The following is a 56766-nucleotide window of genomic DNA, read 5'->3' as shown; positions in this document are numbered from 1 at the left end:
AAGGTCGGCCAGGGTGGCGCCCTTCCAATCGGCCGATACCAGAAGATCGTGGGAACGTGAGAGCGCCATGATACGCTCGCGGACCCGCTTCTCGAAAATGTCGGGGCTTTCCGAGCGCTTGTTGGTTTCCCGGATCATCGACAGGATTACCGCGTATTGGTTCTTTACACGATGGTTCACCTCGCGCATCAGCATGCGGATGCGCTCCTCGCTCTCCTTCGCGGCTGTGATGTCGCGCGCGATCTTGGAGGCTCCGACAATACGGCCTATGCCGTCGCGCACAGGCGATATGGTCAGCGAGACTGGAATGTCAGTGCCGTCCTTGCGACGGCGGACGGTTTCAAAGCTCTCGACCCGTTCACCGCGGCGGATGCGCTCGATGATCATGGGCTCTTCATCCACGTGTTCCGGCGGGAACAGCATGGTGATGTGCTGGCCAATCGCCTCCTTGGCGGTGTAGCCGAAAAGCCGCTCGGCCCCCTTGTTCCAGGTTCTGATGAACCCCTCGAGAGTCTTGCTGATGATCGCGTCGAACGAGGACTCGACCACTGCCGAGAGGTGCTGGGCAGCATCCTCGCCGCGCTTACGGTCGGTCAGATCGAGCAACATGTTGACGGCGCCGGTGAGTTCGCCGCGATCGTTGCGCAACGGGGTGGGAAACGGCATGAACGGGAAGAACGACCCGTCCGGACGTTGCCCGATCGCCTCCACACCGCGGATCGGACGATTTTCCTTCAGAGCGATAGCCATCGGACATTGGTCGTGTGGCAACTCTTCGCCATCGGGGGTGAACAGCCGAAAGGTCACGCACCACTTGTCCTGGCCGATCTTCGGCTCACGGCCCGCCAGCGCGGCCGCTGCCTGGTTGTAGTAGGTAATCTTTCCGTCGGCATCGGTCGTGTAAACCGCAACAGGCAAGGCATCCAGAACCTGGTGGAAGCGTTGCTCTTGCTGGCCGATGACTTGTTCAGCTGCTTTCAGGGGTGTCACGTCGACCGTAAAACAAAGGGTATGGATCAAGCGGCCGTCTTTGAAGTGGCCGATTGAGCTGACTTCCACATGTTTCACCGAGCCGTCGCGGGCCCTTAGCCGCGCAGGACAACGGTGGACCTTCTCGCCGTGCGCGAGTCGGTTCATGACGTCCTGAATGACGGTTTTGTCTTCGTAGAAGGCGGCGATCTCTTGCCCCATATACTCGGCACGCTCATAGCCCAACATGCGCAGTTCGGCGGTATTCACATCGACGATGCGTCCGTCCGCGTTGACGATGTGCAGGCCAACGGCGGCGTTTTCGAAGAAATCTTCGTAGTTGATGGCCGACGATGCGAAGTCGTTTGCCAGCCCAGGTGGGCTCACCTTTTCCATTGATATCCTGTCGGCAGCGTCGGCTGCGTAGAAACCCCGTCGGATGCGAATGGTTCCCTGGTGGCGTTTCGATGGGTCGACGGAGCAAGCTTGCTCATCTTGCGTATCTCTTTTGCGAACTGTTCACCTGCCTCAAGGTCGTACAGCGGACCGAAGATATGAAGCTTCCGCCTGCCGCTGACTCAAGCCGAACTTGCCGATGTGCTGGGCCTTTCTACCGTGCACATGAACCGGGTGATGCAGAGCTTGCGCCGCTCCGTGACGGCGGACTGGGTCCACCACACTGTCGCTATCCTCGATTGGAATAAGCTTGTCGACCTTGCGGGTCTCGATCCGACTTAACTGTCGCTGTTCAGGGAAGCACGTGGCCGGGATCAGGTGATCTCGATGATAGCTTTGACCTTTGCCCTGATCTTTCCGCCTTCATCGCGCACGTCGACGAAAATCTCAACGCGCTGATCATCGAAAGTTGTTTCGCTCAGCATGTCTCGAAGCGCGCGCATTGCCTCATTGCGAAAGATTCCGCGTCCGGCAACTCAACTCAGTGCCCTGATCGTCTCGCACGAAGACCTGACCGTCAACTGTCGAAATAGTATCTCGCCATGTCACCGACCCTGCAGGCGTTTTGATGTTCCGTCCTCAGCCGCCAGCCACGTCAGCCTGATATATGCCTGTCCTGCTGCGCTCGGATCGGTTCAAGGGCAGCGATGCAGCGCTCCAATTTCTGCAGCCGGGATTTGGAAGCTTGTAACTGGTAACCGACACCAATGAACCTTGCTCGCTTCTGAGCATCAGGGAGGCCAAGAAGCTCCTCTTCCAGCCGGGCTATTTCCTCCCGGACTCGTTGGGCGTCAATGACTCGCTGCTTCCGGACCCAGCTTCGGCCTCGCATACCCCGCGATTGTCCGGCTGCACCGACTGGGGTTTCCGATTTTGCAGCTGCTGGGATAGAATTGGCGGGGCTCATTTCGGAGTCTCGCAAGTGCGTCACCTGTGTCAGTCTAGCCGGTCGCGGGCCCTACGCGGCCTGTTCGCCAACCCCGGCCGGAATATGTCGCTGGAGGCCAGCTTGGCAACCCCTGTGCCCAACCCTTTCGATCTTCTCACAGGCGTCGTCGCCGGCAGGCGGCGGGGCCGCCTTGCCCGAAGGCGTCAGCGAACCCACGAGGAGGCGTTGACGAACACCATATTTGATCCTTGAATGTAGGCGAGGGGATGGGCTGGCGGAGGTCACAATGCCCCTTGGGAGAAACGTCTTCACCCCGATTGAATTGGCGCTGCTTGGCAGAGTTTTCGACCGACGGAAGGATGTGCCCGAAACAGCTGACGAACGAGAGCGGAGAGCCTCGCGGATCATCGCCTATTATCAGGCTGGCATCCACGACGAGGCTGAACTGGACGAGCTTTCCCGCAAGCCGCTCGGTCGTTAGCGGAAAAGCTGGGATCTCTGGTTATGATCGATCCGCCTGCCTGGAAAGGGTGCGCAGGAGATCGGCTTCTGTCCGGGTCCCGTCGTTGAAAACGCGGAGGATATCAGCGGCAAGATCTTCCCGCCGCTCTTTTTCCCGCACAGTCAACCCGCGCTGAGCACACAGCAGGTCGAAAACACGCTGGATCAGTTGCAACTCAGCAGGATCATAGGTGCCGGCATATCGCGACAGCGGCATTGCAACCGACCCTCAAACTCGGCCACGTCCCGAATATTCCATACAACGCGTTGATTTGCCAGGGAGTTTGATGCAACGGGGAACCAATTCACGGATCGGTGATTAAATTTGCAGCGGTCAATCCGTCGGGTGTAGGCGGGGACGATCGAGACCTTCAGTTCACAAATCACGCGATAACGGCAGAGCACCGGCGGGGCTGGGTGACGTGCCAGTAGCGGGTCTCTCGCAGGCTCTATCAAGCGCATACCATCCCGGGACATCAGAGCTCGGCACCGATTTTGCTTCGCCTTCTCATCGGCGGAGCGAGACGATGGTGCTTTCACGAGACCTATACGATTCTGACATGGCCTTTCATGTCTCAAGCGGAACTGGAGAACCAAGCCTTGCGGATCATCTCGAAATATCGCGCTGGCGTGACCGACAAAGGCAAAGCCGATCGAGATTTGCCGGCAGGCCGGCCGCACAGATTTGCACTAAGCGCCCACCGGTTTCGCTAAAGCACGCCGGGCACGTTTTCTCTCCCGGCGGCGCCAATTTCTGTTGTCGGCCTCGCGACCACCAGTCTGACCTTCGGCGCGCACCAATGATGGGCTCCCGTCAACGGCAAAGACAATTCCCGCGCCCTCCAAAGCCCCCCGCATAGCGGCGACAGCACCGGACCTCGGGTTCCTCACCCCGTTTTCAAATTCGCTAATAGTCATTTCGCTAAGGTTGGCCTTAGCAGCGAGTCGTACTCGCGACCAATTCAACAGAGCTCTGGCAGCTCTTGCGTGTTCTGCTGTGAGTAAGTCCCGGCTGTCCATAGTCCTACAATGCCTGAGCGGCACATAGGTTCGCAAGCATCGGCTAATATGTTCTCGCACTTGCCAATAAGCCGACTTATGCAAGTATCCGTTGCGATTGTGGCCCCACCCCGCCAGGGGCGAGGGCCTATATGGGCACATGGCGCGTCACAGCGCGCTCACAAATGTCAAGGTTGTCAGGCAAGAGAGCCGGATGTGACCGCTCAGCCGGCAAATCGCGCGGCAGTCTCGGCAGGAACCGGCGATCACCAGTGCGTCATCGTCGGGCGATACTATCAAATGTATTCGGCGATGGCGCTTGCCTCGACTATTTTGCTGTCATGGCAAATTCCACAAGGCAAACACCACAATCGGTGGTGCAGCTTCTGGGTCCGCTGCGTAGAAAGGCCGCTCGTTACCGCGGCGGCTCCACGGACGCGGGTGATGAGTTGGTGGAGTTGACTTTGCGCGTTGCGCTTTCAGAAGAGTCCAATCGGCCAGCGGAAATCAGCCTTTACAGATGGCTGAACGACATCATGAAACGGCACCTCAACTGAAGACGACCATCGAGGTCTAAGGCCAACAGCTAGGGACGCTTTCGCTCCATCTTGTCGCCTTCGATGAAGCGGTCCATGCGCTCGTGCAGCGTAGACACGCTGCCTTTGAGGTTGCGCACGCCGGTCATCACCTCCTCGGGGAATTCTCGCAGGGCGGCCTTTGTCTCGGCGACGTGTAGCTTGTGCGCGGCGAGCGCCGGGCCACAGCAAGGCCGTGTTGGCAACCTATCTCGCCGGCTCAGACGCCAAGGTCGCTCGTGGGCTGCTGGTGTCGATCACGCTCTCCGTCACCCATGTCACCATCGCGATCATCATCGCCGCGGTGTCGTTGCCGCTGGTTTCGATCGCGCTTGGCAGCGTCGTCCGGCGCTGTTGCCGGAGGATGTCAACCGCGGCCTGCTCGGGGTGATCGGCCTCTGGAAGATTTGGCGGGCCTTCAGCCATGGCCACCATCATAAGCATGAAGGCGAAGCCGTTGGCTTCATGGCCGGCCTGATTCCGCGCCCGTTGACTGTCTTCGTGGGGTTCGCGATCTCGAGGGGAGTTCCGGTGGCAGGCCTTCTTTTTGCCGTCACGATGATGGCCGGTGTCGCGTTGACGCTGTCGTCGGTCGCAGTCCTGTCAACACTGTTCCGCGAACATCTGGTGCAGATATTTGAAATCCGTCCGCGCGTGTATGCCGCTATTTCTCGCGCCATGGAAGGCGCTGCAGGGATCTTTCTTGCCGGCGTGGCCGTCTGGCAAATAGCAGCAGTTTAGAAGCTGGCATTTTTGTCTGATCAAGGAGACAGAGCAGCTCGGCGCCGGATCACCCAGCGTATTGCGAACAACCCCGCGAGTGAGGCGGCACCGATCGCGAGCAACATCGGCGGGATGAAGAAAACCAGCACAAGGCAGCCGAAAAGTCCGAACCAGGAGAAAAATGGTGAAGTCAGGCGTTGTTCGAGAGAAAGCTGCAGCGCTGCAAAGTGGGTGATCGCAAACCACACTAATAGATAGAAACTTGCCAGTGGCAGGATCTGTCGCAAGTCGAAGAGCAGCACCAAAACGAAGGTTATCGCGCCGATTGCCAGTACTGCATGTCGGGGCGCATTGAATCGCGGATGCAACTCGCCCAGCCATCCAGGCATTTCATGCGCTTGGCCCATGGCCAACCCCACTCGCGAAGCGCTGAGCAGATCGCTGATCAATTCATTGATCGATGCGAGCCAAGCGGCGGCCAAGATGACCCATCCGCCCCAGCTGCCAATAGCGCGCGTGGCAGCCTTGAACAATGGTACGTCGTCCTTGCCCAGTTCTGCGCCGCCGAGCACGCCAAGGGCTACCGTTGCAACGGCATAAAAGACAATCGCGGCAATCGCGATGCCGCCGGCGATCGAGAATGGAATTGTTCGCCGCGGATCCTTCATCTCGCCGGCCATGATCGCCGTGCGCATAAAACCATCCCAGGCCCAGAAGAAGATTGCCGCGCCTGCCATGAACTCGAGTGGTCCGGTCTCGAATCTTGGCGAAAGATTTGACACCTCGACGCGTGGCAACGAAAAGGCGACGAAGACAAACAGCAGCGCGACAATCACCGCCATCAGGCCAATCACCACCCTGCTTGTGAAGGCAATGCCGAAGGAGTTGAGGGCGACGGCGACTAGGACAATCGCTGCTGCGGTAACGTGGATCGGAAGACCGTGAACGGCTTGTGCCGAATAGTAGGCGAAGGCCAATGCCACCACGCTTGTGCCGACAATGCCCTGCCCGAGGTAACAACAGCCTGCAATGAAGGCGAGCGAGTCATAGTGGAACGCGCGCGCCCAGACGAAAGCCCCGCCGGCTTCCGGAAAGTTCACGCCGAGTTGCGCGCCGCTGACCCCTGTGCTCCATGCCACCAAGGCGCCAGGTATCATTGCCAAGAGAAGTGTGCTGCCAGCGTGAGCAGCTGTATCGCCCAGCGCCCCGAAAATCCCGGTGCCGATGATCATCGCTGCGGTCAGCAGCGTTGCTGCAATGCGACCTACCTGACGAGCGGCAGCGTTCTGTGATCCCGCGCCGACCTCATTAGTTGCCTTACTGACCGGCTTCTTCATAGTGTCGAAAACTCGATAGGAGCGACGCTCTGCCCGCACTTAGGGTTGCGGTCGCCTCGTTGCGTTGGGCATGCCACGCTACACGGGCGGCGGCTACCAGACTTGCAGTCTTTGAAATGCATGCCGTGGAATTCAACTGTGACTTCCTTTCATCTAGACGGGCGAAAGACGAGTATAGCTGCCTGAGATTCGAACCACCCGGCACGCGCCGCGACAAAGAGCCTGTCCAGTTCGGGGACAAAGAGGGATGTTCTTGCTCCGCTGGATGTTTCAACCCGACCGATTGCGCGGAGCCCATCTGCGTCGCGCCCAATGACATCGACCGCCCCGTCGCCACAGCTCACATAGAAGCGATTTCGTTTGCCGTCGAAAAAGACGTTATCGGCGTCGCCGCAGGTGTCGACGCTCTGCGTCACCACACCCGTTGCGGGGTCAATCTGCACCAGTTTCGGCGGACTGCGGAAAACGACTGCGATCGGTCCGCCTGAGCCGACAAGTGCCATGGGAAAATTCCCATTGAGGCCGGCGAATTTCCAGCTGGAGACCTGGCTGCCTGATCGAAGGTCGAGGACCGCGACCTGATGTTCGTCAGGCACGTTGACGAACGCACGGTTGGTCTTCGGGTCGATATCGAAGCCTTCCGGATGTCCTGCCAGTTTCATCTCGCCGATTAATGCTCGATTGGTCGGACCGATCGCTGCCAGTCCACCGCTACCGAATCCAACCAACACCCGGCCGTTGACCGGGTCGATCTGGACGTTATCTGCATCGTCCCCAAGAGCAACTGCCCCCAAGAGCGACAGATCGGCAGCACGAAAGAACTGCACCGAGCCGTCACCGGCATTGGCGACGACGATCAAGTCGCCATCACTCACATAGGCAATTCCTTGCGGCTCCTTGAGATTGCTGATCCTGCCCGTGACCTTGCCAGACTTGAGGTCGACGATGTCGACGCTGTCGTTCCCGAGTTCGGCTACGAACAGGCGGTTCCCGGCAACATCGACGGCCATGTGGTCGATCCGGCCGCGAACGTTTTCCAGCGGGATGCTTTGCACTTGGATCAGAGGCGCATCCGCGGCCTGGCAGACGTCCATTGCCGCCTGGATCATCGCTGCCATCGCGAAAGCTATGATAGCCGTGCGCATTACACCGCCTAACGTTCAACTCGCCCGGCTGTAGCGCTCATAGAGCGCCGTCGCATTTGCCCAGCGCACGGCTTCCATGAAAGCATCGATATAGCCACCGGCTTTGGCGCCGAAGTCGATGTGATAGGAATGCTCATACATATCGAGCGCCAATATCGGCTGGCCCGCCGCCAGCGTGTGACAATGGTCGGATGCCCACTGATTGACGAGCTTGTTGTCGCGCGCCGACCATGTGAGCAGCACCCAGCCGGAACCTCCGCCGAGTGCCTTTCCCATGGCGCTGAATTCGCTTCGCCACCGCTCGTATGAGCCGAAGTCGCGCTCCAAAGCATCGCGCAAAGACGCTTCCGGCGCGCTCTGCTCGCCGAGCCCGTCAAAAAACAGCTCGTGCAGGATCATCGAGTTCATTGCGACAAGTTGCTCGCGCTTCAGCCCGTTGACGAGAAAGCCCGGAGCGGACTGATAATCCAATTCTGCAAGTTGCTCCTCGATCAGGTTGAGCCGCTTCACGGCTCCCTGGTAATTGTTCTCGTAGTGGCTGACGATAAGGCGTTCCGACATGCCTTTGATCCGCGCAGGATCACAGCCAAGTGGTTTGATGCTGTACGGCATTTTTCCTAGCTCCCTATGTGTTGCGTGTGGAGAGTAGAGGTCTCGGACGCCGAGCCCGGCCGAGACCTCCAGTCTTCTCAGCCACTCGCGAGATGAATCTTGTCGAGCGCGGCCCTCAGCCCGTGCGCGAGCTTCTCCACGTCGTCATTGGCCCAGAAATGCATGAAGAACAGGCGAGGCTCCTCGTTCAGCATGTGACTATGCAGGGCGGTCACCTCGATGCCGTTGTCGCGCAGGGCACGGAGCACAGGGTTGACTTCGCTTGAGGCCAGCACGAAGTCGCCGGTGATTGCCGCCTTCCCGTTGCCTGTCGGTTGGAAATTGATGGCGATGGCCGAGCCCATGGCGGCAGGCACCGGCATATCGGCGTCCGTTATCTTTTCTGCGCGCGGGATACTGACCTGGTAGACTCCCCCGCTCACCTTGCCCTTGTGGCCCAGTGCCTTGTCGACCTTGGACGTTTCGAGATCGATTGAAGTTGAGGGCGCGTTGCCGCCCGACGGTGCATCGGAAAGGGGCGTCTGGCTTTCCTGCAAGCCCGCGTTGACGGCCGCCGCCAGTTTCACCGGATCGCCACGGCCTTCGATATGCATGTACATCGTGGCGGGCTCGGCGCTGAGCAGGTGATTGTGGACGGCAGTAATCTCGATCCCGTTCTCGACCAGCTTCTGCATCACCGGATTTACTTCAGGCTGAGTCAGGACAAGATCGCCCATCACCATGGCGTCCTTGTCGCCCATCGCTTCGAAGGCCACCCAGGACCCAAGCGCGAGGGCCGGCTTTATCTCGACGCCGTCGAGGGTGACCTTGAGGTCCGAACGCGGCAGCCCGACCCGGTAGACGCCGCCGGGCAACTCGGTGCCCGATTTCCCGAGCGCTTGAGCTACCGCCTTCCAGTCAGGTGCCGCCAGAACGGGCTGGGCGATTCCAAGGGAGGCCGCCAGCGCGAGGCCAGCTACGATTTTTCCATGCATGGTTTGCTCCTGTGATCAGCCCAATGCCCAAACAAAAAACGTCCGCCGATCCGAAACACCATTGCGCTCGCGTAATCGTGATGCGCGCTCGGTCAATCACGCCGCTGGCTTTGTTGCAGGAGGCCAGCTGTGCCTCTCGCCTTTCCGACCCGATGCCCAGGCATAGAGGGCGTCGTATATGATGAACCCATGTCTTAGGACTTCCTGGTCGTCCGGCGTGACGTCCCGGAGTCCCATTGAGATTGCCAGCAGCCCGGCCGACTGCGGCGTGAGGTCATGCCTGTCGGTGTCCGCGCCGCGGACTATCGCGGCGATGGTCACGATCGCGGCATCGCGATGGAGGCTGTGCTTCGCGACGAAAGTATCGAAGCTGCAGCCTTCGCCCACATGTGTGTACTCGACGCCCGGTACATCAAATGGCGTAGCCCCTGTCTCCTCGGCCACCTTGATGACTCGGTCCGGGGCCACGAACAGAAACTCGGGTTCTTTGTCGATAAAGCGCGCGATCAGCCAGGGGCAGGCGATCCGGTCAATGACGGGACGTTCGCGCGTAACCCATTTCATGGAGTAGTCCTCCCTTTAGCTGGTCAAACGGAACGGTGGCATCGCCACTGGGCCAGGATCCAGACTTCAGCTACGGTGCGAGGCCGGGCGGCCCGAAAGGCGACGGAATGATCCGGTGGATGGCGCTTCCATTCGCAGGGATGCCGCGAAGAACGCTACACCCAAGCTTTTGTTGATACAAGTGTTGCATCGCATGTTTCGGCAATGATACATATTCCACGAGTGGGCAGAGTACGGCATCCATTGCGGAGTATCGGGAAATGGGCGGCTCGCAGCACTCGACGTACAGCCCCAAGACCGGGATCGGACGCTGGGTCGACGCCCGAATGCCGCTGCCCCGGCTCGCCTACGATAGCTTCGTTGCCTATCCGGTGCCGCGCAACCTCAACTACATGTGGACGTTCGGCGGCATTCTGTCTCTGATGCTGGCCTCGCAGATCCTGACCGGCATCGTGCTGGCGATGCACTACACGTCCGACACCAATCTCGCCTTCAATTCGGTCGAGACGATCATGCGCGACGTGAATTCGGGATGGCTGCTGCGCTACATGCACGCCAGCGGCGCCTCGTTCTTCTTCGTCGCCGTCTACATCCACATTTTCCGTGGCCTCTATTACGGCTCCTACAAGGAGCCTCGCGAGTTGCTCTGGATCCTCGGCTGCATCATCTACCTCCTGATGATGGCCACCGCGTTCATGGGCTACGTGCTGCCCTGGGGACAGATGAGCTTCTGGGGCGCCACCGTCATCACTAGCTTCTTCACCGCCATCCCGCTGGTCGGCAACTGGGTTCAGCAGCTGCTGCTCGGGGGCTTCGCCGTCGACAACCCGACTCTGAACCGGTTCTTCGCGCTGCATTACCTGTTGCCGTTCATGATCGCCGGGGTCGTGGTGCTGCATATCTGGGCGCTCCATGTCGTCGGCCAGTCGAACCCGACCGGCATCGAAGTCAAGTCGAAGACCGACACCGTCGCCTTCACGCCTTACGCAACCGTCAAGGACGCGTGCGGCATGATCGTGTTCCTGTTCGTCTTCGCCTATTTCATCTTCTATATCCCGAACTACCTGATGGCCCCGGACAACTACACAGTTGCCAACCCCCTGAAGACGCCGGCGCATATCGTTCCGGAATGGTATTTCCTGCCGTACTACGCGATCCTGCGCGCGATCACCTTCAATATCGGGCCGATCAACTCCAAGCTCGGCGGTGTGCTGTGCATGTTCGGCGCCATCGCCATGCTGTTCCTGGTGCCGTGGCTCGACACTTCGAAGGTGCGCTCGGCGGTCTATCGGCCGTGGTACAAGCTGTTCTTCTGGCTGTTCGTGGCCGACGCCGTTCTGCTTGGATGGCTGGGCTCGCAGCCGGCGGAAGGCACCTACGTCGCCATGGCGCAGGTTGCAACGCTGTTCTACTTCGCCTTCTTCCTGGTCATCATGCCGGTGCTCGGCATGATCGAGACGCCGCGGCGGCTGCCGAACTCGATCACTGAGGCCGTTCTGGAGACGAAGGACAAAGCTATCGAACACCCGGCAAGCACGGCTGCCGGACCCAGGAGCTGAACCAGCTTCCAACCCGCGCCGTCATCGCTCCTCGGGCGGTTTGATGTGGCGGAATGCCGAAAGCAGGGCCAGATCGTAAAGGATCTTAAGGACGCCGCAGATTACGAGAGGCCAAGCCTCAAATCCGGCAGCGAACAGCGCGCCAGCGATGGCTGGGCTCGCAGCGGATGCGAGGCTGCGCGGCACCGACGTGACGCTCGCCGCCGCCGGCCGTTCCGGTGGCGTGACCACCGCCATGACATAGGAGGAGCGCGTCGGCACGTCCATTTGCGATAGCGCCGCGCGTATGAGGAGAAACGCGAGGGCAGCGTCTCGATTAGGAATTACCGCCGCCAGAATGAGACAGACACTCGACGGGATGTGAGTGACTACCATCGTGTTCACGAGGCCAATGCGGGTGGACAGCCAGGCGGCGACCGGAAATGAAAAGGCCGACAAAACACCCGACCAGAAAAAGAACACTCCGGCTGTCGATAGTGAAAGTCCAAACCTGTTGAAGAGCCACAAGGCGACGAGCGACTGCACGGCGAAGCCGCCGGCGAACGCATCGATGCTGAACAGGGCCGCTAGCTTGTAGACAATGCCGCGCGATGGCCCAAGCGCCGTTGCGGATCGATCCTGTGAACGAGTTTGCGGACCAGCCGGAATGCGCGCGTATACCAGGCCGCCGACCACCCCCAGAACTGCGTAGAGGGCGAACATTGCCCTGAGCGCCGTCAGGCGTGACATGCCGATCGCTGCCAGCAAGTCGGGACTGGTCGCGGCAAGCGCGCCAACGGCCGCCGCCAGTGCGCCTATCAAACTGTAGCGTGCGAACGCCCTCGTGCGGTCCGTATCAGTGACCAGACGCGACAGGAGGGCGTGCTCCAGCGGAACAAAGATACTGACGCTGCCGGACGAAGGATTGATGGTGCCGAGAAAGGCCACGAGCAAGACGAATGCGTAGGTGCTTGACCGGGCATAGGCGAGGCCGGTTGCGATCATCAGTCCGGACGCGGCCACAAGCAAGAGACGTCGGTCTTTCCCTAGGGCCAGGTATCCGATGCCTAGTGTCAACAAGGCCGAACCCAGCAGCGCAACGGTCGCGACGACGCCGATCTCCAGCGGTCCGAGCCCGATCGCCGCCAGGTAGGCGGGCAGGAGCACGGCCGCGAATCCGTCGCCAAAATCTCGAAAAGCCCGCGCTGCGTAGATATTCGCAGCGGCGTTCCCTTCCTCGGTGCGGAGGAGCTTGTTGACATCGATCGGCTGAACCAAGACAGCTGCCTTTGGAAATTCGAAGCACTTGAGCCACCAAGAGTGGCCTCCGCGTACTCGCCTTGGTACGCACCGGGCAAACGTTACGCTCGAGTGGCGAATGATACAAGTGTTGCTATTCATAACCCCCGTGATACGGTATCTACATGGATGATGAGAAACCCGCAGACCAGCGCTGGCTGCTGCTGATCCACCAACTGCCGAGCAAGCCAGCCTATTTCCGGGTGAAGGTCTGGCGGCGGTTGCAGGGCATCGGCGCAGTGGCGGTGAAGAGCACGGTCTATGCGCTTCCAGCCAACGCCGAGACCCAGGAGGATTTCGAATGGCTCCTGAAGGAGATCATTGAGGGCGGCGGCGAAGCGATGGTCTGTGAGGCGCGGCTGATCGACGGGTTCTCGGATGACCAGGCGCGCGCGCTCTTCGACACTGCTCGCGACGAAGACTACCGGGAGATCATCGAGGACGCCAAAGCCCTGTCAACGCGGCTTGAGGCGACCGCGCCGACCGAGGACAGGACCGAGCTCCGCACGCAGGCTGCGCGCCTGCGCAAGCGGCTTGCCGATGTCGCGACGATCGACTTTTTCGGAGCGACGGGCCGCCTTTCGGCGGAGAGCCTGCTCGCGGAGCTGGAGAAAAGGCTCTCGGAGGACACTGACATGACCAAGCGACAGCCTGAATCACCGCCGCAGCCGATTGACCTCAAGGGCAAAACATGGGTCACGCGAAAGGGTGTGCATGTCGATCGCATCGCCTGCAGTTGGCTGATCCGTCGTTTCATCGATCCCGACGCAGTCATCCGATTCGTGCCGGGAAAAAGCTACGTCCCGAAAGCGGGGGAACTGCGCTTCGATATGTTCGAAGGCGAGATCACGCACGAAGGGGACCACTGCAGCTTCGAGGTGCTGCTGACCCGCGCAGGCCTGGCGGACCCAGCACTCGAGGCCATCTCCCAGATCGTCCACGACATTGACTTGAAGGACTCGAAGTTCGGCCGCGAGGAAACGACGGGCATCGCCAGCCTCGTTGCGGGTATCTGCGCGGCTAACGAGCAGGACGACCAGCGCATCGCCCAAGGGGGGTTGGTCTTCGACAACCTCTATCAGTATTTCAGCACCAAGCGCGGCTGACGGGCGGGAGAACGCCAGTGAACGAGATTACAACTCTAAATACTGCGGCGGCCCCCTCCAACAGCGTGCCCACACACGGCGTTTCGTTCAGAGAAGCCGTCCGCGTGTGGGCGCGTGTCGCCGCATTGAGCTTCGGCGGCCCTGTCGGCCAGATTGCGGTGATGCACCGGATCATCGTGGAGGAAAAGCGCTGGATCGGAGAAAATCGCTTTCTCCAGGCTCTGAACTATTGCCACCTCCTACCAGGTCCGGAAGCGCAGCAGCTTGCCATCTATATCGGCTGGCTTCTGCACAAGACCAAGGGTGGATTGGTTGCGGGCATTCTCTTCGTACTTCCCGGCGCTGTCGCCATCATGGCCCTTAGCTGGATCTATGCCATTTTCGGCAATGTCGGGGCGGTCCAAGCCCTGTTTTTCGGCTTGAAGGCTGCGGTGCTAGCGATCGTCATCGAAGCCGTGCTCAGGATCGGCCGCCGCGCCTTGAAGAACAATGTCCTCAGAGGCCTGGCCGCCGCAGCCTTTGTCGCTCTCGCATTCTTCCATGTTCCGTTTCCGCTGGTTGTTTTTGCGGCCGCCGTCATTGGCTTTGTTGGCAATCGAGCCGGTTGGGCCGCGTTTGCACCAGGTGGTAACCACGCCAAGGTCGGCGGCAAGCAGGTGGCCGATGCCGATACGGCGCTTGGCGAGGAGACTCCGGCCCATGCCCGTCCCTCGGTCGCCTGGTCCCTTAAGGTCGCCGGCATCTTCTTGTCCCTATGGCTCGCTCCCACCCTCGTGCTGTGGGCGATGTTCGGGCAAGGCAACGTGTTCACGGATATTGGCTTCTTCTTTTCCAAGACGGCTGCGGTATCGTTCGGCGGCGCCTATGCCGTTCTGGCTTACGTGGCGCAGCAAGCTGTCGACCATTATGGTTGGCTCAAACCAGGCGAAATGCTCGATGGCCTCGGAATGGCCGAGACCACCCCGGGCCCCTTGATCATGGTTACGCAATTCGTCGGCTTCATGGGAGCGTATCGCTCTCCGGGTTCGCTGAATCCTCTGCTTGCCGCCACGCTGGGCGGATTGCTGACGACCTGGGTGACTTTTGTCCCCTGCTTCCTGTGGATCTTTCTCGGCGCGCCGTTCATTGAGAGCCTCAGGAGCAATAAGGCGCTGTCTGCGGCATTGTCAGCGATTACCGCTGCGATCGTCGGCGTCGTTCTCAATCTGGCGGTCTGGTTCGCGCTGCACGTGCTGTTTGCTCAGCTCCATGAGGTCCATGGGTTTGGCGTTACAGTAGACGCCCCTGTGTTGAGCTCCGTAAAAATCGCCTCCCTGATCCTGACAGTTGGTGCAATGATTGCGGTCTTCCGCTTCAAGGTCGGCATGATCCCGGTGCTTGCGGGGTGTTCGATTTTGGGGCTGGTCTACGGGGTTCTCGTGGCCGGGTCGATTTAGGGCCGCCGCGGCGTTAGTTCTGCGCCGGCTACGCCTATGCCGGTCGGCACGCCGTTCGCGAGCTGATGATAGAGCGCGATGACGAGCTCGTGCTGCTTCCAGATCATCAAAGCGCCGCTCATGGCCATCAGCGCAACGACGACGGTGCGGAATTGGCGTCCGCTCATCCGCTCGAGCATGGGCTTTGCCGCAAACGTGGAGACCGCCGCGCCAATTCCGGTCGCCAAGCCGAAGGCGAGGGCATGCCCGCTGAACACTCCAAGACCGGTAAAGACTGCAATCTTGATCACATCGGTCGCGAAGGAACTCACCGACTTGGTCGCTACCAGCGTCTCCTTGCTGGACCCATAATTCAGGTAAAGTGAGTTCAGCACAGGGCCTACAGTGCCCATCAGGGCCGAAAGCATCGAGACGGTGAGCCCGGCGGGCAAGAACCACCAGCGCCGTGCCTCATAACTCCGCTCGCGTGCACCGGCCCGGAACTCCCAAACCGCACCTATCAGATAGAGCCCAATGAGGATCTGCAGCCATTCGGCGCGCGCGTTGGCGAATAGCCAAGCGCCCGCCGCGGCGCCTATGATGGCTCCGGGCAAGTACCAGCGCACGATGGTCCAGTCGACATCACGACGAAACGCCAGAATCCGGACCGGATTTGCCATGAGCTCAGTGAGCGTGATCACCGGAGCGACGGCGGCACTACCGGTCAGGAACGTGACCGCCGGAATCAGCAGCAGGCCGCCGCCGCCCGCTGAGAGCGTGTTTAGAGCCCACGCCACAAAGCCTGCGCCGCAGAGCAGTCCAAGTTGCAGCCAGTCCATCGGGCAGGAAACGCGCCCCGCGCTCGGCCGGTTCCCGGACGGTGGATGCGCGTGACAACTGACGCGAGGGCGATACAGTCTTGCTTGGCTCCACTTATCCGCCTTGGGGACACCCATGATGATCTATGGGTGCCGCCCAGAGAGCGCTCGGAGGTGAAGCGAATGTCAGTGGGCGTTGGCAGACGGCGCAGTCTTGCCCGTGGTGGCCGACGGCATCGTCCTGAGCGAAGCACCTGTCTGCGTGTCGGTGGCCGGCACGGTATGCTCGGCACCGGACAGCGGACTACCCTGGCCGGGCACCGTATCGGCGGTTGGAGCGCTGTTGTTTGTGCCGTTCTGGAAGGGTTGGCTTGAGGTCGTCAAGCCGCCTGCCGATGTGGCGGTGAAGAGGTGGTCGGCTGCCGATGCGGGGCCGGCAAGCAACGAAAACGCTGCAAGAATGATAAGAGTTCGCATGAGGGTTCTCCAATGGTTGCAAGGAGTTCAACGTCCCGTCCGATGCGCGACCTTAAGGTATTCGGGAGGTTCCACAGCGGCGGGGGCGGCCGTCCCTTCAATATCTTCAACGCTGGGCTTCGTCGCCGTATTCCCGAAAATCGGTGGAGCTTGCTACCGGCAGCGCTGCTCGATCGAGCCTGGGCACTCGAATGAAGCGGAGATCGCGGATCCGTCGGCCACCAGGATCTTCGGCGGAAGGCTCGGGCTGAGGCTACGAGCCGGCACAGCCGCCCTGCTTCAGCTCACGCCGCCTTCCTCTCGACCCGCTCCCACAAGCCGCGCGTATTGTCGATCAAGGGTATCGTCGCCCCGCCGCCGATGTCGCAGCAGAACGCGGAACCATCCGACCCGACCGGAATTGATCTCAGCTTGCCACATGCGGGCCTGACTCGCATGCGGGCTACCCGGCAGATGGAGCCCAGTCATGAAACACCGAACACTCGACCAATTGCACTCTGTTGCGGATGTCAATCCGCTCTCGCGGCTTACGACAAGGGCAGAAAAGATAGAGAGATGGGCAGAATTGCTAGACCGGAACCCGTCGCGATGCCTCACCGCGCTCACTACCACCGAGCATGTCCATCTCGACATTCGGGAAGAAGCACGCGAGGCGGGGTCACCACTCACAGTTGCGTTCGAGGATCCGCTGCTCAGGGTCTCGGGCTTGCAGTCAGATACTTATGGCGAAGCCAAACGCTTCTTTGAACTCTCGGATTGGCAACTGCATGAAATCGTCTGCAGCTGCCATGTCGGCACAACCATGCCCGCTGGCTGGGCTGCCGGGCGCGTCCGCAGGATCATTACCGGCAATGGTATTTTGGCTTGGCTGAGAAGTCGGTTCGTGCACTGACTAATGGCTGGCTATTCGGTCTGTTGCGGCAGTGGTCGGCCGTGCAGATGTTGGCGCGTCAAGGGTCGTGAATTTTCACCGACATCGCAGCGTTACCTGTCGCGGGCGTGGAGCCCGCTGAAACTCTGATGTCGAAAGGTGTCTGATCTGTTGACCAGGTGACCAGGAACGTCCCGGCCACCTTTATCAATAGCGTCCTGAGCGGTGACATTGGCGATAGAGGTCTCGCGATTTTGGGGAAGGGAGCCATCACTTGGCCCAGTCGACCTGAAGGATAGTCCGCCAGTACTTTCTCCAATCGGGCAAGGCGCTCCTTTTTGGCCTTCAACTCATATCCGGAACGCCAGGATTTCCGGTTCGGCCTCGAGCCGGTGCCTACCTCTGACTGTAGCAACGAAATACTCTGCCGAACCGCATCGATCTGATTGGCGAGCGCGGCCTTGACGGGCTTACGACTTTGCATGGCTATGGCCTTCTTCCCCAACCAAGACGATCCCCAACTTCGTCCACGGGGAAAAGTTCCTCGGCTCCAAAACGCAAAAACCCCGGCCTAAATGCTGGGTAGCAGAGCGCCTTTTCATGCTCTCGCTTAACTTGCAACGAGCATGTGGACCGCCACAGAAAGGAGCGCGCTATGGCCGCCCTCAGCGACTGTTTCCGAGAACAGTTCCTTTATGCGGCCTCTGGGAACTCGACCCTGATGCGGCTGCATTCCGCGCAGGCGAGCGACGCTTACCGCTGGTCCCAGACGTGCTCTTGCGCTTTGCAAGGTGCGCAAGCAGATCCGCCCCACTCATCGCGTTGAGAACCCTCGTCCAGGGGATACCTCCCTTGCGGGCCATCTCGACACCCCAATGCATGTGATCGAGTTCGCGGATTGAATGAGCGTCCGGATTGATGCTGAAGATGCAGCCGTAGTCGAGTGCCTTCTGATGCCACCGCCAGTCGAGATCGAGCCGCCACGGATGCGCGTTGATTTCGACAGCGACTCCATATCTCGCGCATGCTCGGAGGACTTTTTCGACGTCTAGATCATAGCCGGGACGACGCAACAATTGGCGACCGGTCATGTGGCCGATGATTGTAGTGACGGGGTTCGCGACTGCCGCAATGATGCGTTCCGTCTGCTCTTTTTCAGGCAACCTGAAACGGCTGTGCACGCTCGCGACAACAAAATCGAACTGCTTCAAGATGTGGTCCGGATAATCAAGCGAACCGTCGGCCAGGATGTCTGCCTCAATGCCCTTGAGGATGCGAAATTCTCCACCGTACTTCCTGTTCAGCCGATCGGCTTCGCGGTGCTGTTCAGCAATCTCCTGCAACGAGAGTCCACCCGCGTAGTGGGCAGACTGTGAATGGTCGGCAACACCGTAATACTCGAACCCGCGCTTACGTGTCGCTTCGGCCATTGCTTCAAGCGTCTCGGTGCCGTCGGATGCGGTCGTGTGAGAATGGAGGATCCCATGGAGATCTTCGTCCCGAACGAGAGGAGGTAGTTGCTGGCTGGCTGCCCGCTCAATCTCATCTCTGCCTTCGCGCAATTCAGGCTCGATGAACTGCAGGTCCAACGCTTCGTAGATTTGCGCCTCTGTCGCTGATGCGATCAGCTTTCTGCCGCGGTAGAGCCCATCGCGTTTGAGGGCGAACCCTCTCTCGGTCGCGTAGGTCTTCAATCGCTCAAGATGGGCCGCCGAACCGGTGGCTTCGAGGAGGCTGGCGCCAAAATGCTTCTTGTCCGTGCCGACAAGCCTGAGCGTAGACTGCTCGGTTTCGGTCCGCCTCTTCCCAAGTGCGACCAGCGCGAGGTCGGCAACAAGTTCGCAACCGCGCCGGAAATCACCGGCGATTTCCACCCGCGAAAACTCGGGATGCTCTTGCTTCAAAGATATGACCGCATGCTCAAGGAGGGCCGCGGCCTTGTGCAGGTGAAGCTGTGTCTCGCCGCTTCGAGCGATGGCCAAGTTTTGCAGGATCTTTGTCTGAAGCGAAGCACCGAGGCCTTTGACTGACCGGATGCGATCTGCCTTTGCTACGGCTTCGAGGTCAGCCAACGAGTTCACGCCGAGCGCCTGGTGAAGCTTCAGGATCTTATCGGGCCGAAGCCCTGGTACAGTAAAAAGCTCCATTACACCGGCCGGCACCTCCTGGCGCAGCTTCTCAAGGCGTGGATGCGTGCCCGTTTCATAGAGCTTGCGCACAATGTCTGCGATCGCATCACCGATCCCGGGGATTCTGGTGAGGGCGCCCTCGGCGATCATCCGATCGAGCGGCTGTGACAACGCAGCCAAACTATCGGCCGCGCGCAGGTAAGCCTTGGTGCGATAGGGATTGTCTCCGCGCAGCGACGTGCGATGCGCGTATTCCCTGAGCAGGCTGGCGACTGTCCGCGGATCGGTTTTTGCCATGGTCGATGCAAACGGGGCCAACCTTGGCAGGTTCCATTCAAGCCAGGTAGCGAAGCCCTAAACCAGTCTTGCTGCCAATAGCGGAGCGGGGCTACAGATCTGGCAAAAATTGGTCGGCTCGACCCCACCCCGCCAGAGATTTGCTGGCTGCGCGTTTCTTCAATTCACCAGCATCGCCGACATGGAAATGCGAGGGCGCATCTATAGTCTTCATCTCCGCCCAAGTGATCGGTGCCGCGATCGGAGCACCCGGTCGGGACCTAACGCTGTACGGCATGATTGCCGTCGCGCCGCGCTGGTTGCGCAGGTAGTCGACAAAGATCCGCCCCTTCCGTTTCGCCTTCGACAATACGGCCGTGAAGTGAGAGGGATCGGTCCGGGCGACCGCCTGGGCCAGCCCGGAGGCGAAGGCCTTCACCTCGGGCCATTCGGCCCGGGGCGTGAGCGGCGCGATCACATGGACGCCCTTGCCGCCCGTCAACATTGGGAAGGTGGTTAGCCCAAGCGATTTGAGAATGTCCCGGAACTGGAACGCGGCGGCACGCACCGCCTCGAAATCCAGCCCCTCGTCGGGGTCGAGGTCAAACACCAGGCGATCGGCCTTCTCGACGTCTTCGATCCGCGCTCCCCAGCCATGGAACTCGATCGTCCCCATCTGTACACAGGTCATCAGCCCCTCGGTGTCGTCGATATAAAGATAGGGCTCCTCATGCCCGTCCTTTTCTGTGATCCCGACGTGATGGACCTTGTCGCCGAAGCTCCCGGCGTCATGCTTCTGGAAGAAGCATTTCTTGGCGCGGCCCTGCGGACAGCGGACAAGGCTGATCGGCCTGTTGCCGGCCCAGGGAAGCATGATCGCGGCGACGTCGGCATAATAATCGGCAAGCTCTCCCTTGGTGATGTTGGATTCGGGGTAGATGACACGGCCGCGATTGCTGATCGCGATCGTGCTTGTCGCCGACGGCGGCAGCGTCGCAGTGTGATGTTCCGTCTCAAGAGCAACGGCTTCCGGCTTCTTGTCCTCGCGCAGACCGAGATAGCTTGGATGGCGCAGTGTTCCTTCATTGGTCATTTCGGTATAGGCGATCTCGGCGACAAGTCTCGGATGCAGCCAATGCGCGCCGCGGACCTCCGCGCGCGGTGCTTCGACTGTGGCGGCCTTCTGCTCCAGCGGAGCCATGGTCTTCATCAGCCGCGCCATCTCGGCGGTATCGAAACCGGTCCCGACCTTGCCGGCAAAGCGCAGCTTTCCGCCCTCATGGACCCCAAGAATAAGCGATCTGAACGCGCGATCCTTGTCCGACGGCGTCCAGCCTACGATCACGAATTCCTGGCGTTTTATGCATTTGATCTTCAGCCAGCTTCCATCGCGGGCGCCGACATAGTCCGAATCCGCCAGCTTGGAGATGACCCCCTCAAGGCCGGCCTCGCAGAAGCGGCTTAGCAATTCTTCCCCACGACCTTGGATATGGTCGGAATAGCGAAGAACAGGGCTCTTCTCGGGCAAGATTTGCTGCAGCTTCTTCTTTCGCTCAAGGAGCGGAAGCCTCGTCAGGTCTTCGCCGTCGAGCTGGAGCAGGTCGAAGGCATAAAAATCGATGCTCGCGGGAGCGCCCTTCAAGGCGTTCTGGAGCGCCTGGAAACTCGATCGCCCCTCGGCGTCGATGACAACTGCCTCGCCATCGATGAGCGCGGAGCGAACCTTGAGCTTGCGTGCCTCCGACAGGACAGAGGGGAACCGGCCGGACCAGTCCAGGCCGGAGCGCGTGTAGGCGCGCGCCTCTCCGCCGCCCACGGCCACGAGAATGCGGTAGCCGTCATATTTCATTTCGTGGATCCAGCGGTCGCCGGCGGGGACGGTGTCCACCAGCTTTGCGAGCTGGACAGGCCTAAAACTGGGCGGCCTTAATGTACCTTGCTCAAGCGGAGGCGGCTTCGTTTGACGAGCGCGCAACCCATCGACTGCCTTTCGCTTGGTCACTTTCACCGCCCCATACTCTAAGAGGAAAATGGCTCAATCGCGTCCAACGCAGGACTGCTTCTTTGGTTTCGACGCTCGGTGGATGGGTGCAGCTCTCCGATTACCTGAACCGCAGAAAGGGCAGAGCTAGTTTGCCGTCAAGAAGGATATGAGGTGCCCTCGACGTCTGCCCATTCGCGCTCCGGAAGTCGCATAGAAGGCATTGTTGAATTCTTCACTCGGCGCGTTTCGAGGAGTCTACTTGAGGTCATTGGTCGCGCGCGGATGCGTTGATTCAGCCGGTGCGTACCGGCCCGGCGTGCGATCGCCTTGAGCCCGCGCCTTAGCCGCTACTTAGATCGTGAATGGCCGGCTGTAGACCGGCAGGCGTGATATCAACCGTTGCAAGCGTGATCGGCAACTTGAAACGACGGCGACCGGCGCTGCCCGGATTAAGATAGAGCACACCGTCGACGGTTTTGAGTTTCGGCACATGGGAGTGGCCCGACACGACCATGTCGATACCGAGTGCTGTTGGTGAGACCTGCAGTGTTTTCAGATCGTGGAGGACGTAGAATGTTCGGCCCGCCAGCCGCACCAGCGCCGTATCGGCGTAGGTAGCAGCCCATTCAGCTGTATCGACGTTTCCTCTGATGACGGTAACCGGCGCGATCTGCTGAAGCGCGGTGATGATTTCAGGACTGCCGATGTCGCCGCCATGGATGATGTGGTTCACCCCGGCTAGGCGTCGTTCCGCCTCAGGCCTCAGCAGGCCGTGCGTGTCAGAGATGATGCCTAGCCTGAATGTCATTGTCGGCCCCTATATGATGAGCACATCGAGATCAGCCGCAATACGGCTGTTCGGAAATGCCCGCATGGCTTCCGCAAGGATTTCTTCGTCGGCATAGCGGCCGGAGATATGCGTAAGAATGAGCTGCTTCACGTTGCTCGTCGCTGCCAAAGATGCTGCCTGCGCAGCCGTGAGATGACCATAGTCGCGCGCCAAGGCCGCATCTCGTTCCAGGAAGGTGGCCTCGATCACCAGAAGGTCGGCGCTGCGGACATGTTCTGCGAGTCCATCGGTCGACTCCGTATCGCCGATGATGACCAGCTTCTTGCCTCGTTCCGGCGGACCCAACACGTCTTCGGACGCAACTGTTCGGCCATCTGCGAGGGTTATAGGCCGGCCTTCTGCCAGTTCCTTCCTGACTGGACCGTCTGGCACGCCCAGAGACTTGAGGTGCTCGGCGCGAAGGTGGCGGCGCGGCGGCGTTTCGAACACGAAGCCATAGCTATCTGTGTCGCGGTGGAGAACCTGAAAGCAGTCGATCATGAATTCCCCCGCGTCAAAAAACCGGCCGGGCGTCAGCGGCTCAAGCGTCAGTGGGATCGGCGCTCGTCCTTCACCCCACAGACCTCCGAGCATGCGCACAACGACCTCGAGGGTATCCGAGCCTCCATGGACGGTCAGGAGATCATCCCTTTGCCGCAACCGGAGTGTCGAGAACAGGCCGGGGATGCCAAGGATATGGTCGAAATGTGCATGCGTGAGCAACAGGCGATGAAGCCGCCTGAAGTCGGCGCCGCTGCGCAGCAGCTGGCGCTGCGTGCCTTCCCCGCAGTCGACCAGAATTCGGTGGCCTCCGGCCTCGACAAGCAGGGCAGGGTGATTTCGCTCGGCAGAGGGTACGCTGGCCGAGGTGCCAAGAAACGTCAGTCTGAAGATCATCGAGCCAGTCTAGCCCGCGAGCGGCGAGGCCTCAAAGCGGGCAAGAAACGGTTTCCTCGAGGCCAAGTCTGCCGTGGCCGTCTTTGGACTATTTCGAGTCCACGCCCTGCTCGGGCTTTATCCCTGTGCTTTCACCATCCCCATGGACGAGGTCGCGATCCCAGTCATTGGTCTTGTCGGGCGTCTTGGCAGCCGCCTCCTCGGTATCCCGCTCTTTGTCCTTCCGGGGTCTCGGACCTGGCATGTCCCGCGATGATTTTGATCTCATTGTTTGTCCTCTTCGGTCGCTCAATCCGAAACAGGGCGGGATGAAATAGGTTCCGCTGGCTCCGTCTGGCGGTGGGACTGCAGCAGAAAGCGTAATCCGTTATTCAGGCGACCCTGTCGATGGGACGGGTCTCGATCTGGCTATTGCCAGGCATCGGGTTCGGGTCACCGCTTAACCCAGCAACGGCTTCCGCCATGTTCGTGGCGTCCCAAAGCCATTACCGGCGACGAGGGAACTCGTTTCATCGAAAGGTCCGTCGATCACGGTGCGGTCAGCGCCAAGCCACTGCGACACGTTGCGATCATGGAGAGCGAGGGGCTTACGACGGTCAGGCAATGGGACCTCCTGAAAATGTGTAGGACTATGTTCTTGTTATGTTCCAAGGAGTCAGCTACCAGATGGTTGCAAGCGCGAGCGACGGCGATATCATCCCGTCTCACTCGTAGCTTTTTCAAGGAGGAGGCTATGTTGTATCCCGGCCATGTTGTCATGGACGATGAACTTGCCATGCTGGCGGGCGTCCATAAAACCCTGTGCCAGGAGCGCGGGATTGAACTCGACAGCGTGCGTGGGCAGAGGCTTGCGGCTCACCTGTTCAAGATGTTCCTGAATGGGCTCACCGAGCAGGAGGAACTGCTGCAGGCGGCGCGGAACCGTGGGCCGCTAATACCGCCCGGCCAGGCTTTCCAGCAGTCGCTTTCGACTTAAGCTTAGGTCCAGCGACGACCAGGGGCGGCCCAGAATGTCCATGTCGAACTGGGCCGCAATCGCTTTTATTTCGGCGAGATCGCGCGGAATCTCCAGTCCCTGCGCCGCAACGGCCGGGGAAAATCCTTCGAGACGACGTAAAAGTCAGCCTCGCACTTCTCGACCGAGTTGGACGCCGTAGCAATGAGCTCGGCGGACTTGAGCTTGCTCGCTAGCAGTTTCAGCACCGGAGCTGGCCATTTTTTCATGCCCCGGTTCCTTTCGGCGGCAGCACATAGCGAGTGATCGCACCCAATCGTACGTGAGCCGCATTCGCGATTGGGCATTGGCCGGGCGATGCTAAGTTGCAGTCCAGCGAGCCAAGAAATGACGCCCACGAAGCTGCTGATCGGGCAGATCGCCCTTGTGTTCGTGATTGTCGTCGTTGGTGTATGGGCGGCAACGCAATGGTGCGCTCACATGCTCGGCTATCAGCCGCAACTCGGCGCGCCGTGGTTCGTCGCGGCGGGATGGCGGATCTACAAACCATGGAAACTGTTCGAATGGTGGTTCCATTTCGACGCCTACGCGCCCGAGATCTTTGACCAAGCAGGCGCGCTTGCCGGCGCCAGCGGGTTCTTGGGCTGTGCAGCCGCGGTCGCCGGTTCGCTGTGGCGCGCACGGCAGCGCGGACTGGTCACCACCTATGGCTCTTCACGATGGGCGGTGAAACAGGAAATCGAAAAAGCAGGGCTGTTTCGGCCCGCGGGCGTTTTCCTCGGCAAGCTGAATGACCGATATCTACGGCACAATGGCCCGGAGCACGTCATGGCCTTTGCTCCGACACGTTCAGGCAAGGGCGTCGGGTTGGTCATTCCAACGCTTCTCTCCTGGACTGGCTCGGCCGTCATTCACGATATCAAAGGCGAGAATTGGCAGCTGACGTCTGGCTGGCGATCGAAGTTCTCCTATTCCCTTTTGTTCAATCCTACCGACCCGAGGTCGGCTCGCTATAATCCGCTGCTGGAAGTGCGCAAGGGATCGAATGAAGTCCGTGACGTCCAGAACATTGCCGACATCTTGGTCGATCCGGAAGGTGCGCTCGAGCGGCGCAATCATTGGGAGAAGACCAGTCACTCGCTATTGGTCGGCGCCATCCTGCACGTGCTCTACGCCGAAGAGGAAAAGACACTCGCCCGCGTCGCCACCTTCCTGTCAGACCCGCAACGCTCGTTTACCGCGACGCTGCAGCGAATGATGACGACCAACCACATTGGCGCGGCGGACAGACCTCAGGTCCATCCTGTAGTGGCTTCGGCGGCACGCGAGGTGCTTAACAAGTCAGAGAACGAACGTTCGGGCGTTCTCTCAACTGCGATGTCCTTTCTCGGTCTCTATCGCGACCCGACCGTAGCCGCGGCAACATCGGGCTGCGACTGGCGCATAGCCGATCTCATGGATGCCGAGCGCCCAATGTCGCTCTACCTGGTGGTGCCGCCATCTGACATCTCCCGCACCAAGCCACTGGTCCGACTGGTGCTCAATCAGATCGGCCGGCGGCTGACCGAGCGCCTGGAGGGAGATCCGAAGAAGAGCAGAAGGCACCAACTGCTGATGATGCTCGACGAATTCCCGGCACTCGGTCGCCTCGACTTCTTCGAGACCGCGCTTGCCTTCATGGCGGGATACGGCATTCGTGCCTATCTGATCGCGCAATCCTTGAACCAGATCTCCAAGGCGTATGGCGAGAACAACGCCATTCTCGACAATTGCCATGTGCGAATTGCCTTTTCCTCCAATGATGAACGGACGGCCAAACGCATCTCGGATGCGCTCGGCACGGCGACGGAACTCAGATCCATGCGCAACTATGCCGGCCATCGGCTGGCGCCCTGGCTGTCGCACGTGATGGTCAGTCGACAGGAGACCGCGCGACAGCTGCTGACGCCGGGCGAAGTGATGCAATTGCCCTCCTCGGACGAACTGGTGCTGGTTTCAGGATTGCCGCCCATCCGTGCGAAGAAGCTGCGCTATTACGAGGATCAGAATTTTACCGAGCGGGTACTGCCTCCGCCCATGCTGCGCGGCAGTACCTACGCGGACTGCCCTGCGTCTCGCTCGAACGACTGGAAAGGGCATGTGCGCAGCGTTGACCGTCGTCTGGCCACTGGCGACAAAAGCGCCGGCGCGACAGTCGAAGACGAGGGTGGCGTCCAGCAGCAGCGCCATCCCGGTTTGCCTGAAGAACACGATGCCGCCTCTCAGGAGCCGGATCAGGACGATCTGTTCAAGCCCGCCGATGATGATAGCGAAGCGCTCGCCGACCAGCGCGTGATGGACCGGATTTCCACCGCGGCGAGGGCCTACGGCATGAACGAGGGCAGCGGCGACGACAAGGACATCGTGCCCGGCTTCTGAAGGTTGCCAAAAGCGAGAGCGTATCTCTGGCGTAGATAACGACCGTAAGCAATTTCTGGCAGCTGTCTCATGCTTGTTCTCATCGCCGGCGCAATGCCGGCCTGCCGAGAACAAGCCGCATGAAGCCCCACCGCATTCGTCATCAGTTTCTGCTCGAGCCCGACCTCAGCGAGAAGCTGGACAACCTAGGCCGCGATCCCTCGACCACCAAATCCGCGATCGTTGCGAAGGCGGTCGAGGCCTTCATCGAGCGCCGTGGGGAGAACGAGCTCGACCGCCGCTACGGCGTAAGGCTCGATCGTCTTTCCCGCGACCTCGCCCACGTCAGGCGCGATGCCGAGATGATCCTCGAGAGCTTGGCGCTCTTCATCCGCTTTTCGATCACGCTGCATGCCCACACGCCGGTCCCGGATCGGGCAACGCAGGCCATCGCCCAAGAACGCTTTGATAAATTCGTCGAACAGGTCGGCCGGCAGATCGCGTCCGGGAAACGCTCCCTCGACAAAGACAGCGGCGTGCGAGGGGAAGGATGAGCTCTAATCCGCAAGCCGACCACCGCCGCCGCGCCATGCTGCGCACCGCCATGGGCCAGGCGATCACCGAAGCTCTCGCCGATCCACTGGTCATCGAGGTTATGGTCAATCCCGACGGGGCGCTGCGGCTCGATAGACTGGGGGAAGGTCGGGTCCACACCGGCGTGTCCATGCATCCCTCCGAAGCCGAACGCATCATTCGCCTGGTCGCCTCTCATGCGCGAGCCGAGGCGCATGCCGACAATCCGATTGTCAGCGCCGAACTGCCATCGGGCGAACGCTTCGAGGGTTTGCTGCCGCCGGTCGTACTGGCGCCGTGCTTTGCGATCCGCAAGCCGGCGGCAAAGCTCTACACGCTGGCCAATTATGTCGCCGACCGGATCATGCTGCCGCTGCAAGCCGATGCGCTCAGGAAGGCGGTGCGTGAGCGGCGCAACATTCTGGTCGCCGGCGGCACCTCGTCGGGCAAGACGACGCTTGCCAATGCCCTGCTGGCCGAAGTCGCCGAATGCGACGAGCGGGTGATCCTGATTGAGGATACTCGCGAACTGCAATGCGCGGCGAAGGACTGCGTTGCCCTAAGGACGAGACGCGGCTCGGTCACACTTGCGGATCTGGTGCGCTCGACGCTGCGGCTCCGGCCCGACCGAATCATCGTCGGAGAGGTGAGGGGCGCGGAAACGCTCGACATGCTCAAGGCCTGGAACACCGGGCATCCTGGCGGCATCACCACCGTCCACGCCAACTCCGCACGCTCCGCACTCTATCGTGTCGAACAGCTCGCCCAGGAAGCCGTCGTCACTGTTCCGCGCCGCCTCATTGCCGAAGCCATCGATCTGGTCGTCTTCATCGCCGGGCGCGGATCCTCGCGCTGCATCGACGCGATCGCCGAGGTCACCGGCATCGACGGCAGTGGCGACTACGCCGTCACCCAGCTCACGCTTCCGCAACTCCAGCAGATTTGAAAGGCCAATTCATGCGCAAGAAGCTCCGCTTTCTTTCCTCCACCGCGCTCGCGTTCCTTATCACGGCCCAGGCTTACGCCGCGGGCTCCGGCATGCCGTGGGAACAGCCGCTGCAGCAGATCCTCGAGTCGGTTCAGGGACCGGTCGCCAAGATCGTCGCGGTGATCATCATCATCACCACCGGCTTGACCCTTGCCTTCGGCGACACGGCAGGCGGCTTCCGCCGGCTGATCCAGATTGTCTTCGGCCTCTCGATCGCCTTTGCTGCATCGAGCTTCTTCCTCTCCTTCTTCTCCTTCGGTGGCGGGGCGCTTGTCTGATGGCCACCGCAGAACAGCATATCGAAGGCTTCGAGGTGCCGGTCCATCGGGCACTGACGGAGCCGATCCTGCTCGGCGGTGCTCCGCGAGCGGTGGCGATCCTCAACGGCACGGTCGCTGCGGCGGTAGGCCTTGGCTTGCAGCAGTGGATTGCCGGATTGGTGCTCTGGCTTGCTGGTCACACGCTCGCGGTCTTCGCTGCTCGCCGCGATCCGGACTTTGCCGGCGTGCTTGTCCGCCACCTTCGGCTGAGGGGGTGGCTGGCATGCTGAACCTTTCAGAATATCGCCGGAAGGCCGACCGGCTTGCCGACCATCTGCCCTGGGCAGTACTCGTCGCGCCCGGCATCGTGCTCAACAAGGACGGCAGCTTCCAGCGGACGCTGCGATTCCGGGGTCCCGATCTCGAAAGCGCGACGGAAGCAGAGCTCGTCGGCATTTGCGCCCGGGCGAACAATACGCTCAGACGCCTCGGCTCCGGCTGGGCATTGTTCTTCGAGGCTGAACGCGTCGAAGCCCTGGGCTATCCACACTCGCGTTTTCCCGACGCGGCCTCATGGCTGGTCGATGAAGAACGGCGCGCGGCTTTCGAGGGGAAGGTCGCGCACTACGAGAGCCGCTATCATCTGACCTTGCTCTTCATGCCGCCGCCGGACGCCCAAGCGAAGGCAGAGAGCGCGCTCGTCGATGCTCATCATTCGGAGGGCGAAAGAGACTGGCGCGAGGATCTGGCGCGGTTCCGTGACGAGACCGACCGAGTGCTGGATCTCCTGTCGGGCTTCATGCCCGAAGTGCGCGGGCTCGACGATGCCGAGACGCTGACCTACCTGCATGGCACGATCTCGACCAGTCGCCATCCGGTCGCCGTGCCGGGAACGCCAATCTATCTCGACGGCATTCTGGTGGATGCGCCGCTCATCGGCGGGTTGGAGCCAATCCTGGGCGAGCAGCATCTGCGAACCCTCACCATCCTCGGGTTCCCGAACCTAACCCGGCCCGGGATCCTCGACGCGCTCAACCATCAGGATCTTGCCTATCGCTGGATGACGCGCTTCATTCCGCTCGACAAGTCGGAAGCGACCAAGACGCTGACCCGGTTGCGCCGGCAATGGTTTGCCAAGCGCAAATCGATCGTCGCTATCCTGCGCGAGGTCGTCAGCAACGAGCCGGTGCCGCTGGTCGACAGCGATGCCGACAATAAGGCCCTCGATGCCGACGAAGCCCTTCAGGCGTTGGGTGGCGATCATGTCGGCTTCGGCTATCTCACCACGACCGTGACGGTATGGGACGAGGATCGCCAGGCTGCCGCCGAGAAACTTCGCGCCGTCGAGCGCGTCATCAATGGGCTCGGCTTCACCACGATCCGCGAAAGCGTCAATGCCGTCGAGGCGTGGCTCGGCTCGTTGCCCGGCCATGTCTACGCCAATGTACGGCAGCCGCTCGTTCATACGCTGAACTTTGCCCACCTCATGCCGCTGTCCTCGGTGTGGGCCGGCCCGTCAACGAACCAGCATCTCGCGAAAGTCACCCAGCTCGAAGCCCCGCCGCTTCTCTTCGCCGAAACCAGCGGGTCTACACCGTTCCGGCTTGCCACTCATGTCGACGACGTCGGCCATATGCTGATCGTCGGTCCGACCGGCGCCGGCAAGTCTGTGCTGCTTGCTCTGATCGCGCTGCAGTTCCGACGCTATGCCGGCGCGCAAATCTATGTCTTCGACAAAGGCAACTCGGCTCGCGCAGCAACACTTGCCATGGGTGGAGAACATCACGCCTTAGGGGCTGACGGTTCCCTCGCCTTCCAGCCGCTTCGCAATATCAGCAATCAGGCTACCCGGAGCTGGGCGGTCGAATGGATCGCCGCCCTCATCGCCCATGAGAATGTCACCGTCACGCCCGAGGTGAAGGAGGCGATCTGGTCCGCGCTTGGCAGCCTTGCCACCGCGCCGACGCAAGAACGCACGCTGACCGGGTTGTCGGTCCTGCTTCAGTCGAATGCGCTGAAGTCTGCCTTGATGCCCTACACGCTCGACGGCCCCTTCGGTCGGTTGCTCGATGCTGATGACGATCGGCTTGCCCTGTCGGATGTCCAGTGTTTCGAGACCGAGGAGCTGATGCACAGCCAAGGCGCTGTGCTGCCCGTGCTCACCTATCTTTTTCATCGGCTGGAAGAGCGGTTCGACGGACGGCCGACGCTGCTCATGCTTGATGAGGCCTGGGTCTATCTCGACAATCCGCTCTTTGCCGCCCGCATTCGGGAATGGCTGAAGGTGCTGCGAAAAAGAAATGTGTCGGTGGTGTTCGCCACCCAGTCCCTCGCGGACATTGCCGGCTCGTCAATCGCGCCGGCGATCATCGAGAGCTGCCCACAGCGGATATTTCTTCCTAATGATCGTGCCGTGGAACCGCAGGCTCGGGCTGCCTATGAGCGCTTTGGCCTGAACCAACGGCAAATCGAGCTCGTCGCCCGCGCTACGCCAAAGCGTCACTACTATTTGCAATCGCGTCGCGGCAACCGGCTGTTCGAGCTGGGTTTGGGTCCCATCACGCTTGCGCTTTGCGGCGCGTCCGATCCGGCCACGCAGACGCTCATCGACAGCGTCCTGTCAGAGCACGGGCAGGACAGCTTTGCCTCCCGATTTCTCAGTGCGCGCGACCTCGATTGGGCCGCCGATCTTCTCCGGCAATTTCCTCAACCAGACATGGAGCAATCGTCATGATGCGGCGCCGTTTTCTCTCCAGCCTAATCACTCTTTCCCTGATCGCTAAACCGTTGGCCGACTGTGTGCAGCCAGCCTATGCCCTGATTGTCTTCGATCCCTCCAACTATACGCAGAACGTGCTCTCGGCGGCGCGCGCATTGGAGCAGATCAACAACCAGATCCAGTCGCTGCAGAACCAGGCGACCATGTTGCAGAACATGGCGCGCAATCTTCAGAGTCTGGATTTCTCTTCCGTTGGGCAGCTTACCGGTTCGCTCCAACGGATCGACGGTTTGATGGGCCAGGCGAGCGGCTTGAGCTTTGATCTCGGTAAGCTTCAGGACCAGTGGCGACAGCAATATCCGGAAAGCTACGACGCCACGATCAACGTCAGCGATGTGGCAAGCGCTGCGCGCGAGCGCTGGCAGAACGCCATGCAGGCGTTCCGCCAGACCATGGGTGTCCAATCGCAGATCGTCGAGAATGTCCGTGGCGACGGCGACCTGCTTGCCGACCTCGTCAACCGTAGCCAGGGAGCAGCCGGTGCGCTCGAGGCAAGCCAGGCCACCAACCAGCTGATCGCGCTTTCGACCAAGCAGCAGATGCAGATTCAGACGCTGCTCGCGACGCAATTTCGGGCTGAGGCCGAGGATGCCGCCCGCAAGGCGCAGTCCGAGGAAGCTGCCCGACAGACCACGAAGCGCTTCCTGGGCACCGGCACGGCCTATCCCGGCAACTGATCACCAATTCTTCACCACGAGGAAGGCGGCGACATGAAGGACCTCGGGGTCATCGATCGCTTCATGGAGACCTTTATCCGCTATATCGACAGCGGGTTCGGTCTGCTCTCGGGCGAGGTCGCCTTCCTTACCACCACCCTGATCGGCATCGACATCACGCTTGCAGGCCTGGCTTGGGCGTTGGGGGGCGAACCCAACATTTTCGGCCGACTTATCCGCAAGGTGCTCTATGTCGGCGTCTTCGCCTTCATCTTGAACAACTTCAAGAACCTCGCCGACATAATTTATCGCTCGTTCGCCGGCCTCGGCATCAACGCGTCCTCGGGCAATCTCTCGGCCGACAATCTCCTGCATCCAGGCCGCATCGCCGCGACCGGTTTTGAGGGCGCCTGGCCGCTGCTTGATCAGGCGAGCCAGCTTCTGGGTTTCCCCGAAATCTTCGGCAATGCGCTCACCATCTTCGTGCTGCTGGTGGCCTGGTTTCTGGTCATCATCGCGTTCTTCATTCTGTCGATCCAGCTGTTCATCACCATCCTCGAGTTCAAGCTCACCACGTTGGCCGGATTCGTTCTGGTGCCCTTCGCACTCTGGAGCCGGTCGGCGTTCTTGGCCGAACGCGTGCTCGGCAATGTCATCTCGTCGGGTATCAAGGTGATGGTACTCGCCGTCATTGTCGGTATCGGCTCCACGCTGTTCGGCGAATTCGCTTCGGCTCTGCAAGGCAAGGAGCCTGATCTGGCTGCCGCCATGTCGCAGGTGCTAGGGGCGCTGGCACTGCTTGGCCTCGGCATTTTTGGTCCTGGGATCGCCTCGGGTCTTGTCTCCGGCGCGCCGCAGCTCGGCGCGGGCGCAGCGCTCGGAACCACTGCGGCCGCTGCCGGATCGGCGCTCGTTGCCGGGGGAACGGCATTTGCCGGTGCGCGCATGGCAACCGGCGGGGGGCTTGCCGCAATCCGAGCCGGTACGGCCATGGGTTCGGCTGCTTCCGCGGCGTGGCAGTTGGGACGTGCAACCTCGTCCGACGCCGGCCTGTCAGGTGTGGCTGCTGGAATGCAAGGTGTGGCAAGCGCCGCCGGCGGCGCTGTGATGCGAGCAGCAGGATCCGTCGCGGGAACTTTCGGGCCTAGCGTCAATGCCGGGCGCGAAGCCGCATGGACCGCCAGCGGCGGTGCGCCGACCGCGTCCATGACCGGAGGTCCGGCCGGTTCTGCCTCGAATACCGCGCCCAATTGGGCGAGACGCATGCGTTCCGAACAGACCGCTCGTGCTCATCGCCACGCCGCCGTGCAAGCCGTCCGCGAAGGTGACAGGCCGGGCGGCAGCGCTAATCCCTCTCTCAAAGACAAGGACGACTAGATGTTCTTCAAGCGACCCGTTCAACTTTACGGCAAGACGCCCGAGCCGGTCACGCCGTATCAGAAGGCCGGCCAGCTCTGGGATGAGCGCATCGGCTCATCGCGGCTGCAGGCCCGCAATTGGCGGCTGATGGCGCTTGGCTGCCTGGCCCTGGCGACCGGGCTCTCCGTTGGTCTCGTTTGGCAGTCGATGCAAAGCAGGGTGGTGCCTTACGTCGTCGAGGTCGATCGGTTTGGCGAGGCGCGTGCGGTTGCACCGGCAATCCAGGATTACCAGCCTTCCGATGCCCAGATCGCCTGGCATCTCGGCCGCTTCATTCAGAATGTGCGTTCCGTTTCCACAGATCCGGTGTTGGTGCGGCAGAACTGGTTGGCAGCCTACGACTTTGCCACCGACCGCGCGGCACTCTTCCTCAATGAGTACGCCAAGGCGAACGACTCCTTCGGGCAGATCGGCACACGCAGCGTGTCGGTGCAGGTGACCAGCGTGGTCAGGGCTTCCGACAGCTCGTTCCAGGTCAAATGGACCGAGCACGTTTTTGAGCGCGGCAGCCTGGCCAGCACGACGCGCTGGACTGCGATCCTCACCGTCGTGATCCGTCCGCCGAGCAACACCGAGCAGCTGCGCAACAACCCGCTCGGCGTCTTGATCAACGCCATCGCCTGGTCGCGTGAACTCGACAGCGCCACGCCAACATCCGTTTCCCCGAAGGAGCCCGATAATGACAAATAGAGCCCCATCGCTACGTGCCGCGCTGATCCTGTCAACGTCGGCAGCCCTCCTTTCGGCTTGCGCATCGAAGCCGGTGCCACCGCCTGAAATTTCCTATGACACTGCCGACTTCAAAGCAGCGGCAATCGAGAAGCCGCCGGAGAAGCCGGTCAAGATCGTCGAGGTGCCAAAGCCGCTGCCTTTGCCCGGTCAGTTGCAGTCTGATCCAGGAAAGGTCGTCGAGAATAAACGTTCCCCTGAAGAACGTGTCGCGGACGCCAACAGGGCGGCGACACAGCAGCCCACCAAATACGGCTATGTCAATGCGGTCCAGGTCTATCCCTTTGCCGATGGCGCGCTTTATCAGCTCTACGCAGCACCCGAGCGCGTGACCGATATTGCCCTACAACCCGGCGAAAAGCTGACGTCAGTGTCCGCAGGCGATACGGTGCGTTGGGTCATTGGCGACACCGTCAGCGGCACTGGTGACAATCAGCGCACCCATGTGCTGGTAAAACCCTTCGCGCCAGGACTCAGCACCAATTTGGTGATCACCACGGAACGGCGGACGTATCACCTGCAGCTTCAAAGCACTGACAAGACCGCAATGGCGGCAATCTCATGGATCTATAGCGAGGACCAGATCATCGCGTTGCGGCAGCGCAACGCTCAAGCCGAGGCTGTCACGCCGGTCGCATCGAATGTGGCGCTCGAGAATATCCGCTTCCGCTATGCGATCAGCGGCGACACACCGCCTTGGAGGCCGACGCGTGCCTTCGACGACGGCAACAAGGTCTATATCGAATTCCCGGGCCGCATCGATCAGGGCGAGGCGCCGCCGCTCTTCATCGTCGGAGCCGACGGCACCAACCAGCTCGTCAACTACCGCATGCGCGGCAACTACTACATCGTCGATCGCCTCTTTCCCGCGGCAGAACTGCGGCTCGGCTCCAAGCAGCAGCAGGTCGTGCGCATCACCCGGACCGATGGCCGGCAACCGCCGCGGCGGATCTCTCTGTTTTCTCGTATCGGCAGGTGATGGGAGCGCACATGACTGACACGTCCCATTCCGCCGCTCCGCCGAAGCTTGATCCAGCGCAGCTGCAGCTGCGCGCTTCGCCGCGACGCGCCGTGCGGTTCAGGCGCGGCGTGATCATTGCGATCGCTGCAATCGGATCCGGTGCCATATTCGGCATCACCATGGTCGCGCTTAGGGCCCCAGCTCTGCGTATCCAGGACTTGACGGAAGATCGGTATAACACTGAACGCAAGCCGACAGCGGAGGGGCTTGATAGCCTGCCTAAAGACTATTCCGCAATCAAACCAGAGGCGCCCACGCTTGGACCGCCACTACCCGGCGATCTCGGCCGCCCCATACTTGAGCGGCAACGCCAGCTCGGCATTGCGCAGGGGCAGGAGGTCTCCGCCGAGGAGCAGCGCCTTGCCCAGCAGGCGATCGAGGCGCGCGAGTCTCAAGTCATGTTCCGGATCGACAATCGACCCAAGCAGACCGATGCCGCGAGCAACAGGCAGGGTGCCGAGCAGCCATTTGAGGCACTTCCGGAAGCGGGTGTCTCCCGCGCGTCAGCTTCTATTGCACCAGCCGAGGGCGACCAGAACAACCAACAGCGCAAGCTGGATTTCATCAATCAGCAGGACAGAAATGGGATCTACAATCCGCATGCACTGCAGACGCCGGCTTCGCCCTATCAGCTCATGGCCGGGAGCGTGATCGCGGCAAGCCTCATCACCGGCATCAATTCGGATTTGCCCGGTCTAGTCGTCGCGCAGGTCACCGAGAACGTGCACGACACCATCACAGGTGGCACCTTGCTGATCCCTCAGGGCTCACGGCTCATCGGCTCCTATGACAGCGTCGTCGCCTTTGGCCAGAAGCGTGCTTTGCTGGTCTGGCAGCGAATAATCCTGCCCGACGGCTCGTCGATCGAAATCGACAATCTGCCGGCAACGGACGCCGCCGGCTACGCCGGGCTCGAGGACGAGGTGGATTTCCACACCTGGCAGCTGATCAAGGGCGTGGCGCTGGCCACGTTGCTGGGTGTCGGCACTGAGTCGAGCTTTGGGGACAATGAGAGCGACCTCGTCAAGGCGATCCGGCAATCCACTCAGCAGAATGTCAGCCAAGCAGGTCAGCGCATCACGGAAAAGAACCTGAGTATTCAGCCGACAATCACCATACGCCCCGGTTGGCCGCTGCGCGTCATTGTGCACAAGGACATCGTGCTGCGGCCATATACGGGTTGAAAAGGAGGGCTCATGGCATACCTGAAATTAGGAAAGCTTCCCGATCGGACACCTTCGAAGATCACTATCACCGTTAGCGCTGACCTCAACCAGGCTCTGAGCGACTATGCGGCGCTTTATCGTCAGACCTATGGTGAGTCTGAGACCGTGGCCGAGCTCATCCCATTCATGCTGGCTGGATTTTTGGAGGGCGACCGAGCGTTCGCCAAGGCCAGAAAGGAAGGTTTGCCATCCGCCGGCGCTCCGGAAAAACCGCGGCGGCAATCGGCAGACCATGCGTAGCGCGGGATGTGCCGAGGAGGGCAGGGTTGGACCTGGTCACGCTGCCTTCCGCCTGTGCGATCGTCGGTCAGAATACAGGTTAGGCTTTCGCCTTACGCTTCGAAGTAGGCTTCTTGACCGGAGCGGCCTTCCTTCCCAAACCCAACGATTTCGCAAGCGCTGATCGGGCAGCCGAATAATTTGGGGCAACCATGGGATAGTCCTTTGCCAGGCCCCACTTCGCCCGATATTCGTCGGGCGTCATCCCGTGCCGGGTTGCCAGGTGGCGCTTGAGTGACTTGTATTTCTGACCGTCTTCAAGGCTGATGATGTAGTCCGGGAACACGGACCTCTTGGGATTGACTGCCGGCTTCTGAACGGGTGCTTCTACCGGAGTTGTCTGTCTAATATTAGACAATGCCGAATTCACGCTGGCGATCAAATCGGGCAGCCCAGACACTGGAACCGCGTTCTTCTGGACATAGGCGGAAACGATATCGGCAGTAAGTTCGATGAGATTATTGGTTTCTTCGGACATCGTAACGCTCCTGGATTGAAAACCGATAGGTTCATATCGCCCAATCGCCGGATCTGCAAGAAAGACAGCCAGCCGAGGATTGAATCAGCTCGAATTATCGTCGCACCCTTTGTTCGCAGCGATTTCCGCGTGCCCTGTGGCGACGAGCGTACGCCAATCTTCGGCATCTCGCAGCATCGCACGTTCCGGTCTCAATCCGACAGCTGCTGCTCCGATTGCACCACTACCTTCGCTTACCTCGTAACGCTCCACCAGCCCATCGCCGAATAGCCGCGCGATATGGGCAGGCACCTGTGGGTGGCAATTTATGCTATTGCAACTGAGATGGTTGCGCAGCACAACCCAGTCAGGCGCCGTGGCGGCTCGGTTGGAGGCGTGCCCTCTGATTACGATCCTCTGTCACGTACCGCGATGGCAGAGCGTTATAACGGTCGACCTATTACCGGTCCGGATGCAGCAACCAGCGATGATGAAGACCAGCATCGATCATCTGCCCGAGCACAAGCAGCGCGAGCTTGGCCGAGTCGTTGAGATTCTGCACGAGGAGTTCGACGATGCGCTAGACAACGGAACAGCCGAGTTCAAGAAGAAGGGCCGTGTTCTTAAGGTCATCCTGTTCGGTTCCTATGCGCGCGGCGACTGGGTCGACGAGCCGCATACGATGAAAGGCTACCGATCGGATTACGACCTCCTGATCGTCGTCAACAACCGTAAGCTTGCTGATTTCGCATACTGGTACAAGGCAAAGGACCGGCTCATTCGCGATAGGGGCGTCAAAACGCCGACCAGCTTCATCGTGCATTCAAGGCGCGAGGTGAACACGGCGCTGCGGGAAGGTCAATATTTCTTCACCGACATTCGCCGCGAGGGCGTCGTGCTATACGAGCTTGACGAAGAGCCCTTGGCCGAGCCGAAGCCGCTTACGCCTGAGGACGCCTACGAGGCGGCGAAAGAGCACTTCGACAACAGATCCTCGGGGGCTCGAAATTTCTACACGCTGTTTTCAGCTGCCGTTGAGGGAAAGATGTGGAAGGAGGCCGCTTTCCTTTCGCACCAAGCGATCGAACACTCCTACGCAACCCTGTTGCTCGTCCTGACCAACTATAGCCCACCCTCGCATAAGCTGACGTTTCTCCGCGCTCTTGCGGAAGATCAACATCGCGGGCTTGCGGAGGTCTGGCCGCGCGACCAGCAGCGCTACCGTGCCTGGTTCAACACGTTGAACGAGGCCTATGTCAAAGCCCGCTATTCCAAGCACTACACAATCAGCGAAGAAGCTCTCGAATGGCTGGGGGAGCGCACAGCCGAACTGCACAGGCTTGTCGAAGAAATCTGCAGGATTCATCTGGCGCGGTTGAAGGAAGCTGTGGAACACTGACCTCGCGCGATGGTTTCGAGGGTGGCTCAGCGTGTTCTCCCCGCTTGCCCTCGAATGGCAACCTTGCGCCTCATGTCAGCCATAAGCGTTAGCTTTGAGTGGGATTGCGCTCGCGTCGGCAAGTAGCCCGAATACGAGCGCTCCCGAGGCGCATCCCGAGGACGGTTGCTTTGCCAAGGCCTTACCTTTGCCGCCAGGCTTCGGCGGTCCTCTCGGCCAGGCCAAACGCCTGAAGGCTCTTCACTTGGCAATGATCCTCTTCAGCGTTGGAAATGATCCGGCATGGGTGAAGTGGCAGCCGACGGGTGCGAACAAGAGGAAGGCGCTGCGCGACCGGCTCGCGCTTGAGCCGTTTTCTCCTCGGCCGACCACGTGCCGCCCTTGCGCTCGATGCCCTCCCGCGTGACCAGCCCCTGGTTCGCTTCATCGGCGGAACAAGCGGCGGTGTTGACATTTCCGGCTTTAGCAAGACGGTCCGAACCCGATGAAAGGCAGCACAATGTCGAACAAAACCGTACTGGCCATTGCCGTTCTGGGCGTGGCATGCATGACGGCCGCCACCGCTCAAGCAAAGAGCGACAAGGATTTCCTGACGGATGCGATCAAGGGCGACAATTCGGAGATAATGCTGGGCAACCTTGCCGCGGATAAAGGCGGCAGCAAGGACGTGCGTTCCTTCGGCGATACGCTCGCGACCGACCACGGCAAAGCCAAGCAGCAGGCCGCGGCCGTGGCGCGCAGGATGAATGTGCCCGTTACCGATCAGATGACGGATGAGGCCCGACAAGGGCAGAAAAAGCTCCAAGGCATGTCCGGCGCCGAATTCGACAAGGAGTTCGCCAACTACATGGTGTCGGACCACAAGAAGGATATTTCCGAATTCGAGGATGAAGCCAAGTCCGGCAAGGGAAGCGTGGCGAAGCTCGCGAAGATGACACTTCCCACGCTTCGCAAGCACCTCCATATCGCGCAGTCGCTGCAGAAGGGCTGACCGCGCAACCGCCGGCCAGCCCTGCGCTGCTCGACGGCGCCGGGCCCGCCCGGCCATGAGCCGCTGAACCGGACAGCCAGTCGGGAACGCGCCGAAACCGAAAATGGTAGCGAACATGGTTGTTGAAGAAGCGGCCTTTCACAAACGCCGACAGCTGACGCCTCGGGCGATTGTAAAATACCGGATGAGATGCGGCTGGATCCAGCAAGCCGGGCTGGGTCTGGCGAGACGTCTGGGACGTTCGACGCCATCAATTTCAAAGCAGGGATGCGGCTTCAGCTAATACGCGCTGGTCTTGGCCTCGACGGAGCTGCGGAGGGCTTTGACGTCGCCCGCCTCAACCGGAGCCGCTTTGTTTCCCCAAGCGTTTCGAATGTATGTCGTCACTGCGGCGATCTGGTCGTCCGACAGCTTCCAGCCGAACGAGGGCATCGAGAGCGCATTTGGATTTCCTGGACCCGATGCTCCATGTCCCCCGTTGAGCACCAGGCGCACGACCGAAAAAGGCTGGCGCGACTGCACGGCGGCGCTTCCCTTCAGCGAGGGGAACATGTTCATCACGCCGTCCCCTCCAAGCTGATGGCAGCCCGAGCATTGGTCTATGTAGATGTTCTTCCCTGCGCTCATCACGTTGTCAGTAGGCGCGGCCGTGGCGTACGCGGCTGAAGCGGGCAGCGATTTGAGATACACCGCAATTGCCTTCAGGTCGCCGTCGGTCATTTTGGACGTTGAGTCTTGGATGACTGGGACCATCGGGCCGTAGGCGGTGGTGCGCTTGTTACGGCCGGTCTTGAGGAACTCAACGATATCCTGCTCGCTCCAACTGCCAAGGCCGGTGCGGGTATCGCCGGTCAGGCTGGGCGCGAACCAGTTCTGGATCTCCGATCCCTGATAGCTTTGCGATGTCTTGGCTGCGCCGAACACGTCCTTCGGTGTGTGGCATGCACCGCAATGACCCAAACCTTCGACCAGGTAGGCGCCTCGGTTCCACTCGGCGGACTTGTTCTTGTCCGGCTCGAATTCGCCCGGGGTGAAAAACAGCCCGTTCCAACCGGCCATCGAGAAGCGGTGGTTCAGCGGCCACGGAAATTCATTGGGGCGCTGGACCGACCGCACCGGTTCCAGGGTGCGCAGATAGGCGCGAATGTCGTCGACGTCCTCGCGTGTTGCCCTGGTGAACCAGGGATAAGGAAAGGCGGGATAGAGCCGTCTCCCATCGGAGGCGATTCCTTCGTGCATGGCGCGATAGAACTGTGCTTCGGTCCAGGCGCCGATGCCTGTTTCGGGGTCAGGCGTTATGTTGGCCGAGTAGATCGTGCCGAAGGGCGTTTCGATCGGCCTGTTGCCGGCGAACGGTTTGCCGTCCTGCGCTGTGTGGCATGCCTCGCAGTCCCCGGCGGCCACCAGTCGGCGGCCGCGCTCCTGCTTTGCGAAATCGCCGATCTGGCCATGTGCCATCGGGCCAAACGCGAGCGTTCCCGCGCCGATCAGGACGGCGCCTACGACAAGGGCAGGAAGCGCACGCCGGCTCATGACTGCACCAGCGGGCCGGGATGCTTCAGATACTGGTCGCGGATCGCTGTTGCCGCCCATAGGGCAAGCGCGCTTACCGTACCGGTTGGGTTATAGCCGCTGTTGTGGGGGAAGGCGCTTGCGCCGACGACAAAGAGGTTGGGCACGTCCCAGTGCTGCAGATAGCGATTGACGACGCTTTCACCTCGGTTGGCACCCATGATCGCGCCACCCGTATTGTGCGTCGTCTGATAGGGGGCGATGTCATAGTGCGGCCCGCGGGGCGCCTTCTTGATTTCGCGCGGCTTCATGGCGTTTGCGATGTCCACCATCTTGCCCATGGCGAAGTCCTGCAGCTTCAGCTCGTTCTGCTTGAAATCATAGGTCATGCGCATCAGCGGTCGGCCATAGACGTCGCGGTAGGTCGGGTCGAGGTCAAGATAATTGGCCTTGTTCGGCATCACCGCGCCCATCAGGGATATGGACATCGAGGTCAGATAGTTCTTCACGAACGCCCGCTTCCATTCAGCGCCCCATTTCGGCGTGCCCTCCGGGACCAGTTCCGTCTCGATCGGTCTCCCGGTCGTCATGTACCCGGCAATATAGCCGCCATGTATGAAGCCGAGCCCGGTGTGGTCGAAATTGTCGCCATTCCAGTCATCGACAATCATGCCTAGCGCGCCTGCGCCTACGAAGGGGTTGAGGATCTTGTCATCGAAGAAGATGTCGACCGAAGGCGTGAGCTGATAGCAATAATTCTTGCCGAGCGTTCCCTCGCCGGTCGCCGGATCGTACCTGGTGCCGATCCCGGACGTCATCAGCAGGTGCACGTTGTGGAGGATGTAAGCACTAACTATGACGAGCTCCGCCGGCTGCTCGAATTCGTTCCCATGGGCATCGACGTAAGTGACACCCGTGGCTTGCCTGCCAGAGCCATCGAGATTGATCCGGGTCACCTCGCATTCGGTTCGCAGGGCGAAATTCTTGTTCTCCATAAGTACCGGCAGAATTGTCGTCTGGGCGCTCGCCTTGGAGTAATTGCCGCAACCGAACTTTTCGCAGAAGCCGCAATAGGTGCAGGGCGCCATGCTGACGCCCAGCGGGTTCGTATAGGCCTGGGACATGTTGCCGGAGGGGCAAGGGAATGGATGCAGCTTCAGGGACTGGGCTGCCTCGCCGAACAAGACAGGACCGTAGGTTTGCTTCATCGGAGGCGTTGGATAAGGCTTGGAGCGTGGGCCTTCGAAAGGATTGCCTCCGGCTTGCTTCTGGCCGCTTAGATTGCCGGCCTGGCCCGAGATGCCGCAAAGCTCTTCCCAGCGTGTGTAGTAGGGTTCGAGTTCGTCATAGGTGACGCCCCAATCCTGAAGCGTCATATCCGCCGGGATCATGGTCTGCCCATAACGAGCAGCGGTCTGACGGCGGATTTCAAAATCATATGGCAGGAAGCGAAAAGCCTGGCCATTCCAGTGCAGGATCGAGCCGCCGACACCGGTGCCGGGCAGGAAGGAGCCGAGACGGCGCATCGGCAACGCCGTCTGGTCGGGCGTGTTGCGGAACGTCAGCGTCTCCTGGGCTGTCTGCTCGAACAGGTGTCCCCGGTAGCGATAACGCAGTTCGTCCTGAATGAAGGTTGGCGCGAAGTCGGTGCTGGTGTCGCGCCAGCTGCCGCGCTCGATCGCAAGCACCTGATGACCGGCCTGCGTGAGTTCCTGCGCCATGATTGCCCCGGTCCAGCCGAAACCGACCAGCAGCACGTCGACGGTTGGGAGTCTCTGCGCCATCAATCGCTAGCCCGTGCTGTCCCACCCTGGGCGGCCGCGAATGCCGACCGGCGGCTGGTCGTAGCGTTCGCCATGCCTGTCGACCCAATCCAAGTAATTGTAGCGGGCGCCGGGAAAGCCGAGCATCTTCCAGCCCGCCATGTCCTTGTTGCCGCCATAGATCGGGTCCGAGAACATCCCTTCCTTGGTGTTCTGCCAAAGCATCTTGAAGAAGGTCTTGGCATCGGCACCGCGGAGATCGAGCTTTCCGCCTTCGAGGTCCGACAACATGGCGTCCTGCGCCTGCGCCGAAAGGTCTGCGAAAAGCTTGCCACCTATGGAAGACATCGAATGTTCGTCTATTGCCTTGATGGCCGCCCAGAGATCCGAAGGCGTCATGCGCGACTGAAAGCCCTGCGTCTTCTCGCCCTTTGCCCAGGGGCCCTGCATGTACCAGCTGCCCGCTCGGCCATAGGCCCCGGCAAGCTGGTGGTCGATGAACAGCGGGACGCCGCATGCGTTTGCGCCGGGGCCGAGGTCGTCCTCCGGAATAAGCCTTTCGGTTGCCGCTTCCACAAAAGCAGCCTCCTTGGGCGTGAAGAATACATAGCCAGGCTTTTCGAGCGGGGCCGGCGCATCCGCCTGATGAGGTAGCCAGGGATCGCCGTTGCCGCCTTCCAGTTCGCGAGCAGCGGCCGCACCCCCTCGCAGCGCCACGGAGGCGGCAGTCACCGAGACGCCAGCCGTAAGGATCTGGCGGCGACTGAACGCGTTGGCGGGCATGGGAATTCCCTCGGCTAGTCCTGTGCTAAGCAAGCCGGAGCCCGATTGTTCCCGAACACACGAAGTCGTGATTGACCGTTCCTGAGCCAGTCAAACCATCGCGAATTCGGATGGTCTCAAGGGTCTAGAGCCTTTCACTTTTTGACGGAAGCGGATCCGGCGTTTGGGAAGTAGTTCTTGCATTCGGCTTCCTCGATAGTTTCGACGAGGTTGCCGATGTGGCGCTAGTCCGACCAGCAGGAAGAATACTGCCATCGCATTAGCGAGGTTGTTCCTCCCTCGGGACGCAGACTACTCAGCTTTCGTTGCGGTAAGCCCTATCTTTTTGATAAACCACGGCATTGTAAGGCCCTGGACAAAGATCGAGAAAGCCACAACGGCAAAAGCCGTGACGATGATGGCGCCGCGCTCCGCTATGCCTTGAGGCAATGCAAGGGCCAGCGCCAATGCGAGCGCTCCGCGCAGACCGCCCCAGACCAGAACGTGCTGATATTTAGGATCAACCTTCAACGACGTTGGCTTGAGCATCGCACAGAGAGGATAGATAGCGAGAACCCTGCCGACCAGGACGAGCGCGATCGCAACCGCCGAGCTGGTCGCGAAGATGCCTAAGGGCTGGTGGGCCTCGTGGCCGCCAATCAGGATGAACACAATCGAATTTGCGAGAAAGGCGGCGTATCCCCAAAAGGCAAGCACATGGCTTCGTGCATTGGCCGATATCGCACCTTTCCAACCTACATTTCCGACCAGCAAGCCCGCGGTGAGCGTCGCGAGTACGCCCGACATGCCGAGTTTCTCGGCGATCAAAAAGGATCCGTAGGCGGCGATTGTGGTCAGCGTAATCTCCACGAGGTAATCCTCGGTCCGGCCGGCGATGATAAGGAGCACCGCCGCGACGGCCCCTCCGACGGCAATGCCTCCCGCGACGATCCAGACGAAGGATGAAGCAATAGCCCCAGGCGTGGCGCTGGCGCCGGAAGCAACCCCCACCAGAATCGCGAAACCGACCGCGGCCGCGCCGTCGTTGAGCAGGCTTTCGGACTCGACCAGCAGGGCGAGGCGTGGCTGCACCTTCATCTCCTTGAACGCAGCCAGGACCGACACCGGATCGGTCGCCGCTATCAGCGCGCCGAAGAGACCTGCACCCATCCAACTCCATCCGAGCAGCCAGTGCATTCCGAGCGCAACGACAGCCGCGGCGATAGCCACCCCCGGAAAGGCCAACAAGGCGGTCACCGGCAGGTTAATGCGAAAATGGCGCCATTCGATTTCAAGCGCGGCCTGGAAGATCAGCGGGGGCAGGAACACCGTAAAGATCAGATCACGGCTCAGAGGCAGCTCTGCTCCGCCCGGGACGAAGCTCAGTGCTATCCCGGCCGCCACCAGCCCGACGCTGTAGGGAAGTCGCAGGCGCCTCGATATTATGGCAACAAGCGAGGCCGTCAGGAGGATAAGCCCAAGCGCGGGAATAGAGAGTTCGTCCATGCCGGATTATGCTTAGGCGGAAACGGTTTCGGCAACTGCCGATGATCATGGAAGCGCCCAGCGGACGGAAGCCTAGAAGCTACCCCGTGCTGGTGGTTCGAATAACCACACCACAACAAGGAGACCCATAAGGAAGAGTGCGATCTTCAGAGGCCTATCCGTATGAGTAGCGACTAGCAGCGTCCATGGAATTGCCAACTCATTTCTTTCTCAGGCATCTGATGTTCCCTTCATGCGGCATGGATTTTGTGAACTTGCGTCCCTAACCCCCCAACGCTCCGCGGTGTGGAGAAAGACTATTGCAATGCCGTCGGCTTTCTTGGCGCGAGCGCAAGATTAAAGAAAGCCGGCAATTGATGGCGCTTATCAGGGATGGAGGCGGTCGTGTCCGGGGAGTCCGGCAGGAGCACGACCATTCGTACCTGGCGTCTCGGGAAGAGCGGCCTGCCAGCTACCAGGAATATCAGGGCCAGACCGCATATAACCAAAATTGCGGCGAACGCGTTTGCAATGATCTCGCCCAGCCGCATCCTGACCCGCCTCACTTTTGCTGACTGCCGACGCCGGCACATCTATTCATACCGTCGAGCAGGCGATCTTATTCCTTCTCCACCGCGCCACTGAGCGGTTCCCTCGCAACTATTTGGACCGATCCTGGAATAGTTTTCGGCCGACCTAGGTAAATGATCCAGGTGGGAGGAGGCACGACGAGGAGACGAAGCGAAGGCATATCGGAAATGGGGAGCGGCGCAAGCGTCTGAGGATTCATGGCACTCAGATCTTGCAACCGGGAGGAGCACGCTCCCATTCGGCCCAGCGGTAACTGTCCCTGACCGCTGGGCCGTCCATCTTGCAAAGCATCATCCGAAGGAAAGATTCCTGAGGTGACTCAAGAGGCACATTCTTGGTGACATGAAAGCTAAGTTGGACGTCATACCGCACCTCGAGGATCTTTGGCGCTACGGTCGTGTCCTGACCGGCAACGACTCTGATGCGGATGATCTGGTCCAGGAGGCGCTTGCGCGTGCCCTCACAATGGCCCGCAGCTACGACAGTTCTCGTCCCTTGCTCCCCTGGCTCATCACAATTGTTCGCAACACGTTTCTCACCCATTCCAGCCGGGCTATCGCCACCCGGCAGCGCCTGGCCTCTTTCGCGGATATGTCCGAGCAGTCCTTTCCGCCATCGCAGGAGCATTCGGCTGAACTCGCGAATATACAAAGGGCGCTGACCCGAATGCCGGCCGAGCAGGCTGAAATACTGCATCTGGTTGGAGTGCTGGGCTTCACCTATACGGAAGCGGCGGAGTTGCTGGGGGTACCGGCGGGAACGGTGATGTCCCGCTTGAGCCGCGCTCGTGCGGCGCTGAAGCACAACCTGGAAGACACCGACGGCGGGACTTCTCGCCCGTTCAAGATCGTGGGAGGGCGCGATGCGAACCACTGATGGAATTTCCGAAGAGGATATCAGCCGGCTGTTGGATGGTGAGTTGTCACTTTCCCAAAGATCCGACCTGCAAGCCCGGCTTGCGCGTGAGCCGGAATTGGCTGCCGAGGTCTTTGCTCACGCACAGCGTATGGAGGCGTTGCGCGCCTCCCAACCGAGGCGGCTGTTTCCGCCCGGCGCGAGCGTGGAGAAGGCCAAGCAACTGGAGAGCGCCTTTCGCCGCAGGAAGCTGCTTGGCCTGCTCCGCCTTCAGGTCGCCGCGGTCGTGCTGGTGGCGATCGGCTGGTCGGCCAACTCATTAACCGTGCCACTTCGCCAGGGAGGCAAGAAAGCCGATGAAACCTTCATCCTTGCCGCCCGAGATGCCTTGCGGGTCGCGCAACTCAATGCCGGGCCGGAGAGGGGCGTTGAGCCTAAGCAGGACAAGATCGAACGCCTGGTCGGCGCCGTCAACGTCAGCATGCCGACCCTCCCGTCTGCGTGGGTGGTCAAGGATGTCCAAGTGCAGCCGTGGAATGGGAAACAAAGCCTTGTCGTCACTGCCGACACGCCAAGCGTTGGCCGCATCACCCTCGTCGCCGCCCCAATGAACGGCGAGGATGCAGTGCCGCCGACTCCGGCCACCGACGGGCGCGTGCCCACGGTCTACTGGCAATCAGGAGGAACTGCCTATGCCCTGATGGGCTCCGCCGCGCCGGACCGCCTCGAGGTGGAGGCAAAGCAGATTGAAGTCGCCACGCGGAGGAATGTTGCTCCCAAGACAAGAGGTTGATCCTCGTCCAGCGTTGAACCGCGTTCCCAACCACCATCAGCTATCCCCGCTGCCTTCCCGTTTCGGCGCGTCGCTTTCGATGAGGCCTCAAGAAGAGCTGTGCGATGAACGTTTTGTCCTTTGAACGAAGATATTATCCTTCAAAATGTCCGATCTGCGCTGGAGCGGCTTTGGAGGCCGAAATCACGCGGCGCAAGGTCGAGTTTCAGTGTGCTTCTTGCGGCGCCTTTGAAATCACGTCGGCGGCGCGCTCCGCGATGAGAGGGCTCTCGTCAGAAAGTCGTTCGGTGTGGTTGTCACAGGCCAGATTGCAGTATTCGACGATGCCATTGGTAGCCTGCGCGAACGAGACGCAGTCGCAAGGCAGATCGTGAGAATCGGGGTCGCGATGCTGGGGGAGTGCGGCCACGCGGGCCCGGCGTCGAGCTGGGTGATGCCGGGGTGTAGCAAACGCGGCCCGCAAACTGAACGACTACGAACAAGTTGGCCTGATCGGGTATCCCTGCGACGGAGACTAAATTGCGGCGCTTGGCGCGAACCACCGTCAGGGCTGACTGCTCGGAGGCGAGTTGTGTGGACTGAACAGTGCTGTTGTTGCCGATCAGGCAGCGGCCCTGCCGCGTTACTACCCGCAGGGTTGCCGCCTTGTCCTGGCCACTATCAGGGGCGACTGGGTGATCGCCGTGCGCAGTTATGATGCGGCTCAAGCGAACGAACAGTCCGATTTGCCGTCATGACCAACGAAGCCGGCGGTCGAAAGCCGCCTTCGCTTGGCGATACACGTCCTGCCGATATCCGAGCCGCGGCAATGCTGCGGGAATCCGGATGGATGTCGTTCGACACCGGCATCGAAGCGGCGCTGGCCGCAGCCGCTGCTGAAATGAGCGTCGGCAGATCGGAGGTCATCCGACTTGCCGTTCGTGAATGGCTGGAGACGCGCCAACGCGAAAGTGACCGCTCGGCCAAGCCGGACCAGTCTGGGACTGAGAGAGCTGGTGCCGACGCCTGAGAAATCCTTGAACGGTCGATCAACGTTGAACAGGACCCAGCCCTATCACAGATACGGCCGTTGTTACTGCTCCTTTCGCCGGTTCAAGCCCTCAAGTATCCTCAAGGCAAGTCTGGCATAATTGCCATCGAAGTGATGCCCTCCGGTGGTTTGGATGATCTCGGCCCCTCGCCCGGCCAGCTCCGGACACAAAGAGTCGGTCTCCTCCTGTCCATAAAAGCACTGTACGAGGTTTGACGGGACCTGTTTGATAGCCGGCGCGACGGGGAGCGCTTCCGCGCTTGGGGCCGCGCCAAGCCACCCCGCGACGCGGATCTGCCAGTCCGCGGCATCTGCGAAACCGAGAAGCGAAATCTCGGCGACATGTGATTTGATGTCGGCGTCAAGGAGATTGTAAGCGAAAGGCAGAACGTCTGCGCCGAACGAATAGCCCACCAGCGCGACCTTATCCGCATGCCATTTCTCTGTGTACGTCTGGATTACGGCGCTAAGGTCGGCTGCTGTCTGTTCAGGCGATTTCTTGCTCCAGAAGTACCGGACACTGTCCCATCCAACGACCGACACACCGCGAGATTGCAGCTCTTCTGCGATGGTCTTGTCGAGATCCCGCCAACCTCCGTCGCCGGAAAGCACCACCGCCAAAAGGTCGGATGGTTTCGCTGACGGCAGTTCGATCAACGGAAGGTCCGAAATCCCGGTGGCTTCGGCTTTGGCGAGATGGGGCTGAAGCAGTGAAGCCAGCCCGTCGGCTGGCGTTCCGGCGAGCAGCGTGAACGCCATTGGTGTACCCTCGTTTTCGAGATCCTTGATATGCGTGCGGGCATCGGCGGCTTCGCTGGCGGTGAGGCCAACGCTCCAGAACCCATTGAGGGTCTTGGTCGGTCCATAGACGTAGCCAGCATCGTGTTTCGACGCGGCGCCCGCCCCGCAAAGCGGGCGCTTGCCGGGCAGCGTCAGGCTGGGATCCACCGATATGGCCCCTGCTAACGTGTTCACTGGAGATTGCGCCAGGATCAGTCCCGCAAGTGTCCCGCCTGTGCCAACGCCCGCGACGATGGGAAAATGATATTGGAGGCCGCTATGCTGCCGCTGCAGCTGCCGGCTGAGTCCCTCGACATCGCCGACGAGATTGTCGCACGCCTGGTCCCCCTTGGTCAGATTGTTCAAATAGGTTCTGGTGTCCACGCCAACGGCGAGCGCGCCTTGCGCCCCAAGCGCATCGAGCCCGACCTTGTCCGCTTGGGTCCATCCGGCCACGCCGGAAAACAACACGACATAGCCTCGAATTTCGCCGCCCGGAACCACGACCTGAACGTCGCCAAATCTGCCGCCGTCGAGTGCTAGCGCTGGCATTGTCAGCAAAAACCACATTGCTGCTGCGCAGGGGGCGATCGACCTACGCACCTCGCCAATACCTTCTGGAGCCCTTGAAGTTCAGGCCTATCAGGCCTGCCGCGTCCGCCAATGTCACAAATGGACCCAATGTGCCCGATGCTGCAAGGTAGCGCGGCTCCCAGACCGGATTGAACTTGTCCTTGAACGCCCGCAGCCCACGGAAGTTGTAGAACGGTGTTCCATAGCGCCAGATAACGGCACCTAGCCAGTGCCATCGCGATGACAGCGGTGCCGGCAACACTCCACTCAGCGGCGCAACGCCAAGGCTCAGGGTTTGATAGTGCATCCTCTTCAGGTGATCGATCAGTTGCGTGAAGAGAAACTCCATCGCGTAGGAGGATGCCCCTGGCGTGTGTCGCATCAGCCCGATGGATGCTTCCTTTCGCGATTGCGTGGTCATGATGGTGGAAAAGGCGACAGGCACTTCGTGCTGCCGGACCAGGGCGATCATCTGCGACCCAAGGTATCCGGGTTCGAAGGCCGCGATCGAGAATCCTTTTTCCTCCGTTCGCCGCGACCGCAGCCAAGCGGCCGAGATGTCGGCCAGATCATCGACGACAGGGGCCATTTGGTGCGGCGCAAGAAGCTCAAATGTCAGCCCGTCGCGTTCGCCGCGTTTGAGCGCGTAGCGAAGATGCGCGGCAGCTCGGCCTCTTAGCTCGAAGCTGGCGACCTGCACGCAGGCTTCCTCGCCAAGTTTCATGACCGACAGGCCCGCATCCAGGTAATGCCGCAAAGTTTCGGGCCGAACCTGGTAGAAGGCGGCTCTCCCGCCATGGCTGGCAGCCAGGGTCACGAACCGCGTGATGAGTTCGTGCCAATCCTCGACCGGACCGACCGGATCGAACAGGGCAATCCAGCTGCGTCCTCTTTTGCCGTACATTATGAAGGCGTTGCCCGAATCCGAAAATAGCAGGCTCTTGTCGCCCATCATCGCCATCATCGCCTGACTTCGATCCTGCTCATTGATGATCCGTGCCGCATGGCCAAGAGCGTCGGCATCAGGACGCGGGGCGAGCCCCTTCGGCGGACGAAGCAGCTGCCAAAACCCAATTGCGGTGGCGAGAACGGCGGCGCCGAGCAGCGCCCGCAAAGCGCGAGGCGCCTGTGCGTCAAATTCAAACTCCCACCACAGATCGTGGGTCGTGTAGTCCGCGGTCCGGAAGGCAACCAGGAAAATCGCGGTCGCGCCGATGACTATGAGGCCAACGGTGGCGAACCACCCCAGCGTAAAGGCTTGGCCCAGCATCGAGGCCGGCCTATCGAACTGGCGCCTTGTTGTTATCAGGAGGGTTAGGACGATGGCAAGGAAACCGGCTTCCCCGTAGGCAAGCCCTTTGGTGAGGGACAGGCAGAGGCTCGCCGTGGCGATTGTGATTGCGATCCACCAGGCCCCGTCACGCCGCTCGAAGAGCCCCCGCGCAACGAAGAGGAACACGATACCGAGCAGGCTGCCGAGGAAGTGAGAGGTCTCGACAACCCACAACGGCAGACGCATCGAAAGAATAGCAAGCCGGTGCCCAAAAGTCGGTGTTGCGCCGGAAACCAGCAGCATAATGCCGGTGGCAAATGCAATCACGCCAATGAACCGTGGCGCAAGGCGGGCGGCCGCTAAGACCAGGCGCTCGTCCGCGGCAGCACTCTGCTGGGACCCGATCGCAAAGCGAACTTCAAACACGGCGAGCAGCGCAGCCGAGACTATCAGCGGCATTGCATAATAGATCCCGCGATAGGCCAGCAGGGCTGCGGCGATCTGATCTGCGGCCCCCGCCCTGCCGAAGGCCCAGAAAACCACGGCTTCGAATACCCCAATGCCGCCCGGCAAGTTGCTGACGGCGCCAAGCGCCGTCGCCGCCGAGAAGATTGCAGCGAAGCTGAAGAAGTTTGACGAGCCGCCCGGCAGCAATACCCACAGCGCGGCTGCGGCACTCACAAGACGAATACCCGAAAGGCCAAGCTGGATTGCAGCAAGTTCCTTCGGGGGCGCCGGCAGGCAAAAGCCGCCGAGATGGATCGGCTTGCGAAGGCCAAACAGCACCAGTGCCGCAACACAGACCAGGGCAGCGCCGGACAATATCGACAGAAGCGCCGTTGGCCATCCGAGGAGGTGCGCTACCGACTTTGCCTCAAGCAGGGCTGCCAGTCCTCCAAAGCCCGTGAGGCCGAGGGCGTATCCGGCTGCGATAAATAACAACAGGCGTGCAATGTCCTGGGACTGAACACCAACAGCGCCGTAGATGCGGTATCGCACTGCTGCACCTGTAAGTGTGCCGAATCCGGCGGCGTTGCCCAAGGCCGTTCCGCAAAATCCTGCGACTATAGGCGCAAGCCGAGGAAGCTGGGCTCCCACATAACGAACTGCGGTCACGTCACGCCCAATCAGGGCGGCAAAGCTCACCATCGTAGCAAGGATCGACCATCCGATTGCGGCTGGCGGAAGGTGCTTCAAAACGTGTACGAACGCTTGATAGTCAATGGTTTCAGCAATGCTGCCAAAAGCAAAAACGCTAAGGATCAGAGCAGCAAACATTGTGATCGAAACGGCCACGCGGCGCGCCCTGACAAGAAGGGGGCGAGCCGGCAAGGATATATGATCCGCCTGTGCTGACCTGTCGTTTCGCTCCGCAGCGCCATCGCCCGCGCTGCGGATTCTTGTGCCGATGGCTGGAGCTTCCTCTCGTGCTGACACGGTTCAATCTCGGCTGCCACGGCGATGCCACGCGCTGCTTTGAAGGTGCAGATTCGCGATAGCACTTTCACTTTGAATTTCGGGGCTATGCGCTGTGCCTCGACACGTGCTCTGCCCTTACTGCGCAGCATTTTGCGTGTCAGCAAACAAAGACGTGAACGGCCTGTGATGGCACCGTCGGGTCTTTTCAGTGCGCTGGCTGTGAAGACCGGCGCACTGGAAAGTCAAATTGTCTCCGAACTGATCCCTGGTTGTGGAACCAGGATCAGCCCTTGCCGACCGGCAGCGCGACAAAGCGGTTGCTGTCGTTGCGGGTTATCTGCATTAGCACTGCCCTGCGCCCGGATTTCACCGCATCGGCCATTGCCTGGTTGACGTCGTCGGCGCTGTTGACAGCGGCCGAATTGATCGAGGTGATGACGTCGCCGGGCTGGATGCCGCGGTCAGCGGCGGCACTATCTGGATCGACGTCCGTAACCACGAGGCCCTTGCCCTTTTCCGCCTTGGTGACGGTCAGGCCGAGAGCGGTCAGTGTGTCAGGCTTGGCGGCGGGCGCCGACTGCTTGTTGTTCTGGTCGTTCGAGGCTTGCTTGTCGCTCGAAGGCAGCGTGCCGAGATCGACCTTGACGGTCTCGTTCTTGCCGTTGCGCCAGACGGTGACGTCGACCGACTTGCCCGGCGCGAACGCACCGATCATGCGGGCGAGGTCCTTCGGCGAGGCGACGTCCTTGCCGTCGACCTGGGTGATGACGTCACCGGCGGCGATGCCCGCCTTCTTGCCCGGGCCTGCGTCCTGGGCGCTCGAGACCAGCGCGCCCTTGTCCGATTTCAGGCCGAGCGACTCGGCGATGTCGGAAGTGACCGGCTGGATCTCGACGCCGAGCCAGCCGCGCTGGACAGAGCCGCTCTTCATAAGGTCCTGGACGACCTGCTTGGCGGTTGAGGCCGGGATGTCGAAGGCAATGCCGACGCTGCCGCCCGACGGCGAGAAGATGGCGGTGTTGATGCCGATCACCTGGCCGTTGAGGTTGAAGGTCGGACCGCCCGAATTGCCGCGGTTGACCGATGCGTCGATCTGGATGAAGTCGTCATAAGGGCCGGCGCCGATGTCGCGGCCGCGGGCCGAGACGATGCCGGCGGTAACGGTGCCGCCGAGGCCGAACGGATTACCTACTGCAACCACCCAGTCACCGATGCGGATCTTGGAATCGTCGGCGAAGTCGACATAGGTGAACTTGGTGCCGCCGCCATCGACTTTCAGCACGGCAAGGTCGGTGCGCGGATCGGTGCCGATCAGCTTGGCGTCGAACTCCTTCCCGTCTTTGGTGACGACGCTGAAGTCCGAACCTTCCGACACGACATGGTTGTTGGTGACGAGATAGCCGTCGTCGGAGATGAAGAAGCCCGAGCCCTGGGCAACCGGGCGTGGCTCGCCATTGCCGTGGTTGCGGTGGTTGAACGGGCGCATGCCGAACTGTTGGCCGCCCTGGTCGCCGAAGCCGCGGAACTCCTTGAAGAAGCGGCGCAGTTGCGGATTGTCGGGAAGGTTGTCCATTCCCTCGGAGCCCCAGTCGGAGCCATTGTCGGCCGTCGGCTGGATCTTGGCCTTGACCTTGACGCTGACGACTGCAGGCGACACACGTTCCACGAGATCGGCGAAGCCGGGGACCTGCGCGGCCTCAACGTGGACGGCATCGGCCATGACAGGCGTTGTGCCGGTGGCAAAGGCGCCGAAGCCAATCGCCCCGGCGACAGCTACGGAGGCAACGGCGGCCATTAGACGGTTTCGGGTGCTCGAAGATAAACTGAAGGAATTTTTCATGACTTCGTATCCTCTAGAAGATTCCTGCCCCAACGGGCGTGATCCTGCATGAGTAAATCGGTACACATTACGACGTCATTTCCAGCGTATGAAATTTTAGTAACGTTTTCCGAGCGATTCATATTGGTACCCACTCGAGCTGATCTATAGCAGACGATCCCGCTGACGCGGTATCTCCCCCCTGATCAAAAGACCGGGTTTCGACGGTCCTACGCTCGTATCTCTTGTCTCTGAAACGAAACGTAGGCGACCGTAAACATCACAAGGAGCGCCGCGATCATGGCAGCGAGCTGCGGCCAGATCAGAGCCACGCTGAGTGAGAAGGGCAGGGGTGCTCCCATCAGCGCCCCGCTCAATTGGCTGGTCAGCAGCAGGCCGAGCGAACGCGTTGCGGGATTGAGCAAGCCGAGGGTAACTTCGCTGTAGAGTGTGTTGGGTGAGACGCGTGCAATGGCCTGCTGGATCTCGATCTGGTGCACTGCCGTCATCGGATCGAGAGGGTCGATCGGCGCGACGGCGCCGGCGATCAGCGGCGCCAGCATCGGCCAGAATACGGCAAACAACAGCCATATGGTGAGCGCGCACAGCGCCGATGTTGCCGGTGATTTGACGAGCGTGGAGCAGGCCACTGCGACCGCCAGCCAGACGCCGGCGTAAACCAAGGAAGCGAACAGGAAGGCAAGGCCGCGGGCGATCTCCTCGCCACCGGGTGGCAGTCCGAGCAGCAGCATGCCAAGACCGGTAACCATCAGCCACAGAGCCACGAGGCAGATGGCGATAACCAGCAGCCCGCCGAGGAACTTGCCGGTTAAAAGCGCGTCGCGGTAGATTGGCTGAGACAGGATGCGCGACATCGTGCGGCGGGTGTATTCGCCGTTGATAGCGTCGAAACCGAGCGCGATCGCCACCAAGGGAATCAGGAAGCCGAGGAAGAAGACGAAGGACGGCAACGGCTGCTGCGCCGTGGTGAACAGGCGCAGAAACAGGAACTGGTCCTCGCCGATGGTGGCCTTGATCTGGCCGATGGCGGCATAGACAGAACCGATCGCGGTGAGGAGCACCAGCAGCATTACCAGATGGATGCGGATGCTGTTCATATGATCTGCGGCTTCCTTGAGCGCGATGGTCGACAGGCCGGTGAACGGCGATCCTTCACGCCGCGATGTCATGGTTTTCTCCTTCGAAAAAGTGGACATAGACTTGGTCAAGCGTGGCCTGACGTATGGTGATGGACTGGAGGGCGCCGCCGGCGCCGACGACCCGTCGGGCAATGTCGGCCCTGACATCGGCGTCGGCATCGACACGCCAGCGCCCTCCCTTCAACGGCGCCAAGCCGGATATATGCGGGACTCCGGCCAGTGCGTTGATGAGATCGACGTTCTGTGCCTCGAGCTCCACTATATGCGTGCCGCCGAGCACTTCGGAGGTGAGGTCCTCGATCTTGCCTATGAGCCCGATACGGCCTCTCCGGAAAAGTGCGACACGGCTGCAGATCGTCTGCATCATCGCGAGCAGATGCGAGGAAAGCACGAACGTCACGGCCTCGGCCGCCAGATCCCGGATCAGGTCCAGCAGTTCCTGTGTCGATTGTGGGTCGAGGCCCGAGGTCGGTTCGTCTAGGATGGCGATTTCGGCCTGCTTGACCAGCACCTCGGCAAGACCGAGCCGCTGGCGCATGCCGCGTGAGAAGGTGGCGACGCGGCGACGAGCAACATCGGCCAGGCGCACCCGCTCCAATGCGCTGGCGATGCGCTTGTCGGCCTCCGTCGAGACCAAGCCTGCAAGCCTCGCCGTGTAGGCAAGATTTTCCCAAGCGGTCATGTGATCATAGAAGCCGATCTGGTCCGGGAGGTAACCGACCCGGCGTTTGACCGAGAGCGGCTGGCGCAGGGGATCGAGCCTCAGCACCCGGATCGAACCGGCGGTCGGCTCGGTGAGCCCGAGCAGCAGCAGGATCGTGGTGGTCTTTCCCGAACCGTTCCGGCCGAGCAGGCCGAAGACCTCGCCTTTCTCGACAGTGAGGTCGATGCCGTCAACCGCCGGAAATCGACCGTAGCGCTTGACAGCGCCGCGCGCTTCGATGACCGGGCTCATCGGCGTCCATACCGCGTTACAGCGAAAGCGAGCATCAGGGCGGAAGCGCCGATGACGCCGAGGCCGGTTACGCCCCACAGCGTGGACGTCCTGACAGTCACCCGGAAGTTGGCGCTATCGGATGCACCCTCGCCATTGGCTCGGACCGCGACCATGTAGTCGCCGGCAATCGCCTGCGTTGAAGGCGTCATCGAAACCCCGACATCGGATGTCCCGCCGGGCGCGATCTCTTCAGCTCGCCATCGCAAGCGTCCCAACGCTGGGCTAGCTTGGCGGAGCTTGGGTCGCGGGGCCGCGGGATGAGCAGCTAAAGGTCATCGGAATCAGCGGCCGCTTTGTTCGCGCCCATCATAACCTGCTTGAGATTCTTCCGCAGTTCCTCGCGGCGCTGTTTCTTGTGCACGTTGGCTCATCAGGCAACCTCACGATTGCGTTGAATCAGTTTAAGAGCTGATTGGGCGTTGGTCCCGCGCCACCGTGACGA

At 60.8% G+C, this 56766-nt stretch carries 55 protein-coding genes (1 of these 55 only partly in view); 26 read left to right on the top strand and 29 right to left on the bottom strand.

The genetic code is table 11. The features are described 5' to 3' along the window. Window positions 1-1365 carry the 5' portion of a PAS domain S-box protein gene (locus tag P9272_RS29875; RefSeq protein WP_278163393.1) on the bottom strand. 408 nt of this gene lie to the left of the window's left edge, so only the first 1365 of its 1773 coding nucleotides appear in the window; its start codon is at window positions 1363-1365; its stop codon lies beyond the left edge, outside the window. Window positions 1366-1590: 225 nt separating this feature from the next. Here P9272_RS29875 and P9272_RS29870 point away from each other — a divergent pair, with 225 nt between their 5' ends. Both P9272_RS29870 and P9272_RS29865 read left to right on the top strand, forming a co-directional pair. Next, entirely contained in the window at window positions 1591-1707 is a 117-nt protein-coding gene (locus P9272_RS29870; protein WP_278163437.1) for a hypothetical protein, read from the top strand. An 893-nt stretch (window positions 1708-2600) separates the two neighbouring features. Next, window positions 2601-2795: a hypothetical protein gene (locus P9272_RS29865; RefSeq protein WP_278163391.1), complete on the top strand. Its 195-nt coding sequence runs from the start codon at window positions 2601-2603 to the stop codon at window positions 2793-2795. A gap of 21 nt (window positions 2796-2816) precedes the next feature. On the opposite strand, the gene P9272_RS29860 is transcribed toward P9272_RS29865, so the two are convergent. Both P9272_RS29860 and P9272_RS29855 read right to left on the bottom strand, forming a co-directional pair. Further along, a complete protein-coding gene (locus P9272_RS29860) occupies window positions 2817-3032 on the bottom strand; it encodes an RNA-binding protein (protein WP_278163389.1) in 216 nt (71 codons plus the stop codon). 473 nt (window positions 3033-3505) lie between these two features. Continuing rightward, entirely contained in the window at window positions 3506-3835 is a 330-nt protein-coding gene (locus P9272_RS29855; RefSeq protein WP_278163387.1) for a helix-turn-helix transcriptional regulator, read from the bottom strand. A gap of 753 nt (window positions 3836-4588) precedes the next feature. Between P9272_RS29855 and P9272_RS29850 the strand changes: the two genes are divergently transcribed. Then, window positions 4589-4780 (top strand): hypothetical protein, encoded by a 192-nt coding sequence (locus P9272_RS29850; protein WP_278163385.1) that lies wholly within the window; start codon window positions 4589-4591, stop codon window positions 4778-4780. Then, a complete protein-coding gene (locus P9272_RS29845; RefSeq protein WP_278163383.1) occupies window positions 4744-5130 on the top strand; it encodes a hypothetical protein in 387 nt (128 codons plus the stop codon). The genes P9272_RS29850 and P9272_RS29845 overlap by 37 nt, the downstream gene beginning before the upstream one ends. Before the next feature lie 20 nt (window positions 5131-5150). Here the strand turns inward: P9272_RS29845 and P9272_RS29840 are convergent, their stop codons facing one another. The 5 genes from P9272_RS29840 to P9272_RS29820 form a co-directional block, all read right to left on the bottom strand. Then, window positions 5151-6449 (bottom strand): APC family permease, encoded by a 1299-nt coding sequence (locus P9272_RS29840; RefSeq protein WP_278163381.1) that lies wholly within the window; start codon window positions 6447-6449, stop codon window positions 5151-5153. Between the two features lie 149 nt (window positions 6450-6598). Then, a complete protein-coding gene (locus tag P9272_RS29835) occupies window positions 6599-7594 on the bottom strand; it encodes a YncE family protein (RefSeq protein WP_278163379.1) in 996 nt (331 codons plus the stop codon). Window positions 7595-7609: 15 nt separating this feature from the next. Further along, window positions 7610-8206 carry a Fe-Mn family superoxide dismutase gene (locus tag P9272_RS29830; RefSeq protein ID WP_278163377.1) on the bottom strand — a complete coding sequence of 199 codons (597 nt, stop codon included), beginning with the start codon at window positions 8204-8206 and terminating at the stop codon, window positions 7610-7612. A 77-nt stretch (window positions 8207-8283) separates the two neighbouring features. Next, window positions 8284-9180, bottom strand: a complete 897-nt coding sequence (locus tag P9272_RS29825) for a DUF1259 domain-containing protein (RefSeq protein ID WP_278163375.1) — start codon at window positions 9178-9180, stop codon at window positions 8284-8286. Window positions 9181-9276: 96 nt separating this feature from the next. Beyond that, complete coding sequence (locus P9272_RS29820) at window positions 9277-9744, bottom strand: chromate resistance protein ChrB domain-containing protein (RefSeq protein WP_278163373.1); 468 nt, start codon at window positions 9742-9744, stop codon at window positions 9277-9279. A gap of 260 nt (window positions 9745-10004) precedes the next feature. Between P9272_RS29820 and P9272_RS29815 the strand changes: the two genes are divergently transcribed. Then, complete coding sequence (locus P9272_RS29815; protein ID WP_278163371.1) at window positions 10005-11303, top strand: cytochrome b N-terminal domain-containing protein; 1299 nt, start codon at window positions 10005-10007, stop codon at window positions 11301-11303. Window positions 11304-11324: 21 nt separating this feature from the next. Here the strand turns inward: P9272_RS29815 and P9272_RS29810 are convergent, their stop codons facing one another. Next, window positions 11325-12497 (bottom strand): MFS transporter, encoded by a 1173-nt coding sequence (locus P9272_RS29810; protein WP_278163435.1) that lies wholly within the window; start codon window positions 12495-12497, stop codon window positions 11325-11327. A gap of 209 nt (window positions 12498-12706) precedes the next feature. On the opposite strand from P9272_RS29810, the gene P9272_RS29805 reads away from it, so the two are divergent. After that, window positions 12707-13687 carry a chromate resistance protein ChrB domain-containing protein gene (locus tag P9272_RS29805; protein WP_347404079.1) on the top strand — a complete coding sequence of 327 codons (981 nt, stop codon included), beginning with the start codon at window positions 12707-12709 and terminating at the stop codon, window positions 13685-13687. 17 nt (window positions 13688-13704) lie between these two features. After that, window positions 13705-15123 (top strand): chromate efflux transporter, encoded by a 1419-nt coding sequence (gene chrA, locus P9272_RS29800; protein WP_278163367.1) that lies wholly within the window; start codon window positions 13705-13707, stop codon window positions 15121-15123. Here chrA and P9272_RS29795 read toward each other — a convergent pair. Further along, a complete protein-coding gene (locus P9272_RS29795) occupies window positions 15120-15941 on the bottom strand; it encodes a sulfite exporter TauE/SafE family protein (RefSeq protein ID WP_278163365.1) in 822 nt (273 codons plus the stop codon). The two genes, chrA and P9272_RS29795, sit on opposite strands and share 4 nt — an antisense overlap. Before the next feature lie 165 nt (window positions 15942-16106). Next, window positions 16107-16397: a hypothetical protein gene (locus P9272_RS29790; RefSeq protein ID WP_278163363.1), complete on the bottom strand. Its 291-nt coding sequence runs from the start codon at window positions 16395-16397 to the stop codon at window positions 16107-16109. A gap of 466 nt (window positions 16398-16863) precedes the next feature. Here P9272_RS29790 and P9272_RS29785 point away from each other — a divergent pair, with 466 nt between their 5' ends. Next, the gene (locus P9272_RS29785; protein WP_278163361.1) at window positions 16864-17289 is read left to right on the top strand and encodes a hypothetical protein; all 426 of its coding nucleotides are present in this window, start codon (window positions 16864-16866) and stop codon (window positions 17287-17289) included. 58 nt (window positions 17290-17347) lie between these two features. Here the strand turns inward: P9272_RS29785 and P9272_RS29780 are convergent, their stop codons facing one another. From P9272_RS29780 to rnz, 5 genes are all read right to left on the bottom strand, one after another. Next, a complete protein-coding gene (locus P9272_RS29780) occupies window positions 17348-17773 on the bottom strand; it encodes a hypothetical protein (RefSeq protein WP_278163359.1) in 426 nt (141 codons plus the stop codon). Between the two features lie 160 nt (window positions 17774-17933). Beyond that, a complete protein-coding gene (locus tag P9272_RS29775; protein ID WP_278163357.1) occupies window positions 17934-19694 on the bottom strand; it encodes a DNA polymerase/3'-5' exonuclease PolX in 1761 nt (586 codons plus the stop codon). 91 nt (window positions 19695-19785) lie between these two features. Next, window positions 19786-21675, bottom strand: a complete 1890-nt coding sequence (gene ligD, locus P9272_RS29770; RefSeq protein ID WP_278163356.1) for a DNA ligase D — start codon at window positions 21673-21675, stop codon at window positions 19786-19788. 322 nt (window positions 21676-21997) lie between these two features. Next, complete coding sequence (locus tag P9272_RS29765; RefSeq protein WP_278163353.1) at window positions 21998-22465, bottom strand: metallophosphoesterase family protein; 468 nt, start codon at window positions 22463-22465, stop codon at window positions 21998-22000. Window positions 22466-22474: 9 nt separating this feature from the next. Beyond that, window positions 22475-23380 (bottom strand): ribonuclease Z, encoded by a 906-nt coding sequence (gene rnz / locus P9272_RS29760; protein ID WP_278163433.1) that lies wholly within the window; start codon window positions 23378-23380, stop codon window positions 22475-22477. Window positions 23381-24116: 736 nt separating this feature from the next. Here rnz and P9272_RS29755 point away from each other — a divergent pair. Then, window positions 24117-24359 carry a hypothetical protein gene (locus P9272_RS29755; protein ID WP_278163351.1) on the top strand — a complete coding sequence of 81 codons (243 nt, stop codon included), beginning with the start codon at window positions 24117-24119 and terminating at the stop codon, window positions 24357-24359. A gap of 65 nt (window positions 24360-24424) precedes the next feature. Here the strand turns inward: P9272_RS29755 and P9272_RS29750 are convergent, their stop codons facing one another. Continuing rightward, on the bottom strand, window positions 24425-24607 hold the full coding sequence (locus P9272_RS29750; RefSeq protein WP_278163349.1) for a hypothetical protein: 183 nt from the start codon (window positions 24605-24607) through the stop codon (window positions 24425-24427). A 118-nt stretch (window positions 24608-24725) separates the two neighbouring features. Between P9272_RS29750 and P9272_RS29745 the strand changes: the two genes are divergently transcribed. The 12 genes from P9272_RS29745 to P9272_RS29690 all read left to right on the top strand — a co-directional run bounded on the left by P9272_RS29745 (window position 24726) and on the right by P9272_RS29690 (window position 36626). Next, the gene (locus P9272_RS29745; RefSeq protein ID WP_278163431.1) at window positions 24726-26756 is read left to right on the top strand and encodes a conjugal transfer protein TraG; all 2031 of its coding nucleotides are present in this window, start codon (window positions 24726-24728) and stop codon (window positions 26754-26756) included. 119 nt (window positions 26757-26875) lie between these two features. Beyond that, window positions 26876-27289 (top strand): CopG family transcriptional regulator, encoded by a 414-nt coding sequence (locus P9272_RS29740; RefSeq protein WP_278163347.1) that lies wholly within the window; start codon window positions 26876-26878, stop codon window positions 27287-27289. Then, a complete protein-coding gene (gene trbB, locus P9272_RS29735; protein WP_278163345.1) occupies window positions 27286-28254 on the top strand; it encodes a P-type conjugative transfer ATPase TrbB in 969 nt (322 codons plus the stop codon). Before P9272_RS29740 ends, trbB begins: the two co-directional genes overlap by 4 nt. 11 nt (window positions 28255-28265) lie before the next feature. After that, window positions 28266-28574, top strand: a complete 309-nt coding sequence (locus tag P9272_RS29730; RefSeq protein WP_278163343.1) for a TrbC/VirB2 family protein — start codon at window positions 28266-28268, stop codon at window positions 28572-28574. Beyond that, on the top strand, window positions 28574-28846 hold the full coding sequence (locus tag P9272_RS29725; protein WP_278163341.1) for a VirB3 family type IV secretion system protein: 273 nt from the start codon (window positions 28574-28576) through the stop codon (window positions 28844-28846). Before P9272_RS29730 ends, P9272_RS29725 begins: the two co-directional genes overlap by 1 nt. Next, window positions 28840-31290: a conjugal transfer protein TrbE gene (gene trbE, locus P9272_RS29720; protein WP_278163339.1), complete on the top strand. Its 2451-nt coding sequence runs from the start codon at window positions 28840-28842 to the stop codon at window positions 31288-31290. Before P9272_RS29725 ends, trbE begins: the two co-directional genes overlap by 7 nt. Beyond that, a complete protein-coding gene (gene trbJ / locus P9272_RS29715; RefSeq protein WP_278163338.1) occupies window positions 31287-32012 on the top strand; it encodes a P-type conjugative transfer protein TrbJ in 726 nt (241 codons plus the stop codon). Before trbE ends, trbJ begins: the two co-directional genes overlap by 4 nt. A 33-nt stretch (window positions 32013-32045) precedes the next feature. Then, window positions 32046-33368, top strand: a complete 1323-nt coding sequence (gene trbL, locus P9272_RS29710) for a P-type conjugative transfer protein TrbL (protein ID WP_278163336.1) — start codon at window positions 32046-32048, stop codon at window positions 33366-33368. Continuing rightward, complete coding sequence (gene trbF, locus P9272_RS29705; RefSeq protein WP_278163334.1) at window positions 33369-34100, top strand: conjugal transfer protein TrbF; 732 nt, start codon at window positions 33369-33371, stop codon at window positions 34098-34100. Next, window positions 34090-35118: a P-type conjugative transfer protein TrbG gene (gene trbG, locus P9272_RS29700; RefSeq protein WP_278163429.1), complete on the top strand. Its 1029-nt coding sequence runs from the start codon at window positions 34090-34092 to the stop codon at window positions 35116-35118. The genes trbF and trbG overlap by 11 nt, the downstream gene beginning before the upstream one ends. 11 nt (window positions 35119-35129) lie before the next feature. After that, window positions 35130-36344: a TrbI/VirB10 family protein gene (locus P9272_RS29695; protein ID WP_278163332.1), complete on the top strand. Its 1215-nt coding sequence runs from the start codon at window positions 35130-35132 to the stop codon at window positions 36342-36344. A 12-nt stretch (window positions 36345-36356) separates the two neighbouring features. Beyond that, window positions 36357-36626, top strand: a complete 270-nt coding sequence (locus P9272_RS29690) for a DUF2274 domain-containing protein (protein WP_278163330.1) — start codon at window positions 36357-36359, stop codon at window positions 36624-36626. Window positions 36627-36705: 79 nt separating this feature from the next. Here the strand turns inward: P9272_RS29690 and P9272_RS29685 are convergent, their stop codons facing one another. Beyond that, window positions 36706-37143 carry a MucR family transcriptional regulator gene (locus P9272_RS29685; RefSeq protein ID WP_278163328.1) on the bottom strand — a complete coding sequence of 146 codons (438 nt, stop codon included), beginning with the start codon at window positions 37141-37143 and terminating at the stop codon, window positions 36706-36708. Window positions 37144-37612: 469 nt separating this feature from the next. Between P9272_RS29685 and P9272_RS29680 the strand changes: the two genes are divergently transcribed. Further along, entirely contained in the window at window positions 37613-38521 is a 909-nt protein-coding gene (locus P9272_RS29680) for a nucleotidyltransferase and HEPN domain-containing protein (RefSeq protein ID WP_278163427.1), read from the top strand. 499 nt (window positions 38522-39020) lie between these two features. Beyond that, window positions 39021-39512: a DUF4142 domain-containing protein gene (locus P9272_RS29675; RefSeq protein WP_278163326.1), complete on the top strand. Its 492-nt coding sequence runs from the start codon at window positions 39021-39023 to the stop codon at window positions 39510-39512. Window positions 39513-39791: 279 nt separating this feature from the next. Here P9272_RS29675 and P9272_RS29670 read toward each other — a convergent pair whose 3' ends face one another. From P9272_RS29670 to P9272_RS29655, 4 genes are all read right to left on the bottom strand, one after another. Next, the gene (locus P9272_RS29670) at window positions 39792-41045 is read right to left on the bottom strand and encodes a cytochrome c (RefSeq protein ID WP_278163323.1); all 1254 of its coding nucleotides are present in this window, start codon (window positions 41043-41045) and stop codon (window positions 39792-39794) included. Next, entirely contained in the window at window positions 41042-42808 is a 1767-nt protein-coding gene (locus P9272_RS29665; protein WP_278163321.1) for a GMC family oxidoreductase, read from the bottom strand. Before P9272_RS29665 ends, P9272_RS29670 begins: the two co-directional genes overlap by 4 nt. Window positions 42809-42814: 6 nt before the next feature. Then, window positions 42815-43570: a gluconate 2-dehydrogenase subunit 3 family protein gene (locus P9272_RS29660; RefSeq protein WP_278163319.1), complete on the bottom strand. Its 756-nt coding sequence runs from the start codon at window positions 43568-43570 to the stop codon at window positions 42815-42817. Window positions 43571-43861: 291 nt separating this feature from the next. Beyond that, a complete protein-coding gene (locus P9272_RS29655; RefSeq protein ID WP_278163317.1) occupies window positions 43862-45055 on the bottom strand; it encodes a cation:proton antiporter in 1194 nt (397 codons plus the stop codon). A gap of 924 nt (window positions 45056-45979) precedes the next feature. Here P9272_RS29655 and P9272_RS29650 point away from each other — a divergent pair. Then, window positions 45980-46501 carry a sigma-70 family RNA polymerase sigma factor gene (locus P9272_RS29650; RefSeq protein WP_278163314.1) on the top strand — a complete coding sequence of 174 codons (522 nt, stop codon included), beginning with the start codon at window positions 45980-45982 and terminating at the stop codon, window positions 46499-46501. After that, window positions 46488-47273, top strand: coding sequence for a hypothetical protein (locus P9272_RS29645; RefSeq protein ID WP_278163313.1), 786 nt, complete (start codon window positions 46488-46490; stop codon window positions 47271-47273). Before P9272_RS29650 ends, P9272_RS29645 begins: the two co-directional genes overlap by 14 nt. A gap of 205 nt (window positions 47274-47478) precedes the next feature. Here P9272_RS29645 and P9272_RS29640 read toward each other — a convergent pair whose 3' ends face one another. Then, the gene (locus P9272_RS29640; protein WP_278163311.1) at window positions 47479-47682 is read right to left on the bottom strand and encodes a hypothetical protein; all 204 of its coding nucleotides are present in this window, start codon (window positions 47680-47682) and stop codon (window positions 47479-47481) included. 324 nt (window positions 47683-48006) lie between these two features. Here P9272_RS29640 and P9272_RS29635 point away from each other — a divergent pair, with 324 nt between their 5' ends. After that, window positions 48007-48282: a hypothetical protein gene (locus P9272_RS29635; RefSeq protein WP_278163309.1), complete on the top strand. Its 276-nt coding sequence runs from the start codon at window positions 48007-48009 to the stop codon at window positions 48280-48282. A 63-nt stretch (window positions 48283-48345) separates the two neighbouring features. Here the strand turns inward: P9272_RS29635 and P9272_RS29630 are convergent, their stop codons facing one another. The 6 genes from P9272_RS29630 to P9272_RS29605 form a co-directional block, all read right to left on the bottom strand. Then, a complete protein-coding gene (locus P9272_RS29630) occupies window positions 48346-49653 on the bottom strand; it encodes an AcvB/VirJ family lysyl-phosphatidylglycerol hydrolase (protein ID WP_278163307.1) in 1308 nt (435 codons plus the stop codon). Between the two features lie 25 nt (window positions 49654-49678). Next, window positions 49679-52225 (bottom strand): bifunctional lysylphosphatidylglycerol flippase/synthetase MprF, encoded by a 2547-nt coding sequence (gene mprF, locus P9272_RS29625; RefSeq protein ID WP_278163305.1) that lies wholly within the window; start codon window positions 52223-52225, stop codon window positions 49679-49681. 406 nt (window positions 52226-52631) lie between these two features. Further along, the gene (locus tag P9272_RS29620) at window positions 52632-54188 is read right to left on the bottom strand and encodes a Do family serine endopeptidase (protein WP_278163303.1); all 1557 of its coding nucleotides are present in this window, start codon (window positions 54186-54188) and stop codon (window positions 52632-52634) included. Window positions 54189-54397: 209 nt separating this feature from the next. Continuing rightward, on the bottom strand, window positions 54398-55357 hold the full coding sequence (locus P9272_RS29615; RefSeq protein ID WP_278163301.1) for an ABC transporter permease subunit: 960 nt from the start codon (window positions 55355-55357) through the stop codon (window positions 54398-54400). Beyond that, a complete protein-coding gene (locus P9272_RS29610) occupies window positions 55341-56282 on the bottom strand; it encodes an ABC transporter ATP-binding protein (protein WP_278163299.1) in 942 nt (313 codons plus the stop codon). Before P9272_RS29610 ends, P9272_RS29615 begins: the two co-directional genes overlap by 17 nt. Next, entirely contained in the window at window positions 56279-56473 is a 195-nt protein-coding gene (locus P9272_RS29605) for a hypothetical protein (protein ID WP_347404078.1), read from the bottom strand. Before P9272_RS29605 ends, P9272_RS29610 begins: the two co-directional genes overlap by 4 nt. Between the last annotated feature and the right edge of the window lie 293 nt (window positions 56474-56766).

The sequence above is a fragment of the Mesorhizobium sp. WSM4976 genome, assembly GCF_029625685.1.
In the GTDB taxonomy this organism is placed as follows: Bacteria; Pseudomonadota; Alphaproteobacteria; order Rhizobiales; family Rhizobiaceae; genus Mesorhizobium.
The sequence above is the reverse complement of the archived record's forward strand: the minus strand, read 5'-3'. Positions and strand labels throughout refer to the sequence as shown.

Bases quoted from the DNA above. Each gene is read 5' to 3' on its own strand.
- P9272_RS29870 (WP_278163437.1), top strand. From the start codon at position 1,591: ATGAACCGGGTGATGCAGAGCTTGCGCCGCTCCGTGACGGCGGACTGG.
- P9272_RS29865 (WP_278163391.1), top strand. From the start codon at position 2,601: ATGCCCCTTGGGAGAAACGTCTTCACCCCGATTGAATTGGCGCTGCTT.
- P9272_RS29860 (WP_278163389.1), bottom strand. From the start codon at position 3,032: ATGCCGCTGTCGCGATATGCCGGCACCTATGATCCTGCTGAGTTGCAA.
- P9272_RS29855 (WP_278163387.1), bottom strand. From the start codon at position 3,835: ATGGACAGCCGGGACTTACTCACAGCAGAACACGCAAGAGCTGCCAGA.
- P9272_RS29840 (WP_278163381.1), bottom strand. From the start codon at position 6,449: ATGAAGAAGCCGGTCAGTAAGGCAACTAATGAGGTCGGCGCGGGATCA.
- P9272_RS29835 (WP_278163379.1), bottom strand. From the start codon at position 7,594: ATGCGCACGGCTATCATAGCTTTCGCGATGGCAGCGATGATCCAGGCG.
- P9272_RS29830 (WP_278163377.1), bottom strand. From the start codon at position 8,206: ATGCCGTACAGCATCAAACCACTTGGCTGTGATCCTGCGCGGATCAAA.
- P9272_RS29825 (WP_278163375.1), bottom strand. From the start codon at position 9,180: ATGCATGGAAAAATCGTAGCTGGCCTCGCGCTGGCGGCCTCCCTTGGA.
- P9272_RS29820 (WP_278163373.1), bottom strand. From the start codon at position 9,744: ATGAAATGGGTTACGCGCGAACGTCCCGTCATTGACCGGATCGCCTGC.
- P9272_RS29815 (WP_278163371.1), top strand. From the start codon at position 10,005: ATGGGCGGCTCGCAGCACTCGACGTACAGCCCCAAGACCGGGATCGGA.
- P9272_RS29805 (WP_347404079.1), top strand. From the start codon at position 12,707: ATGGATGATGAGAAACCCGCAGACCAGCGCTGGCTGCTGCTGATCCAC.
- P9272_RS29795 (WP_278163365.1), bottom strand. From the start codon at position 15,941: ATGGACTGGCTGCAACTTGGACTGCTCTGCGGCGCAGGCTTTGTGGCG.
- P9272_RS29790 (WP_278163363.1), bottom strand. From the start codon at position 16,397: ATGCGAACTCTTATCATTCTTGCAGCGTTTTCGTTGCTTGCCGGCCCC.
- P9272_RS29785 (WP_278163361.1), top strand. From the start codon at position 16,864: ATGAAACACCGAACACTCGACCAATTGCACTCTGTTGCGGATGTCAAT.
- P9272_RS29775 (WP_278163357.1), bottom strand. From the start codon at position 19,694: ATGGCAAAAACCGATCCGCGGACAGTCGCCAGCCTGCTCAGGGAATAC.
- P9272_RS29765 (WP_278163353.1), bottom strand. From the start codon at position 22,465: ATGACATTCAGGCTAGGCATCATCTCTGACACGCACGGCCTGCTGAGG.
- P9272_RS29755 (WP_278163351.1), top strand. From the start codon at position 24,117: ATGTTGTATCCCGGCCATGTTGTCATGGACGATGAACTTGCCATGCTG.
- P9272_RS29750 (WP_278163349.1), bottom strand. From the start codon at position 24,607: ATGAAAAAATGGCCAGCTCCGGTGCTGAAACTGCTAGCGAGCAAGCTC.
- P9272_RS29745 (WP_278163431.1), top strand. From the start codon at position 24,726: ATGACGCCCACGAAGCTGCTGATCGGGCAGATCGCCCTTGTGTTCGTG.
- P9272_RS29740 (WP_278163347.1), top strand. From the start codon at position 26,876: ATGAAGCCCCACCGCATTCGTCATCAGTTTCTGCTCGAGCCCGACCTC.
- trbB (WP_278163345.1), top strand. From the start codon at position 27,286: ATGAGCTCTAATCCGCAAGCCGACCACCGCCGCCGCGCCATGCTGCGC.
- P9272_RS29730 (WP_278163343.1), top strand. From the start codon at position 28,266: ATGCGCAAGAAGCTCCGCTTTCTTTCCTCCACCGCGCTCGCGTTCCTT.
- P9272_RS29725 (WP_278163341.1), top strand. From the start codon at position 28,574: ATGGCCACCGCAGAACAGCATATCGAAGGCTTCGAGGTGCCGGTCCAT.
- trbE (WP_278163339.1), top strand. From the start codon at position 28,840: ATGCTGAACCTTTCAGAATATCGCCGGAAGGCCGACCGGCTTGCCGAC.
- trbJ (WP_278163338.1), top strand. From the start codon at position 31,287: ATGATGCGGCGCCGTTTTCTCTCCAGCCTAATCACTCTTTCCCTGATC.
- trbL (WP_278163336.1), top strand. From the start codon at position 32,046: ATGAAGGACCTCGGGGTCATCGATCGCTTCATGGAGACCTTTATCCGC.
- trbF (WP_278163334.1), top strand. From the start codon at position 33,369: ATGTTCTTCAAGCGACCCGTTCAACTTTACGGCAAGACGCCCGAGCCG.
- trbG (WP_278163429.1), top strand. From the start codon at position 34,090: ATGACAAATAGAGCCCCATCGCTACGTGCCGCGCTGATCCTGTCAACG.
- P9272_RS29695 (WP_278163332.1), top strand. From the start codon at position 35,130: ATGACTGACACGTCCCATTCCGCCGCTCCGCCGAAGCTTGATCCAGCG.
- P9272_RS29690 (WP_278163330.1), top strand. From the start codon at position 36,357: ATGGCATACCTGAAATTAGGAAAGCTTCCCGATCGGACACCTTCGAAG.
- P9272_RS29685 (WP_278163328.1), bottom strand. From the start codon at position 37,143: ATGTCCGAAGAAACCAATAATCTCATCGAACTTACTGCCGATATCGTT.
- P9272_RS29680 (WP_278163427.1), top strand. From the start codon at position 37,613: ATGAAGACCAGCATCGATCATCTGCCCGAGCACAAGCAGCGCGAGCTT.
- P9272_RS29675 (WP_278163326.1), top strand. From the start codon at position 39,021: ATGTCGAACAAAACCGTACTGGCCATTGCCGTTCTGGGCGTGGCATGC.
- P9272_RS29670 (WP_278163323.1), bottom strand. From the start codon at position 41,045: ATGAGCCGGCGTGCGCTTCCTGCCCTTGTCGTAGGCGCCGTCCTGATC.
- P9272_RS29665 (WP_278163321.1), bottom strand. From the start codon at position 42,808: ATGGCGCAGAGACTCCCAACCGTCGACGTGCTGCTGGTCGGTTTCGGC.
- P9272_RS29660 (WP_278163319.1), bottom strand. From the start codon at position 43,570: ATGCCCGCCAACGCGTTCAGTCGCCGCCAGATCCTTACGGCTGGCGTC.
- P9272_RS29655 (WP_278163317.1), bottom strand. From the start codon at position 45,055: ATGGACGAACTCTCTATTCCCGCGCTTGGGCTTATCCTCCTGACGGCC.
- P9272_RS29645 (WP_278163313.1), top strand. From the start codon at position 46,488: ATGCGAACCACTGATGGAATTTCCGAAGAGGATATCAGCCGGCTGTTG.
- P9272_RS29635 (WP_278163309.1), top strand. From the start codon at position 48,007: ATGACCAACGAAGCCGGCGGTCGAAAGCCGCCTTCGCTTGGCGATACA.
- P9272_RS29630 (WP_278163307.1), bottom strand. From the start codon at position 49,653: ATGTGGTTTTTGCTGACAATGCCAGCGCTAGCACTCGACGGCGGCAGA.
- P9272_RS29620 (WP_278163303.1), bottom strand. From the start codon at position 54,188: ATGAAAAATTCCTTCAGTTTATCTTCGAGCACCCGAAACCGTCTAATG.
- P9272_RS29615 (WP_278163301.1), bottom strand. From the start codon at position 55,357: ATGACATCGCGGCGTGAAGGATCGCCGTTCACCGGCCTGTCGACCATC.
- P9272_RS29610 (WP_278163299.1), bottom strand. From the start codon at position 56,282: ATGAGCCCGGTCATCGAAGCGCGCGGCGCTGTCAAGCGCTACGGTCGA.
- P9272_RS29605 (WP_347404078.1), bottom strand. From the start codon at position 56,473: ATGACGCCTTCAACGCAGGCGATTGCCGGCGACTACATGGTCGCGGTC.